Origin of the sequence: Burkholderia sp. JPY481 (assembly GCF_038900515.1) — a bacterium.
GTDB lineage: Bacteria > Pseudomonadota > Gammaproteobacteria > Burkholderiales > Burkholderiaceae > Paraburkholderia > Paraburkholderia youngii.
In genome coordinates this window covers 741,947-798,037 of sequence record NZ_JAYMRT010000002.1, presented here as the reverse complement: position 1 = coordinate 798,037, position 56,091 = coordinate 741,947, and the positions used below count along the sequence as shown (strand labels likewise).

Below are 56,091 nucleotides of genomic sequence, written 5' to 3'. Positions count from 1 at the left end.
ATTGAGTCGCTGCGTGATGCGCTTGATCGCGCCGCCCTTGCCGGCCGCGTCGCGCCCTTCGAAGATCACGACGAGCCGATGTCCGGTCGCGACGATCCAGTCCTGCAGCTTGACCAGTTCCCCCTGCAGCCGGAACAGTTCACGGAAGTACTGCTTGCGCGCCTCGCGATGCTCGGGCGTAAAGCCGGCCGGGCCGTCGATGATGCGGTCGTCGACCTCCATTTCGAGTTCTTCGTCATAGGCATCGATGAGGTCTTCCTCGAAACGGCGTTGCCGCTCCGCCATCAATTCGAAATCGGGTCTCGGGTCCGGCTCTTTCATTGCGGCTCTCCTCGCAACAGGAATGGGATGGCGCGCGGCGGCTAGCGCGACGCGGTCGCGTTCGATTATCGAAGCGCGAGGTGTCAGCCGTGTTACCGCGTGGGCGGCCGCTGCGAAGGCGTGGTAACACCCATGATAGCGAGTTTTGCCTGGGCCTCCTCGGCTAGTGCAGCGGCCGCGCGAAGCTCAATTCGTGGCCGTCCGGATCGGTGATATGAAAATAGCGCTCGCCCCACGGCGCATCCGCGGGCGCGGACGACGGCTGCAAGCCCGCCGCCAGCGCCTTGGCATAGATCGCATCGACGTCCGACACGTAGATGATCACGCGCCCCCACCAGTTGACCGGCGCACGCGCATCGGCGATCAGGTTCAGATACGAGCTGCCGAACGCGAACGACGTGAACGCCTCGCGCGGACCGCCATATTTGAGTGGGAAGCCGAGCGCTTCATAGAACGCGACGGCGCGCTGCATGTCGCTGGTGGCGAGCGTGATCGCGCTCAGAGACTCGATGCGTGGATCCGGCTGCGGAGGTTGCGGCGCTGAAGCGGTAGATGCGGACATGAAGTAGTTCTCCGTGGCGCGAGCGAGCGGCGAGCGACGGCCCGCCCCGGAAAGTGTCTCACACGCGATGGCCGCCAGTGCGGCCCGCGGCGACGGCCCCGGGCGCCCCGCCCCAGACGCCCTTGAAAACGCGCGCGACGCCCCGCATCTCGCAGCCCGTCTATCCGGAGCATCGTTATGGGAAGCCGTCCACGCTTCATCGATGACCTGTCGAGCGCCGCATCCGACGCCCCCGGGCCCCAATCCACCGACCTTTTGACCGACGGCGACGACGCGCTGCTCGACGCCTACTCCCGCACCGTGATCGGCGCACTGGAGCGCGTGCAGCAGGCGGTCGCGTTTATCGCCGTCGAACGCCGGCTGCCCGGCGACGCGTCCGCGCATGGGCGCGGCGCGCGCGGCGGCACCGGCTCGGGCTTTCTGTTCACGCCCGACGGCTACCTGCTGACCAATAGCCACGTCGTGCATGGCGCGACGCATATCCAGGTGACGCTGGCCGACGGCGCGAAGTTCGACGCCGATCTGGTCGGCGACGATCCCGGCAGCGATCTCGCGGTGCTGCGCATCGGTTCGCCGGAGCCGCTGCCGCACGTCGAACTCGGCGAATCGTCGAAGCTGCGCGTCGGGCAGATCGCCATTGCGGTCGGCAGCCCGCTGGGGCTGCAGCAGACCGTGACGGCCGGTGTCGTTTCGGCGCTGGGCCGGTCGCTGCGCTCGAACTCCGGCCGCATGATCTACGACGTGATCCAGACCGACGCGGCGTTGAATCCGGGCAACTCGGGCGGACCATTGATCAATTCGGCGGGTCAGGTGATCGGCGTGAATACCGCGATCATTCCTGGCGCGCAGGCCATCTGTTTCGCGACCGCGATCGATACCGCGAAGTGGGTCATCATGCAGATCTTCGCGCATGGCCGCGTGCGACGCGCGTATATCGGCGTGGCCGGCACGACGACGCCGCTGTCGCGGCGTGTGCAGCGCTACTTTGGGCTCGGCACGCAAAGCGGCGTGCACGTCATGGAGATCGTCAAAGGCAGTCCGGCCGCGCTCGGCGGCTTGCGCACCGACGACACGATCGTCGCGATCGACGCACAGCCGGTGCAGGATGTGGATGGTCTGCAACGCACGCTCGACGCTTCGCGTATCGACAAGCCGGTCAGCGTGACGGTGTTGCGCGGCGCGCAGCGGCTGGAGTTGACGGTGACGCCGGTGGAGCAGGCGGGCTAAGAAGACTGCGCCCGTATCTTGACTTACGCGCGCCCGCGGCTGCCGCGCGCGATCTCATCACCCGCGTCTCGCGGCAGCCGCCGCGTAATCGGAATCGACAGGCACGAGAACAGACCGACGACCAGAAACGCCGGCCAGAAATCGGAGAACACGATGTTCGGATGCCCTTGCAGACGATGGGAAATCAGCAGCACGATGCCCGAGATCGTCACGCCGAGGCCGAGCGACATCTGCTGGATCACGCTCGCAACACTCGTTGCGCGGCCGACCTCGCTGCTCGGAATATCCGCATAGGCCAGCGTATTGAGCGACGTGAATTGCAGCGAGGGAAAGAAGCCGCCTACCAGCACGATGCACCAGATCACCCAATGCGGCGTGCCGGGAAAGAACAACCCGTACACGGCGATCGCCAGACCCGCACACGCGGCGTTGACCATCAGCACGGTGCGAAAGCCGAAGCGTTCTAGAATGCGCGACGCCACCGTCTTCATGAAGATCGAACCGAACGCGGACGCGCATGTGATCGCGCCGGCTCTGAACGCGGTCATGCCGAGCCCTTCCTGCAACGCGAGCGGCAACAGGAACGGCACCGCGCCAAGACCGATACGAAACAGCGAACCGCCGATCACGCTCGCATGAAAACTCGGAATGCGCAGCAAACGCAGATCGAGCACCGGCAACGCGACGCGGCTCGCGTACAGCACATAAACCAGCAGCAGCACGATGCCGGTCACGCACATGCCCACCGATTCTCCTGTCGACACCAGTTCGCCGCCGACGAGCGAGAGCCCGAGCATGAACAGCGAAGCGCCACTTGCCGACAGCAAGAAGCCGAACCAGTCGAGCCGGCCTGGATGCGGCTCGCGCGTATTGGCGATGTACTTGTTGGTGAGCCAGATGCCGAGCAGCCCGATCGGCACATTGATCACGAAAATCAGACGCCAGTGCAGATAGGTCGTGATAAAGCCGCCAAGCGGCGGCCCAACCACCGGACCGAGCAACGCCGGCACCGACAGATAGTTCATCGCGCGAATGAACTCCGACTTCGGCAGCGAACGGAAGATGATGATGCGCCCCACCGGCACCATCAGCGCGCCGCCGATGCCCTGCACGAAGCGCGCAAGCACGAAGGTATCGAGCGAAGTGGACGCCGCGCACAGCAGCGAGCCCGCCATGAAGATGCCGATCGCGGTTCGGAACACGGTGCGCGAACCGAAGCGGTCGGCGACCCAGCCGCAGATCGGGATAAAAACGCCGAGGCCGATCACATACGCGGTAACCGCAAGCTTCAGCGTGATCGGATCATGACCGAGGTCGCGCGCCAGAACCGGCAGCGACGTCACGATGACCGTGCCGTCCACGTTTTCCATGAACATCGCGCACGCGACGATCAGCGGAACGATGAAAGCGCCTAAAGCGAGCAGCATGTCATGGCGACGGGCGGCCCGCCATCAATGGAAAGCGCCGATTATGGCATTGCGGCGGCAACAAATGTTGCCGCGCGAGGGGATTGCCGCGCGCCGTGAGGCGCGCTGGCGCGCGGCGGAAGCTTTAGCGCGATGCGCTGACGAGCGGCTGCAACTGCGGCAGGATTTCGTCGGCCGCGCGCGCGACGTCGTTCGGGAAGTCGATCTCGATCCACGGCGCGCCGGTCACGTCGGCCGTGTCGAATACCTGGCTGCGCTCGAGCAGCAGGTCGCGCACCGCCTCTTCGTGCGGCATGTTCGCGCGGCCGCTGTCGATATAGCCCGCGACGATCTGCGTAAAGCGTCGTGCGGTTTCCTCGCGGAAGCGGAAGAAGCCGACCGATTCGCCGATCGTGTCGAACTCCAGATTGACCGCGAGCTGCTTGCGCAATTCGACCGGCACGCCGTCCTTCAGGCACAGCTTGACCGGCTCGTCGCCCGCTTCGAAATCGCGGTCGATCAGCAGACGGTTGACCGACTCCCCCGCCACCAGCGCGTTCAGGATGCGCTCGTCGTACAGCACGTCGGCGTCCATCAGCAGCACGTCGCCGCCGCGCGTCAACGCGTCGGCAACGGTGTGCACGGTCAGCACGCTGCCCAGATCGAAACGCGGATTGAGCACCGTCTCGACCTTATGCGGCCAGTTGATGCGCGCGAGTTCCGCCTGCACGGATTCCGGCTGGAAACCAAGCGCCAGCACGACGTCGGTCACGCCGGCGGTTTCGAGCATCTGCAGATGCCGTTCGAGCAGGCTCATGCCGTCGAACTGCAACAGGCATTTCGGAAACTGGGCTTGCGGCGGCTGCTGGAGACGCAGGCCGAGGCCCGCTGCGAGAATGATGGCGCGCATGCGCGGTCCTTTGAAAAAAGTACGGAGGTCAATCGGCAACCGGCACACGCCGCGGGGCGCGCCGACGTTGCCAGCTTCGTTCGCTGAAGTGCAATACCAGCAGGCCCGGCAGGCCCAGCAGGATTTCACGCGCACGCTTGGCGAGCGACAACGCCAGCGCCGCGTCGGGCGGCAAACCCACCAGCGGCGCGAGCAGCAGATAGCCGCCCTCCTGCACGCCGAGCGAGCCCGGAATCATGAAGGCCGCGCCGCGAATCGCCTGGCCGATGCTTTCCAGCAGCAGCGCGTCGATCCAGCCGACCGGATGGCCGAGAAAACGCAGCGCGAGCCAAACCTCGACCGTGCCGACGACCCAGCCGACGAGGCTCAGCGCAAAGCTCGCCGCCACGCGGCCGCGCTCGCGGTACAGCGACTGCACGGCGGCATCGACGGCTTCCGCGCGCGTCATCAGAGACGACCAGTCGCGCTTGCCGAACACCTTCGACACCACTGCGAGCAGACGGCCGAACAGGCCGCGCCGCTGCGCGAAATAAAACCCGGCGATCAGCGCGCCGAGCACGCAGGTCGCGATCAGCGTCGCGGTGCGCAGGTCGTGCAGCGTGCCGTGCGCGGCGTAGGCGCCGAACATCGCGAGGCCGCCGAGCGCGAACACGATTTGCGCGAGCGCCTGCCAGGTCGTGCTAACTGTGATCGCGGCGGCCGCGTCGCGCAGCAGCATGCCGCGCTGCGACAGTTGCCGCACCATCACCACTGGACCGCCGATCTGTCCAGCGGGCAGCAGGCTATTCACCGATTCGCCGATCCAGCGCGCGGACAGCGCATCGCGCAGCGAGAGTCCGGCTCGCGCGCGGCTTGCCGGACCTTCATGCGCGCCGTCATGGGACGGGTGGGCGCGCTTGAACAGCACCGCGATCGCGGCCGCATCGATCAAGAGCGGCACCACGTGGAACGCGGCGACGACCGCGAGCCCCCAGCCGGCTGCGAGCAAGGTCGACGCCACCGAGCCGAAGCCCTGCCACGCGAGCAGGCCGACGAACAGCGCCGAGCCGATCGACAGCAGAAGCAGCGCGGCGCGACTCATGCGGCGTCCTTGCCGCGCGAGGCCATCTGACGGAACACCTGACGGAAACCGAAATACGCGATTGCGTCCTTCATGTTCGAAACGAAGCGGCGCCACGGCCGCATATTGGGATCGGTGACGTATTCGAACGTCAGCGACACGCGAATCTCGTTCGGGCCGGCCGGCGTAATGCGATGCCGCAGCTTGTCGCCATCGAAAAACACGAGGCCGCCCGGTGGAATCTGCACCGAGCCGGGCTGGTCCGGCACCTGCGGATTGCGGGTATGCAGTTCGTAGTCGAGCCGGCACGACGATTCGTCGATCACGCCGAGCAGCAGCGTGTAGCGGCGCCCGTCGTAATACGAAGTATCGTAGTGCCAGCCGATATGGTCGCCGGGGCGCGTGTAGTAGTAGAGCGCGTACGCGTGCGGATCGTCCGCGGGGGACACCTGCAACTGGTCGCCGCTCAGCTGCTCGAGCCAGCCGATCAACTCCTTCGAGCGATACAGCTCGGCGATGAACGGCGCGAGACGGTCGATCGTATGGCGGCTGACACTGCCGCCCTGTTTGTGGCCCGGCAGATAGTTGCGGTTCACCTCGTCGAGCAGCGAGCGCGCGCTGTGAACCAGTTGCGCGGTGACTTCCGGCGCGAGGAAATCTTCCAGATACAGAAACGCGTCCTGCGCGGCGAAGTCTTTGCGCAGACGCGCGTTGTCGAACGTGCGGGTACGGCTCGCGACCGCGCGGTCGGCATCGGGCGCGGGCGTGAGCGCCGCGACGGGCGTGCCTGTCGACACGGGCGCGATCACGTCGTCTTCGGCGTGCAGATTCATTTGCCGGCCCACTGTTGACTGGTTTCGGAAGCGCTGGGGGCCTTGGCCGTCGGGCGAGCGCTGCGGCGCGCGACGCGCCAGTAGTCGATCACCACCCAGGCGGCGAACAGCGGCGCGCCGATCGACGCGACCACCACGAACGGCGCGACGACATTCGTCAGCGTGACGATGGGCAACAGGTAGAGCACGTCCTCGGTTTCGAAGCCCCCCACCGACGCCTGCTTCGTGCCGGCCTTGCCGACCATTTCCTCGATCCGCATGCGCAAAAAGAAGATCAGGGCAACCGCGACACCCGCAACCGCGCCGAGCGCGCCGGGAGCGAACTTCAAAGCATCGATCTGCGCACCGCCGACACCGATACCCATGCCGACGAACAGCATCACGGTCACGAGCGCATCGCAGGCGAGGTCGTAAAAATGACCGATACGGCTCGACTTGCCGCCGACGCGCGCGAGTTCGCCGTCCGTGTGATCGACGAAATTGGACAGAACGATCAGAAGTGCGCCCGCATTGGCCCACGCGAATCCCCCGTGCGCAAGGCACAGCGCGCCTGCGACGCCGATCAGCAGGCGCAGCGTGGTCAAATGATTCGGGGTGACCCAGGTATCGATTAGCGGTGTCACGAGCCGGCGGGCGAGCCGGGCGTCCCACGTACGTGGAGGCGGGACGTTTATTGGAGGTCGGGGTTGCGAAGTCATAAGGCGGAAATATATACGGGATTCTGAAAGCTTGCTGTTCTGTCGTATGTTTCCCCGCAATTTCGCAGATACCGTTCGTGTGTCCGCCACAAAGCGGAATTCGCCGAATCGCTGTAAAGTGCGAATCCAGTTGTGCCAGTCACGTGGAATCTGTTCGATGTGCAGCCCCGCTAGCTCCCTCCGGGGGATGGCGCAGTGGTTGCTAATCCACGACATCGACTGTGGACGCCCGCCTACACTCATGAACCGTTTTCTTGCCCCTCTGCTGTTTGCCGCAGCCGCCGCGCTGCCGCTGTCCTCGTTCGCCGTGGAGCTCGACGCGCCACTGGTATGCAATGAGAGCGGCCACCAGTTCATTGCTGATTTGATGCAGCAGCAACTGATCAACCCGAAGCCAAGTCACGTCGAAAGCAACTCGATCAACGCGTTCTCGCCGATGCCGGGTGCGCATCTGACCGCGTTCGGTTTCCGCGTATTCGCGGTGGTGGGCTTCGAAAAAGACGACCCGATGTTCCGGGTCGGCGACGGCGAACCGGTCGCGCAGTCCGCGTATGGCGCCGTCGTGTTCGGCGGCGACGACAAGGTTAAAAGCGCACTCGAGAACGCCGGCAGCACGGCGATCGTGCATCACGTCGCGCCACTGATCACCGCGATTTTTTGCAAGCGCAACTAGGCGGTGGCGGCACGCGCTGGCTGCGGCCATCGGTATTGAGATGGCTCCGAGCAGGGGTTGGCACGGTACAATTGCCGCAGATAGATTTTTCGGGGCTCCGCAAGGGCGTCTATCTGCCTCCTGGTCAACAGGGTCCGGCCGTGCTGGTTACGTCGGTCGCACCGATCAAGCGCTCCCGCGAAGTCATGAGGCCCCCGCGCGGGGCCTCACCTGTTTCTGGCCAGGCCACTCTCACACATCCAGTTCTTTTCTAGTGCCGACTCAGGCTCGGGTCGCGGATCGATTCGCCTCTCAAATCTTGCCAACTGCGCGATGATCGCCGGCAGCTTGAGCGACCAGCGGTGTCGGTCGGGGCAAAACGCGCGCGCCACATTGCGATGATCGAATATTGTGCGCGCGTCGCCGAGCACTTCGAAATCGAGTGGCCCGGTCGCGCCCGCTCCCAAACGACACGCAATGTGACGTGTATTCGACGTGGACCGTTGCCGTCACTGCAGGAAATCGCTGCGAGGCGGGAATCGCGAAAGTGAACGCGCTGGCAAGCAGATGAGCGAGGTCATAGCGAACGTTCGCCACGTCGATAAAACCCTCGTCGCAACATCAAAATCCATTTCAAGTCCACCTCGCGAGGCCGCCAAAGGAGACCGCAAATTATCGCGAGATTCCCGTTCGCTGGCTCCTCAGCCGGATGGCCTAAGACGATCCGATCACGACGCAACCGCGCCTACGACGGCCGCTTACCCCGGCCGGCGAAACTCGTTCGCCACCCACGCGGCGGCGCTCGCCTTGCTGAGCTTGAAGGTCGGCGCAACCTGCACCTGCGCGATCTGCTCGCCGAAAATATCGAGCGCGCTCAACAGCGCGTACGGCTCGTCCTCGTCCGGAACGATGTCGAGCGTGATGTCGAGTTCGTCGTTGCCGTCCGCGCTCGGCACGCGCACCGCCTTGTGCAGTTGCGCGCGCAGTTGCTGCTCGTGGCGACGCAGCACTTCCGCTGCGGTTTTCACCAGCGTGTTGAACGCCGATACGTCGAGCGGCTTCGGATCCTTCTTGTTGCGACCCATCGTCCAAGGTCCGACGAGCGCGGGCTCCGCCTCGCCGTCCTTGATCATTTCGACGGCCCAGCCTTCGTCGTCTTCGTTCTTGATGATGCGCGCGGTCCAGCCGTTATCGCGCCACAGACGCTCTTCATGCAAGCTTTCGTCCGGTCCGGACGAGTCGTCGGCCAAGGACCCGGCATTCGTGTCGGTCGAGGGAAAGGGCGTGTCGTTCATCACAGGTTCACTCACTTCGCGGGGCGCACAAACAGATTACGAACCCGCGATTCTACCTGCCCGGCCCGCTTCGCCCCGCTCGCTCTGACGAACGGACAAGGCGCGTTCGGAACGGCGAATCCCCTCGAGCGGCGAAAAATTCTATTTAACCTTACGCGACAATGTATAAGACCGCTTTAAACGTCAGATAAAAAAACGCGGCCCGAAAGCCGCGTGTAAAAATGAAAAAGACACCCTTTGGTCGAAGGGGTCTATGGAAATTATAAGTGGCATCCCATCGCGATTTAACGCTTTCTACGTAAGACTGCGTTGCACAAAATGGTGGGAATCGGTGCCAATGCGCGCATCCGGTGCGCGCCGGGAAGCCTTTGCGTCGTAACCGTCCGGCAACATCGTGGCTTCACATCGCAGCCGCCCATTCGTCATTAAAAATGATTTGCTTTTGGCGACCTGCACTTACACGATTAATTCACATAAATCCCGGCTTCGAAAATAAACGGTTGTAAATCGCGTAATTAAATATCTGCATAGCGGCAATTACACTTCACCGGAAATCGTCAGTCAACATGCCGAGTCATCCCTGAGTGAATCCCGAACATGCAAAGAACTCTCATCACGGCAGGCTTGCCGCACGCCGTTGAACAATGACCAGAACACCGAAAGCAGTACGATGTTCAATCGCCAGACGTTCGTCGGCCTGAAGAGCGATCAGTTCGGCACGCTGACGCTCGGCCGCCAGTACGACTCGGTCAGCGACTACCTGGCGCCGCTATCGGATGCGGGCGGGGGCTACGGCAATAATCTCGCGGCCCACCCGTTCGACAACGACAATCTTTCCGGCTCGTTCTCGATCAGGAATGCCGTCAAGTACTCGAGCGCGAACTACGCGGGCCTGAAGTTCGGCGGCCTGTACGGTTTCAGCAACGCGGCCGGCCAGTTCGCCAACAATCGAGCATGGAGAGCGCGGGTGCTTCGTACGACAACGGTCCGTTGAGCCTGGCCGCTGCCTATCTGCAGTTGAACAACTCGGGCAGCTCGCATCTGAACGGCGCCGTGTCGCAAGGAAACGGCACCGCGGCAATCGCGGCCGATCTGCAACGCACGTTCGGCGCGGGCATCAACTACTCTTACGGGCCGGCCACCGCGGGCTTCGTCTATACACATACGCAACTCGACGGCATCACCGGCGTGAACGTCGGCGGCGCGACGCTGCCTGGCATTGCGGGCACCAACCTGCATCTGGACAACTATGAAGTGAACGGCCGGTATGCGCTGACGCCGGCAGTGAACCTCGCCGCGTCGTACACGTTCACCGACGGCAAGGTGAGCGGCTCCAACGGCTCGGGCGATCCGAAGTGGCACACCGTGTCATTGCAAGGCGATTACTCGCTGAGCAGGCGCACCGACGTGTATATCGAAGGCGTGTACCAGCATGCGTCGGGCGCACTCGGCAACTTCGGCGCGAACGTCGCGGCGATCAATACGCTTGCGCCGTCGTCGACCGGCAATCAGGTGGCCGCGGCAGTCGGTGTGCGGCATCGCTTCTGACGGCGGTTCTTCGCCCGCTCTGCGTGCAGGCATTGCGGCGCGCGGCCATCCCTCCGCGCCGCGGTCGAACCTGCGCGTGACACGATCACGTCGCGGGTTTTTTCATGGGCCTTACGGTTTGCCGTCAGACCAATAAACCCTTCGCCGCGCTAGTGACGACCTCGACGCATGCTCGGTATACTGCCCCGGCCGCCGTGCGACGCCGCGAAAGCGCGCCGCCGGCACGGTAGCTTCGTCGCGAAGCATCGCGCTGTCCGCCAGCGCACGCGCTTCGCCCGCGCCTCACCTTCCCATGCATGACCGGGAACGCCGACGATCGGATCATGAAAAGACTTCTCCTGCTTGTCCCCACTGTCGCCCTCACTGCCACCCTCGCCGCTTGCGGTTCGTCGGGCGGCCCCGCGCGCGATGCGTCCGCGCCGCTCGTGTACGTGTCGTCCTCACGCACGCCTGCGTCCATCGCTGCCTGTCTCGAAGACCGTCTGCCGCGCGTGCGTACCGCGCACACCGGCGCCGCGACCGAACTCGCGGTCGGCGCCGATTCGCACAACTCGTACTTCGTCACGCTGACCCCGCTCAACGGCAGCACGGTCATCAAGGTCATTCATCCGGCCAATGCGCCCGACGATCCGCCCGAAGAGGAAATGCGCTTCGATATCGCGCGCTGCGCGACCTGAGCGACGCGGCGCACCTGAACGCCGTGCGCACGATTTACGGAAGGCCGATGCGCGATTTTTATCTCGCGCATCGGCTATTTTTTTACGCGCTCATCTGCGAACATAGCCGCCCTTTGTTTTTGGCGCGGCACCTGTGCCGCGAGTGTCGATGGCATCCAGCAAAGCGCATCATGCGACCGGTTTCGCAGCCGGCATCATCGCGGCGGCGATCGTCGCGCGCAGCGGCGGCGGCCCGTTTCACGCTGGCGTGCTGCTGAGCTTCATCGCCGGCGTGGCCGGCAGCACCGCGCCGGACTGGCTCGAAGTTGCATGGTGGTCGCGCGCGCGGCGGCTGTGGATCACGCATCGCACGTTGACGCATTGGGGCATCGGCTGGCTCGCGCTGCTCGCGGCGTCGTATCACATGCTCGGACATTCGATCTACGCGGCGCCCGCGTTCGGCTTCGCGTGCGGCGGCCTGATGCATCTGCTCGCCGACTGGCCGAATCCGCTCGGCGTGCCGTGGATCGCCGGGCGACATTCGTTGAATCTATGGAATAGCGGGCACTGCGATCTGATCGTCGTCGCCGCGTCGTGGGTGGCCGCGTGGTTCATCGGCGAGCATGTGTGGCTGCATGGCATGCATGCGTTGCCGTGGATACGCCATTGGCCGATCAGCTAGCGCAGCGATGCAGCCGGCCGCGGCCGGGCGGGCATCACTGCCGCCCGTTGTCGGTGCGCTCTCCTTCGCGGATCTTGCCTTGCGATACGCTGCTGCCCGGCGGCACGCTATGCGTGAGCCACACGTTGCCGCCGATCACCGATCCGCGCCCGATCGTCACGCGTCCGAGAATCGTCGCGCCCGCGTAGATCACGACGTCGTCCTCGACGATCGGATGCCGCGCGTTACCCTTGATCAGCGTGCCGTCCTCGTCGGCCGCGAAACTCTTCGCGCCGAGCGTGACCGCCTGGTACAAGCGCACGCGCTCGCCGATGATCGCGGTCTCGCCGATCACCACGCCGGTGCCGTGATCGATGAAGAAGCTCGGCCCGATCGTCGCGCCCGGGTGAATGTCGATGCCGGTCGCCGAGTGCGCGATCTCGTTGATGAAGCGCGCGAGCAGCGGCACGCCGAGCCGATGCAGCGCATGCGCGAGCCGGTGATGCGTCATCGCCCACACGCCCGGATAGCACAGCAGGATTTCGGTGATGTGCTGCGCGGCGGGGTCGCCGGTGTACGCAGCCTGGATGTCGCTGACGAGCAGCGCGCGGATGCCCGCCAGCTGCGTCGCGAACTCGCGCGCCACTGCGAACGCGCGCTCGCGTAACTCGGCGTCGGACGTCGCGCCGAACTCGGGCAGGAAGCGCAGCGCGCGGCGAATCTGTTCGGCGAGCAGCCGCAACGTGCTTTCGAGCGTATGGCCGACGTAGTAGTCGACCGTCTCGTCGGTTAGATCGGGCGCGCCGTAGTGCGTCGGAAACATCGCGGCGCGCAAACCGGTCACGATACTGACCACCGCTTCGCGCGACGGCAATTCGCGAATGCCGAGCGGATGCCGCGTGCGATGCAATTGCTCGCGCGAGGCGCGCAGGTCGGCGACGATCTGTTCAAGGCCCCAGTTCGGGGAAGGCTCGTTGGGCATAAGGGACGGCGTCGTGCAGCGTGCACGGTTCAAAGTGGTTATCCAGCAGAGATTACCGCGTTTTAACGCTGCCCGCCCGGCAGCGCGCAGACCTGCCCGGATTCAATGCGTCGGCGCGCGTCGGCACGCGCGCATCGTTCCCTGACTTCAGATTGTCAGACTGCTCGCGTCGATCCAGCGCACTGCCCAATCGCGCGCATGTGCGATCGCGGCGGCTTCGTCGGAGAAGCGCAGTTCCGTGGGGAAGAAACGGTTGGCGACCAGTTCGCCGTCGCTCGAGCGCGAGATCACCACATACGGTTGCCAGAAGCCGTCGCCCGAGCGCGCCGGTTCGCAATTCAATAGATAGCCGCGATGTGTGAATGCAGCATCGAAGTGCATGAGTCACCCGCCCCTGAAGCCCCGTAACATTTTCTCAGTCGCGCGGCCATTTGTTTGTTAATTTTTTCCGACCATGCTGAACAGCCGGAGCATGCCGCCAATTTATCCGCGCGTCGGTCGCAGGAGTAGAATCATACTCTGTAGGAAATACGCGTCCATTAAAAAAAATGAAATGAATCGCGCACGTCATCGCCATTCAATCGCGAGGCAACGCCACTCGCATCGAATCTTGGCGGACAACGCATCGCGACTCCCGCGCACAGCGGCGCCGTGTCTGTCGGAACGGCTTTTGCTCTTTTCTTCGAATGTCCTCTTCAGGAGATGCACGATGAACAGCGCGATCAGCAAACCCGAAAACGCCGGCACGAAACCAGACCCGAGGGACCCGCCAACCACGGACCTGCACAACGATCGCACGCATGACAGCACCGTCGACACCGACGGCAAGAACCACGAAGCGGCCCGTCTGGCGGGCCACGGCGCGATCTCGCCCGACGAAATCACAACCAGCAATGCAACGCTCGAGAACAGCGTGCCCGAGGCGCTCGACGGCATGGCCGGCTTCGACAGCCGGCTCGGCGGCAACCATCTGCTGCTCGCGCTCGAGCCCGGCTATGCGGTAATCGACAAGGGCATGGTCGAACCGCTCGCCGTCTACTCGGCCGACAACCAGTACAACGACCCGCGTCCGGTCGGACAGCGCCAGGAGCGCGGGCGCATTCACTACGCGCTCAATCATTTGCGACCCGCGCGCGTTATCGAATTACACCGCGTGAAATAGGCGGACGCGCGTATCATCCCTTTATACGCGCGCGTTTGAATTACCGCGTTTATTCCGATTAAATCAGGCATTCACGTAGCACGCACCGTTTTATTCGGGTGCGTGCTTTGCTTTGTTTAACGTTGGTTCGTTTAACGGAGTTGCGGATGAAAAGGATCGTCGTCATCGGTGCCACGGGCACGCTGGGCCAGGCCGTCAGCGCGGAGTTGAAGGCGCGTCACGAGGTGATCGAGGTGGGCGCGACGCGCGGGCAATATCACGTCGACAGCACGGAGCCCGCGAGCGTCGAGCGGCTGTTTCGCGACATCGGCAAGGTGGACGGCGTCGTCACCGCGACCGGCCACGTGCATTTCGGTCCGCTGGCGCAAATGAGCATCGAGCAGTTCTGGGTCGGGCTGCGCGACAAGCTGATGGGTCAGATCAACGTCGTGTTCGCGGCACTGCCGTATGTGAACGACGGCGGTTCGTTCACGCTGACGAGCGGCATTCTGGCAGACGAACCGATCGCGCAGGGCGCGAGCGCGACGACCGTCAATCTCGCGCTGGAAGGCTTCGTGCGTGGCGCGGCGATCGAGATGCCGCGCGGGCTGCGCATCAACCTCGTGAGTCCGACCGTGCTGACTGAATCGATGGAGGCTTATGCGCCGTTCTTTCGCGGCTTCGAGCCCGTCAGCGCGCAACGCGCGGCGCTTGCTTATCTGCGCAGCGTGGAAGGCGCGCAGACGGGGCGCGTGTATCGCGTCGGGTATTGAGCGTCAGTGAATTTCCGGCTCGCCCGAGCTCTCGGGACTCGCGCCGCCACGCTGCAGGAAGTCGAAATCGCAGCCTTGGTCCGCCTGCATCACGTGCGCCTGATGCAGGGCGCCATAGCCGCGCTCGAAGCGCGCCGCCGGTTTGACCCACGCGGCCTTGCGGCGCGCGAACTCTTCGTCCGATATCAGCAGATTCAGCCTGCGGCGCGGCACATCGAGCTCGATCAGATCGCCGTTTCGCACCAACGCCAGCGGCCCGCCGACGAACGCCTCGGGCGCCACGTGCAGCACGCACGCACCATAGCTCGTGCCGCTCATCCGCGTGTCGGAGATGCGCACCATGTCGCGCACGCCTTTTTGCAGCAGCTTGCGCGGGATCGGCAGTTGCCCCCACTCGGGCATGCCCGCACCGACCGGCCCCGCGTGCTGCAGCACCAGCACGCAGCTTTCGTCGATGTCGAGCGCGTCGTCGTCGATGCGTGCGGCCATGTCGTTGTAGTCGCTGAACACGACCGCGCGGCCCGTATGCACGAGCAGATGCGGCTCGGCCGCGCCGGGCTTGATCACCGCGCCGCGGGGCGCGAGATTGCCGCGCAGCACCGCGAGGCTGCTGTCGCGCAGTAGCGGATTCGTGCGGCGGCGGATCACGTCGTCGTTAAAAATCTGCGCGCCCGCGAGGTTCTCGCCGAGCGTGCGGCCGTTCACGGTTTTCTGCGAACCGTCGATCAGCTCGCCCAGTTCCGCGAGCAGCGCGCGCAAACCGCCCGCGTAGAAAAAATCCTCCATCAGATACGCGCCGGTCGGCCTGATGTTCGCGAGCACGGGCGTGCGGCGCGCGATCTCGTCGAAGCGATCGAGCGTCAACTCGATGCCCGCGCGCCGTGCAAGCGCGATCATATGGACGACCGAATTGGTCGAGCCGGACAGCGCGACGCAAGTCGTCACCGCGTTATCGACCGAGGCCGCGGTGATCAGGTCCGACGGCTTCAGATCCTCCCACACCATCTCGACGATACGCATGCCGGTTTTCGCGGCCATCTGCGCATGACGCGAATCGGCCGCGGGCGTCGACGCGAAGCCGGGCAGCGTGAAGCCCAGTGCTTCGGCCGCGCTGGTCATCGTCGACGCGGTGCCCATCGTCATGCAGTGCCCCGGCGAGCGCGCGATGCCGCCCTCGACGCCCTGCCACTCTTCCGGCGTCAGCGTACCCGCGCGCAGGTCGGCCCAGTATCGCCATGAGTCGGAACCCGAGCCGAGCGTCACGCCGTTCCAGTTGCCGCGCAGCATCGGGCCGGCGGGCAGAAAGATGGCGGGCAGATCCATCGAGATCGCGCCCATCAGTAGCGCGGGGGTGGTCTTGTCGCAGCCGCCCATCAGCACGACGCCGTCGGCGGGATACGAGCGCAGCATCTCCTCGGCTTCCATCGCGAGGAAATTGCGGTACAGCATCGTGGTGGGCTTCTGGAACGGCTCGGACAGCGTCTGCACAGGCAACTCGATCGGGAAGCCGCCGGCCTGCCAGATGCCGCGTTTCACTTCCTCGACGCGCTGCTTGAAATGCGTGTGGCACGGATTGATCTCGCTCCACGTGTTGAGAATCGCGATGACCGGCTTGCCCGCGTATTCCTCCCGGTTGTAGCCCATCTGCGCGGTGCGCGAGCGGTGGCCGAACGAACGCAGATCGTTCGCGCCATACCAGCGCTGACTGCGCAATTCCTCGGCGGTCTTTCTCTTCGTCAACGTCTACTCCACGATTGACGCCGACCACGCGTCAGCGCCGCTGTTCCTTTACGCGAGACACGATCTGCGTCGGGCTCACGAATTGTAGTGCGATCAGCACCCAGATCAACGTGATCGCCATATAGATCATCGCCATCGCATCGATCGATTGCGGCGCGCGCACGCCGGTCGAAAACACAGCGTAATACAACGCGACCACCAGCGTTTGCGTGGCAGGACCGGCCGTAAAGAACGTCAGCTCGAACATGCCGATCGTACGCACCAGCACGAGCAGCCCTGCGGCCAGCATACCCGGCACGAGCAGCGGCAGCAGCACGTAACGGAAGTAGCGGAACGTGTTCGCGCCGAAAATGCGCGCGGCCGCTTCGAGATTCGGATCGATCTGCTCGATGAACGGTGTCATCACCAGAATCACGAATGGCAGCGCCGGTACGAGGTTCGCAAGAATCACACCCCATAGCGTGCCGGCGAGGCCGACCTTGTACATCACGGTCGCCATCGGAATGCCGTAGGTGACGGGCGGCACCATCAACGGCAGCAGAAAGATCAGCATCGCAAGGCGCTTACCGCGGAATTGCACGCGCGCGAGCGCATACGCGGCAGGCACGCCGAGCAGCACCGACAGCAGCACGACCGCGCCGACCACCTGCACGGTCACCCACAGCACGCTCGCGAGCTGAAAGTCGCTCCACGCCTGCGCATACCAGTGCAGCGTGAAACCTTGCGGCAACGCGGTGCCGAACCAGCGCGTCGCGATCGAATTCACCGCGACCGTCGCAATCAGCAGCACGACGTTGATCAGGAAAAACGCCATCACGGCCCACACCAGCACCTGCCAGATGCGGCCCGGCAGGTTCGCTCGCTGACGCGCGTGTTGCGCGGGCTCGCGGGCGCCATCGCCCGGCTGCGGCGCCGCGGATGCGGAAGCGGAGGTGGACGCGGGCCAGTCGGGCTGCGTCGCGCGACGATCGGTCGTCATCAGCCTTTGCCTCCCGTCACGGGACCACGATAGAACCAGCGGCGCGCGCCGAGCAGCGCGGCGACCACCAGCAGTTGCACGAAGCCCATCACCATCGCGATCGCCGACGCCAGCGAATAGTCGTAGCTCTCGAACGCGGCTTCGGCCGCGGCAATCGACATCACGCGCGTCGGACCCGCGGGCGCGCCGAGCAGCACCGCCGACGGAAACACCGAGAACGCCTGCACGAACGACAAACATGCGGCCATCGTGAGCCCCGGCACGAGCAGCGGGAAATAGATGCGGCGAAACTGCTGCCACGGACTCGCGCCGAGCGTCGCCGCCGCGCTCGCGAGTGTCGGGTCGATGCCGGTCACGTACGACAGCGTCAACAGAAACGCGAACGGAAAGCCCGACACGATCAGCGACAGCAGCACGCCCGTGAAGTTGTGCGTGAGCCGCACCTCTTGCGTGTACAGATGCAGCGCCTGCAACGCCTGCGGCAGCCAGCCGTGGGGACCGAAATACGTGAGCATGCCGTCGGCGATCAGCACCGTGCCGAGCGTCACCGGAATCACCAGCAGCGTCGTGACGAGCTTCTGATAACGCGAGTAGCGGCGCAGCGCGAACGCGACCGGCACCGACACGCCGACATTGATCAGCGTGGCCGGCACCGACAGCTTCAGCGTGACGAGAATCGTCGGCCACATCGACGTGTCGGTGAAGAACGTCAGATAGTTGGCCCATAGACCGCCGCCGTTCATCGGCCGGAACGACAGCGCGAGACCGTACGCGAACGGATAGATGAACAGCGCGACGATAAAGAGCAGCGCCGGCGCGACGAGCCAGGCCTTGGCATCGCGCGGCGCGCGGGGAGTAAGCGGGAGGACGAGCGTCGGCGTGTTCATGCGGCCTCGGCATCGTAGACGAGCACGCACGACGGCCGCACGCGCAGCATGATGCGCTCACCCTCCGCGCATTCACCGGTTACGCGCGCCCACACGTCGCCGAACGCGGTCTTCACGCGCAGCAGCGAATCGTGCCCACCGTATTCGACGGCGTCGATCAGCGCCTCGAACGCGTTGTCGGCGCCGGGCTGGGCACGTTCCATGTCTTCGGGGCGCAGCGCGACGCTCACGCGCTTGCCGTCGAAGCCGGCCATCGCCGTGCCGATCAGCCGCACGCCGTTCGCACTGACCACCACGCCCTCGCCTTGCATGCCCTCCAGCGTGAACTCGGCGACGTTGCGATAGCCCATGAAGCGCGCGACATGCAGATTGCGCGGCCGCGTATAGACCTCTTTCGGCGTCGCGACCTGCTGCACGACGCCCTCCCTCATCACGACGATGCGATCGGCCATCGACAGCGCTTCGTCCTGATCATGCGTCACGTACAGCGTCGCGCGTTCGAGCTGCGTATGGATGCGGCGAATCTCCGCGCGCATTTCGATGCGCAGCTTCGTATCGAGATTCGACAGCGGCTCGTCCATCAGGATCAGTGGCGGCTCGATCACGATCGCACGCGCGATCGCGACACGCTGCTGCTGGCCACCGGACAATTGGCCGGGCAGCTTCTGCTCATGCCCTGTCAGTTGCACCAGTTTCAACGCCTCGCGTGCACGGCGCGCGATCTCGCTCTTGCCGACGCCGCGCATCTTCAGCCCGAAGCCGACGTTGTCGAGCACGCTCATATGCGGGAACAGCGCGTAGTTCTGGAACACCATGCCGAAGCCGCGCTTTTCCGGCGGCAGCACGTCGATGCGCCGCTCGTCGAGCCAGATGCCGCCGCCGGTGAGCGGCTGCAATCCGGCGATGCAGTTCAGCGCCGTCGATTTGCCGCAACCCGACGGTCCCAGCAGCGCGATGAACTCGCCGCGCCGGATCGTCAGATCGAGACCCTGCAGCGCGGCGATCGCGTGACCTTGCGCGTTCGTGAAACTGCGGCTCACCGAGTCGAGCCGCAACTGCTCAAAGTGATGCTTCATACGGTTTCCTGATCCGCGTGAGACGACGGGGGTCGCAAGTGCCGCGCGTGCGGTGCGCGCGGCGCATCAGCAGTTAAGCCGAGGCGCGGATGATCGCCGCAAACACGCAGCGCGGCGCTACCTCACGCCGCGCTGCGTTTCGCCTCGTTTTCCGTCGCAATGGTGAAGGCCTAACGGGTCTTCTGCGCGCCGATGTCGGTATCCCACTTCTTGAAGGCCGCGACCATTGCCGCCGCATTCAGCGGCATCGCATGCGGACGATCGCTCAACATCTTCGCGTATTCCGGCCGGCCATACTTTTGCAGCACCTCCTGGCTATGCGCGGGCGCCTGCTCGATCGTGACGCCCTTGATCGCCGGGCCCGGGTAGAAGTAGCCGTCGTCGTAGGTCAATGCCTGCTGCGCGGGCTCCAGCATGAAGTTCATCATCTTGTACAGCACGTCGAGCTTTTCCTTCGGCACGCCCTTCGGAACCACCATGTAGTGCGCGTCGTTGACCCACGTCATGTTGTCGAACGGCTGTACGCGGAATTCGGCCGGCACGATGCCGAGCGCGCGCGGATTGATGTCCCAGCCGGTCACGGTCACGGTCATGTCGCGCGTTCCTTCGCCCAGTTCCTTCATCACCGCCGAGGTGCCGCCCGGATAGTACGGAATGCAGTCGTTCAGCTGCTTCAGGTACGCCCACGTCTTGTCCCAGCCGTGCACCGGGTCCTGCGGGTCCTTGTCGCCGAGCACGTACGGCAAGCCCATCAGGAACGTGCGGCCAGGACCGGAATTGGCCGGCCGCGCGTAGATCAGCTTGTCGGGGTGGGCCTTGCACCATTGCAGCAGTTGCTCGGGTGTCTTCGGCGGATCGCTGACCTTGGCCGGGTTGTATTCGAGCAGCGGACCAGCCGGCATATATGCGACCTCGAGCCCGTAGCCCTGCGCGAGATCCTGCATCTTGCGCGGGCCCGGCGCGTACTTGTCGAGCACACCGGGGAACTGCGCCGCGTTATCGGGCAGCAGTTTGATCCACAGGTTCTGTTCGATGCCGGCCGCGAGCGCGTCGGTGCCGGTCAATACGAGGTCGATATCGGAGCGTCCCGCGGCCTGCATCGCCTTGATCTTGCCGGGCAATTGCGGCGAAGGAGCGTTCGTGAACGTGATGTTCGCGACGAGATTCGGGTTCTTGGCCTTGAACGCCTCGAAGCCCTTCTGCGTGAGTTGAAGATCGCCGGCCACGTCGACGATGTTGATCGTGACCGGATCGGCCGCGTGCGCGGCAACGGCGAACGCCGCGCTTGCGGCGATACAGACGGATACCAGCTTGAACGACAGCCTGTGCGAAACAGTCATTACGTCTCCTCGCTTCTTGGTATGGAAGCCCGCTGGTCGATGTGTTGCGTGCGGACGGTATCTTTCTACCAAGGGAACATAGCGAAGCGCAACAGCCGATGTCAAGCAAATAGTCCAGAGCGCGGGGCCTGGACGAAAACGGCTCGATTGACGTGAAATCCTTGCCGTTCAATGCCTGGTAACGCGAATTAAGGGCAAACCCGAGCATCCGCAGTGGCTGCAACACAAGTTGTCTGGTTAGCGGACAACTGCTCAACCTCCGCGCACGCCCTGCGTATTGACGAACAGCGAATACAAGCCGTGGCTCGCCGCCATGAACAGACGGTTGCGATGCCGTCCGCCGAAGCAAACGTTCGCGCAACGCTCCGGTAGCGCGATATGGCCGAGCGGCTCGCCTTGCGCGGTGAAGACGCGCACGCCGTCGAGTTCGTCGGTGCCCATCCCCCAGCCGCACCACAGATTGCCGTGCACGTCCACCCGAAAGCCGTCGGGGGTGCCCGGACCCGCATCGATCAGCACGCGGTTGTTCGACACCGTCGTGCCTTTGCCATTGGCCTCGACATCGAATACGCGGATCTTGCGCGGCTCGCCGCGCGATTGGACCACGTACAGCAGCGACTCGTCCGGCGAAAACGCGAGGCCGTTCGGGGCGAGCACGTCGTCGATGACCATCGAGACCTCGCCCGTCTGCCCGTCGATCCGATACACGCACGGCTTCAGTTCGGACTGCTGCTGCTCGCCCTCGTAGAAGCCTTCGATGCCGAAGGTCGGGTCGGTAAACCAGATCGAGCCGTCCGATTTGACGACCACGTCGTTTGGCGAATTGAAGCGCTTGCCCTGATAGCGGTCGGCGAGCACGGTGATCGAGCCGTCGTACTCGGTACGCGTCACGCGCCGCGTCAGGTGCTCGCAACTGACGAGACGCCCTTCGCGATCGCGCGTATGGCCGTTCGCATTGTTCGACGATTGACGGAACGTGCTGACCGCGCCAGTCGTTTCGTCCCAGCGCAGGATGCGGTCGTTCGGAATATCGCTCCACAGCAGATAACGGCCGTCGCCGAACCACACCGGCCCCTCCGACCAGCGCGTGCCCTGATACAGGCATTCGACCGACGCCGACGCGATGATCAACGACTTGAAGCGTGGATCGAACACGCGGATGGAGGGATCGGGATAGCGTCTACTGTGATCGGTCATGTGCTTGCCTGCGTGTCGGAGCGGTTCGATTGGGTGGGCGCGAACTCGCGCTCGAGAGCGAGCAGCGTGCACGCGGTCTGAGCGATCTTCGCATGATGCTCGCGCGGCGTCGAACTGAGCAGTGGCAGCAGCGGCCCCATGTCGGCGAGGCCCGTGAATGTGATCGCATCGTGCAGCACGCGGATCAGCGAGATGTCGTTACGCAGCGTTTCGAGCGGCATGAATGCATCGTACAAACGTTGGGCGGTGTCGTTGTCCGCGCTATCGGTCCCGTCGGGGCTCCGGCCGCTTTGCACGGCGCCCAGCAGCGCCATGACCATGCTCGGCGCGATGCAGCCGCTACCGGTCGTCCACGCAGCCAGCCCGAATTCGCGCAGATGCACGAGCGCCGGCCGCTCGCCCATGCCCGATACGATCTTCGCGGCCGGCACCCATTGCAGCAGCCGGCGCAGATACGGATCGTCGGCGGGATCGTCGCGCGGGATCGCGTATTTGACCGCGCTCAACGTGCCACGCTCGACGAGCCGCCCGAGCGTATCGACAGCGACATAGTTTTCGCTCTTGATATACAAGGTGAGCGGCATGCCGGCCGTGTCGGCGATCCGCGTGAGGCCCGTCTCGACGCCCTCGGACGTCGTAAAGCCGCCGAGCGGCAGCACCATCGCGGTGCGGTAACGCGTCTGCGCGAGGATGCGCGCCTGATCGAGCATCTTGCCGTAGTCGGGACCGAGCGCCGGAATCACGCGTGTACCCGGACTCGCGGCCTCGGCGAGCAGGTCCAGTAGCTCGCGGTATTCGCTGACCGCGACGTGATAGAGGTTCGCGTTGCCGCCATACAGTAGCGTGCGTACGCCACCCGCTTCGATATGGCGGATCAGCGCAAAATTCTGGGCAGGGTCGAGCGTGTAGTCGGCGCGACGCGCGAGCGGCGGCACGGCCATGACCGACGCGGCGAACTCGCCGTCGCGGAGCGGAGATTCGTTCATGATGGCTGACGCGCGAAACGCGCTGGGCGGAGGTTTCACGGTAGCATCGGCATCACAATGTCGTCAAACAACCTGCGCATGGCGGTCGCACCAGCATGCCGCCGGCGGCGAATTGCCCGGGAGCCGTTCACGAGATTTCCTTTTGTATAACAATGATGCCGCCGCCCACATGGAAACGGCGCATGCGCTTTTTTTGGCAGGACCGACTCGACGCGCAAATAACCCGCTTTCCCAAATAATCGAATAAATGCGATTAATTCCGAAGCACGAAAGAAATAATGCTGTCAATGAAACATATTAAAATGCGGTAGCCGGATGCGGATTAGCCGCATTTCTCGCCCGACACCCCGGGCGGGTTAAAGGTCTATTTCAATCAGCATAATAATAGGCAACGCCGTCCCTGCTATCACATGGCTGCTATCGTTTACCCCGCGGAGCGCCAGCGCATTGCTTTCGAGTTTTTAGTGATAGATTATGCGGACCAAAAGAGCGGACCGAAGTTTGTCTGCCAATAACCGCGAATGGGATGTTTGCGAGCCTGAGAGAGCCAAGAAATTGTCGCTACACTTTATCGAGCAGATGGCACCGCTACTGGACGCCGCCGACGAGGCGGAATGGTTCGGCGCGATTACGGGCCTCGCCGAAACGTGGGGCTTCGACAGGATACTGGTCGCGATGCTGCCCCGGCCCACCATGCGTCTCGAGGACGCTTACCTGCGCAGCACTTACGCGCCGGCATGGCGGCAGACCTATGACGAACAGGGCATGGTGCATATCGACCCGACGGTCGCGCACTGCCTGTCACGCTCCGCGCCGCTCATCTGGACGCCGGAGATTTTCGCCACCCCGCCACAGCAAGCCCTGTACGAGGAAGCCCGCTCGTACGGCTTGGGTGCGGGTGTGACGCTGCCGATTCACGGGCCGAATCAGGAAGCCGGCATGATGTGCTTCGTCAATGACGACAAGCCGTCGGACGGGTTCAGGCGCCATGTGAACGCCGCGTTGCCGAACCTCGTGCTGTTGCGCGACCTCGTGATCGACACCAGCAAACAGCATCTGGATTCGCATGCGCAGAGCTTGATGCCGAAGCTGACTCCGCGCGAGCGCGAATGCCTGAAATGGACCGCACGCGGCAAATCCACGTGGGAGATATCCCACATCCTGAGTTGTTCGGAAGCCGTGGTGAACTTCCACATGAAAAACATCAGGGCGAAATTCGGCGTGAATTCACGGCGCGCGGCCGCCGTGATCGCGGCCCAGCTTGGGCTTATTGACCCGGGTTGAGCAGCGCGGCCGCGTCGCGGCTGTACATCACGCGCTCGGCGCGACCCAGATCGGCATCCGACACGGTTTTCATGAAGTAAAGGCCAAGCAGGATCGACACCGGCGCCGGGATCTCCGCGCCCGACTCGAAGCGGCTGCCGCGCGACTGCGTGACGCCGAAGCGAGCCCAGAAACGACGCTGGCTCTCTTTTTTCTTCTTCCGGTAGGCAATGATCAGAACACGATCCACTGCCGAAGAGACCTCCGAGGGGCGCGCCTGGAGGTGGGTTTGCGGTTGCCAGTGATTGTCGAGGAGTTCCATTTTGGACCCTTGTAGGTTGGGGGCGGTTACGTGGATGAATTTTGCGATACCCGATAAGCATCCACACCTATCCAGGTAGGTAGGTGGCGCAAAGATTCAGAATGCATAAGTTTTCCTGCGTATCTGGCAGCCCCAACACGCACAGGAGAACGTCATGCAAACCACGATCCGTATTGGACTCCGGCAGGAATTCGACAACGAACTGATCAACGAGATGTACCGGCTGCGCGCCCGGGTCTTTCACGGCCGGCTCGGCTGGGAAATTCCGACCATCGCGGGAATGGAGATAGACGGCTATGACGCGCTCGGGCCGTACTACATGCTGATTCAGGGCGAAGACGAACGGTTGCGCGGCTGTTGGCGACTGATGCCGACCGAAGGTCCGAACATGCTCAAGGACACCTTCCCGCAACTGCTGCATGGCGCAGCCGCGCCGGTCGGCCGACATATCTGGGAACTGAGCCGCTGGGCGATCGAAACCGACGGGGAGGAACAGTCTTTTGGTTTCACGGATATGACAATCCGCGCAATTCAGGAAGTGATGCGTTTCGCACAGCGCATGGGCATTACGCATTACGTCACGGTGACCACCACGCCGATCGAGCGCATGCTGCGCCGTGCCGGGCTCGATATCAGCCGGCTCGGGCCGCCGCTGCAGATCGGCGTCGAGCGGGCCATTGCGCTCGACGTCGCGGTAAGCGCGAAAACGCTGACCTCGCTATTCGGGCCGGTCGCCGACGCGGCTTGAGCCGCGCCGGAGCCTGGCGTCACCGAAAATCTCGACACCTTCACCCGCGCGCGTCGGCTCAGGAACCGAACATCCGTTCCAGCGCGTTCTCGAGATGCGCGCGCATCGCGGCGCCCGCGGCCGCCGAGTCCTTGCGGCGGATCGCGTCGAGCACCGCCATGTGCTCGGCCTGCACCAGCCGCTGCCGCTCCACCGTTTTGACCAGCGACAGATTGCGCGACAGGTTCATGCTGAACAGGATCTGTTCCTCGATGAACGACATCACCGTGATGAAAAACGGATTCTTCGACGCCCGCGCGACCGCCTGGTGGAACAGGAAGTCGTCCTTCGCGCCGATGCCCTGCGCCTCGATGATGCGCTCGAGCTCGTCCCACGCATGCTGGATCGCGGCGATGTCCTGGGCGTCGGCCTTCAGCGCTGCCTGCGCGGCGGCGCCCGCTTCGGTCACGATGCGAAATTCATAGCAGCGGCGGATATCGGACAGCGTCTCGAGTGGCGCGAAGCGGCGCACATCGGGGTCGGGGCGCCGCGCGACGGTCGTGCCCGAGCCGTGCCGCGTCGAGATGATGCCGTCGGCACGCAGTCGCGCGAGCGCTTCGCGCACGGTCGGCCGGGACGTGGCGAAACGCTCCGCCAGCGCATGCTCGGTCGGCAACCGCTCGCCTTCCTTGTACTCGCCTTCGAGGATGCGGTTGAGAATGTCGCCGTAGATCTGGTCGGGTAAGCCCTTAGTTTTTCGATCGTTCATCAGCGGACTGGCCAGCTTGTCTGAATATGGCCTGATTGTAAGGCCAACCTTGTTTCAGCTTCAGCAAACTTATGCGGTTTGCAAGCATGCAAGGCCACTCGCGCGCGCCGCCGCGGCCGCCATTTTGTCCGCGCCAGGCCTGAATATTTGGCAAATGTTTGATTTACATCCTGGTCGGGTGCATCTTTTCCCGCAATCACCTAAGCTTCGTTGGTATAAAAGATCAACAGAACCCTGCCGCGGCTAGCAATGCGGCAGACGCTTTTTTGACGCGGAGCCGATATGTACAAACGCATCCTTGTAGCGGTCGACGGCAGCAATACCTCGCGCCGTGCGTTCGAAGCGGCGCTCGAACTCGCCAAATCGAATGGCGCTGTGCTGCGGCCGTTTTATGTCGTCGAAAACACGCCGATGTACTTCGAGGCGCCCGGCTACGACCCGTCGATCCTGCGCAACCGCCTGATCGAGGAAGGCCAGGAGCTGCGCGCCGAGTTTTCGAAAGTGATGGCCGAGCAAGGTGTGAAGGGCGACCCGGGAGTTTCCGAGGCTTCGTCGCTCGGCGATGTCGCCGAGATCGTGCTGCATGCCGCCGCCGAATTCAACGCCGACCTGCTCGTGATGGGCACGCACGGGCGGCGTGGCTTCCAGCGGCTGATTCTCGGCAGCGTCGCCGAACGGTGCGTGCGCCAGGCCACGTTGCCGGTTCTGCTGGTGCCGTCCGCCGCGGGCGCCGACAAGCAACCCGTCTGACACGGTCATCACGCGCAAGACGGTGAGCCATGACGTCGACATAAGCCGCGGCGGCTCACCTTTCCACCTTCGTCGAGGCACCACCGCCGCTCGGAAAGCGAAGCAGCGAACGCGTCACTTTGCCACCTGTTGAGGGTCATAACGGGTGGGACAATTTCACCACTACCAATATCAATCGCGCGCAGAACATGCTGAATCCCACCGCTGTGCCCCGTTCCTCGACCCGCTCCGCCGGCTCTGCCGCGAGCGGCAGCCGCGAGTCCATGGCGGGACGCGCCACCGCACGCACCGCCGCGCGCTGCTCCAGTTGTTCGATGCGTCAGATCTGCATGCCGCAGGGGCTGTCGGCGGAGGAACTGCCGAAGCTCGAAACGCTGATCTGTTCGGCGCGCTCGGTGCCGCGCGGCGAAGCGCTGTATCGCAGCGGCGACCGCTTCGACAGCATCTACGCGCTGCGTTCCGGCTCGATGAAGACCGTGATGGTCCACCGCGACGGCCGCGAGCAGGTCACCGGCCTGCGTCTTGCAGGCGAGCCGCTCGGGCTGGACGGCATCAGCGCGGACATCCATGCGTGCAGCGCCGTCGCGCTGGAAGACAGCACGGTGTGCATCGTTCCATACAGTGCGCTGAAGCAGCTATGCCGCGAAATCGGTTCGATCCAGGAGCGCATGCACAAGCTGCTGGGTGCGCAGATCGTCAGCGAGGCCGCGCAGATGATGGTGCTCGGCTCGCTGTCCGCCGACGAACGCGTCGCCGCCTTCCTGCTGGACGTGTCGCAGCGCAATGCGCAGCGCGGCTACTCGTGGTCGGAATTCAACCTGCGCATGACACGCGAAGACATGGGCAGCTACCTCGGCATGACGCTCGAAACGGTCAGCCGCACCCTGTCAAGATTTCAAAAGCGTGGCCTGATCGACACGCGGGGCAAGCATATTCACATCGTCGATCTGGAAGGCTTGCGGCAGGTCTGAGCGGTTGGCCCGGGCTGAACGGTCGCTCGGTTCGTCTTGGCACGCCGTCTGCAAGGGGGTAAAGTTTTCAGACCGCCCCCACGGCGACCGTGTTGCATGGAGACCCGGCCCCAATGAATCGCGACCCTGCCCCGCATCATCTGCTCGTGCAGCGCCTGCACGACGCGCGTCAAGTAACCGATGACCTGTTTGCAATCGTCAAACCCGACTACCTCTATGAACGGCCGATCCGCGAGCGTCATCGCGTGGTGTTCTATATCGGCCATCTCGAAGCGTTCGATCGCAATCTGTTCGACCAGCGTCTGTTCGATCTGCCGGCTTTCGCACCGGAACTCGACCAGCTGTTCGCGTTCGGCATCGATCCGGTAGACGGCGGCTTTCCCACCGATCAGCCCAGCGATTGGCCGTCGCTCGACGCCGTGCGCGAGTATGCGATGCGCGCGCGCCGGCAGATCGACGCCGCGCTCGCCGAACTCGGCAACCCGGCGCACGACGAAGCGGCGGTGCAGTTGCTGAACGTCGCGATCGAGCATCGGTTGATGCACGCGGAAACGCTCGCGTACATGCTCCATCAGTTGCCGCTCGCGCAGAAAAACACCGCGTTGCGCGAGCCGGTCGTGACATGCACGGAGCAGCGCGACGCGTTGTCGTCGATGGTCCGCGTGCCCGCCGGCACGACCGTGCTCGGCATGCCGCGCGAGGCCGGCCGTTTCGGCTGGGACAATGAATTCGGCGAAATGGGCGTGGAGGTGCCCGCGTTCGAGATCGATCGATACATGGTCACGAACGGTGCGTTCCTCGAGTTCCTCCAAGACGGCGGATATAGCGAGCCGAAGTGGTGGTCGCCGAAAGACTGGGCGTGGAAGGAAGCGGAGTGCATCGAGCATCCGGCCGGCTGGTCGCAACGCACATTGGAAAACGGCCGCACCGCATGGACGCTGCGCACGATGTTCGACGACGTGCCGTTGCCGCTCGACTGGCCCGTCTACGTGAGCCACGCCGAAGCGAGCGCCTACGCGCGCTGGGCCGGCAAAGCCCTGCCGACGGAGGCGCAATGGCAACGCGCGGCGCACGGCGCGCCGCACGCGGCATCGGGGAACTTCGATTTCCGCAGCTGGGACCCGCGACCCGTCGATGCGCATCCGGACAACGTCAGCGCGTTCGGTGCGGAAGGTCAGTTCGGCAACGGTTGGGAATGGACCTCGACGCTATTCGAAGCGCTGCCGGGGTTCGAAGCGTTTCCGTTCTATCCCGGCTATTCGGCCAACTTCTTCGATGGACAGCATTACGTGCTGAAGGGCGGTTCGGCGCGTACCGCGCTGTGCATGCTGCGGCCGGAATTTCGCAACTGGTTTCAGCCGCACTATCAGTATGTGTATGCGGGGTTTCGGTGTGTGCGGGGTTGATCAACAAAGCGTTAGCTGACCTGCGACACTCCGTGCTTGCGAAGCCGCATCGATCGTGGAAGCCGCATGAGATGCGCACTCCGAACGCGCGAAAACTTTATCGGAAGACGCTCACCGCCTCCGCAAGTCTCGTCGCCTGCTGCTTGAGGCTATCCGAAGCGGCACTGCTTTTCTCGACCAGCGTTGCGTTCCGCTGCGTGATGTTGTCGAGATCGCTCACGGCCTGATCGATCTGGGAGACGCCGCTGCTTTGTTCTTCCGTTGCAGCTCTGACCTCCGCGATCAGATCCGACACTCTCTTCACTTGCGTCACGATCTCGTCCATTGTCTTACCGGCGTCGGCGACCAGGCTGGACCCCGTCTCGACTTTCTCAACGCTGGTCGAGATGAGGTTCGTGATCTCTTTCGCCGCATTCGCGCTACGTTGTGCAAGCGCACGGACTTGCCCGGCAACGACCGCGAATCCTCGCCCCTGATCGCCCGCACGAGCAGCTTCAACGGCTGGATTCAAGGCCAGGATATTGGTCTGGAACGCTATGCCGTCGATGACGCCAATGATGTCCGCAATCCTTCGCGAACTAGCGGTGATTTCATTCATGGTGCTGATGACTTCCGCTACCGCTTTTCCGCCCTTTGCGGCTGCATCGCTAGCGGAACCCGAAAGCATGTTCACCTGCATCCCGATTTCGGCGTTGCTCTTCACCGTCGCTGTCATCTGCGCCATCGAAGCCGCCGTCTGCTGCACATTCGACGCCGCCTGCTCCATGCGCCCGCTGAGATCGTTGTTGCCTTGTGCGATCTCGTTGATCGCGCTCTGGACTGTTGTGACCTGTTCGCTTACGTCGTCGATGAGCCACCGGAACATGAGGCCGAGTTAGCATAGCAGGCATCCAAGGGCAAACGCAGAGAACCCCGCCACCAGCGAAATCTCCCTGACGCCGCAGAGCCAGGCCGCGCACAGAAGGAACGGCGCAGCCGCAAGCAACGCAGACCGGATGCGCCGGCGCACCGGCATGGTCTTGAGGATAGAGGTCCATCCCATCAGGCCCGTGCGAACAATCAGGCCCTTGTGAAAGCGCCGCTTGCTCGCCTTGTGCTCGCGAAACGCACGGTAAAGGGACTCGGCGGTCTTGGTTGCCTCTCGCGAGGGTTTGGTCCGCACTGACCTGTAGCCCGACGTTTGGCCGTTGCGCAAGACCGGAATGGCATTCGCGCGTACCCAGTAGTGGTCGCCATCCTTGCGCCGGTTCTTGATCAGCGCGCTCCACGGCTCTCCTCCTTTGAGCGTCGCCCACATGTCGGCAAACGCCTGCTGCGGCACGTCGGGATGACGGACAAGGTTATGAGGTTGATCTTGAATTTCATCGCGTGAGAAACCGCTAGCCTCGATGAACGCAGCGTTCGCACAGCTAATGTAGCTTGCACATCGGTTGTCGACATCAACGTCGCATTGCCCGGGGTTTCGAACTCGCGCTGCGTGATTGGATGGTTGTTGCGCATACCCTTTTTCCCCGAAAAGAACGATTCAGACTACTCTGGTGTGGATGTGTCGCGAAAGTAGCGTCAGGACGAGTAAGCCCTCGTTGCAATGAGGATGACTTTCCTCGCCAGTGAGTCGGGCTTTGCGGATCACTTGGACCATCCACGCTGTACCAACGTCAGCAGCAGGTTATTCGTTCCGTGCGCGGAATGCCTTTGTCAGTACTCGGCCTGTCCATCTCAGCCGGATTAAAGCTGCTGGCACTCTGTTTTGAACCAGGAGTCGACCAGGCGTTGTGCCGCTTGCAGATCGTCCGGGTAGTATGGATCGTCATACCACGTTGACGCAGCGTAGCCCGCTTTCCTGAGGGCAGTGAGCTCGCTATGGCGTTGCTCTATGGTAGGGTGCGCGTTTTCTCTGAGCGCCACCAGGTCGCGGCACTCCGTCGAGGCGAGGCGTGGCCCGGCATACGGCATGCCACAAGCAGCACAGCCTGCGAGAAGAATCACCAGACCTGGAAGTATTGACCGTCTTCCAGTAGCCATTCTCATCGTGCATCTCCTTTCCTGCGTCGCGCCAATAGAAAGCCCATCAATTCAGTGCTTCCTTGAAATAGCGGCGGTGCGGAGGGCCGTAAGTTTTCGGTTCCCGGCGACATCGGCATGAATGCCGTGGTGCGATGCCACCGATATTGTTTTCGATTCCAACTTCCACTCACACTGGATCGTTGTTCGGGTTTGCGCGACGTCAGGCGCCAGCGAGTTGTGCGGCAGCTGCTCAGTCCTCGATGCGCAGGCCGACCTTCAGCGTCACCTGCCAGTACGCGACCTTGCCGTTCTCGATCTGGCCACGTGTTTCCGTGACCTCGAACCAGTGCAGATTGCGCAGCGTTTCCGATGCTTTGGCGATCGCTGTGGTGATCGCGTCGTCGATCGATTTCTTCGACGAACCGGTCAGTTCCACCTTCTTGTAAACGTGTTCTGACATAAATGTCCTCATTGGTGTGCGCCGGCGAGCGGCAAAAAGCTGCTCCGATACGCAGATGGAAAATAAATACGCGACGGTCCGGTTGAACCTCGTACTTGAGACGGCCTGTTTCAATTCACCGCGAGAACTTTGGATCGCATAACGCGTTTGCCATTCGCTGCAGTGATTGCACCGGGCGCTGGCAGTTGCTGTTTCAAGACGTCACGCTTCAGCACCGCAAGACGAATGTTAGGGGGACGTCCCCACGAGAAGAAGGTCGAAAGAGGGCAACACGGCGTTGCATCGAAGAACATCAATCGACGTTGCCCCGGGGGGCTCTTGCCGAAGATGAGCGTCCAACCGGCAAAATGAATCGAAGTCGCGTGTGCCAGACCATGGGGTGCGGCCTGGTGGAGTACACACACGATGGCGTGAGAGATTCCGCTCTCAGACAGTCGGATCAAGAATCTGGGCCGCCTTTGATCTGCAACTCCTCGGGAGAATTCGTAACGACTTCACCGCCTGGACCCTAACCGTCAATACCGTCCGCGTTCCGCCGATCTGACGATCTCCATCTTTCTCACCAGATCGGCAAGCGATAGCGCTTCAAGCTTCTTCATCGCAGCGCCACGGTACATCTTGATGGTGATTTCGCTCAGGTTCATTTCAGCAGCGATCTGCTTGTTCAAAAACCCCTTCACAACGAACCAGATTACTTCACGCTCCCGCGCGGTCAGCGTGTTATAACGCGCCAGAAGCGCAACCCTTGTGAGAGATTTTTCCAATTGCTCAGCATGACGGCCGATCGCCGACGAAACAGCGTCGATAACACGTTGCTCTCGAACAGGTTTGGTCAGGAAATCAACGGCGCCGGCTTTCATGGCCTCCACTGACATTTCAATATCGCCATGGGCAGTCATGACGATAATTGGCATGTCGACCTGATGGTTTCGCGCACTCAACTGGAACGTCAAACCACTCTCACCCTGCAGGCGGACGTCCAGTAGCAGGCAGCTTGGAACCCCCGGTTTTTCAGCCGAAATGAAATCCCGGATCCGCTCAAAGGTTCGCACCGAATATCCGCACGAACGCAACAAGCTAGATAGTGCCGAGAGCATTGACGCATCGTCGTCGATTACATAGACGATTGCACCGTCTGTGCTAGCCACGGCCGGAAAAACGTTTTTCTCCATTCGCGTTCCTTTCCCCGTACTGGTGTACACAATGCATAGGTCCGTCAGTGGGAATAGTCGCTCTTTCGGAATGAGATGTAATTGTAAGCTAATGGTGCGGTCGGAGCGGGTATCACAAGCAGCGCCGGCAGTAGCTCACGACTTACTGGCTACTAACATTCTACCGACAAACAGCACTGCCCCTATATATACCTGCGTATGATTTTAAGCGGCCCACCCGTCGGGTATGATCGCATTCATCCGCTGGACGCGATGGCCACTCCGCGCAATCGGCGCGGACAGGGAGAAAGATAATTGCGCGCGTCACAGGTAATTTGGGTCGTTGACGACGATCCCTCGGTTCGATCGGGTCTATCAACCTTACTCAGATCGTTTGACTACGATGTCGTGACCTTCGAATCGGCCGCCGAGGTGTTGGCACATACCGGCGATACTCAGCCCGACTGCATCGTTTCAGATGTTCAAATGCCGGGATTGTCGGGCATTGAATTGTCTGTGCGCCTGATTGAAAACGGGTGGCGCATACCAACGATATTTATCACCGCATATCCGACGCCCGAACTGCATCGTCAAGCTTTCGCGACCGGAGCCTGTGCCCTTCTGATCAAGCCTTTGGGTGCCAACGACCTGGCAGCTGCCATCGAGACTGCGACGAGCAAGCGATCCGGTTAGCGTTGTGAATCAGATACTTCTATCGGAAACCTCGGGAAGCGCTACTTCCGTCGGCGCAATATCGACACCCTGCCTTCGGTAACTGTATTCGGCCGCGCCAGATCGGGGTGGCCCCTCATTCAAGAGCCGATTAGCGTCGCGTCCTTTGATGTTTCCGGATGCAACACGACGTTGCCTTCTTTCAGCCTTTTTTTCGTCGGGATGCCCCCCTAACATTCCTCTCGCGCTGCTGAAGCATGACTTCGTGCGATCGCCATGGTCAACGAAACCAGACCCGCTCAGAGCAGACGCTCAACAACGAGGATGAATATGAAAAGCAGTAAGGTGAATGAACAACCCACACGTCGAAAATTGTTGATCGGCGGTGCCGCGGCCGCAGGCGGCCTGGCGGCCGCCATGCTCCCGGGTACGGTTCAGGCAAGCCCAGCCGTCGCTTCACCGCAGGCATCGAAAGCGGACCACCGACACTTCTCGAGTTACATATCGTCGAAAGATGGCACTCAGTTGTACTACAAGGATTGGGGTGCAGGCCGCCCCGTGGTGTTCTGTCACGGCTGGCCGCTTAGCTCCGATAGTTGGGAATCGCAGATGATGCTAGTGGCGTCGCACGGCTTTCGCGCCGTGGCGCACGACCGCAGAGGCCACGGACGTTCGAGCCAACCGTGGAACGGCAATGAAATGGATACCTATGCCGACGACCTGGCGACGGTGTTCGAAACGCTCGGCCTCAAGGATGCCGTACTTGTTGGCTTTTCCACCGGCGGCGGCGAGGTTGCACGCTATCTGGGCCGTCACGGTACTCGACGCGTGTCAAAAGTCGTGCTCGTGTCGGCTGTTCCGCCGTTGATGCTGAAAACTCCCACAAACGTGGGGGGATTGCCGATCGAGGTATTTGACGGCCTGCGTGCTGCTCAATTGGGGAACCGCTCGCAGTTCTACAAAGACGTGCCATCCGGACCGTTCTATGGCTTCAACCGCCCCGGCGCCAAGCCGTCGCAGGGCTTGATCGATTCGTGGTGGGCGCAGGGCATGCAGGGCGGCCACAAAAACACGTACGATTCGATCAAGGCATTCTCCGAAACCGACTTTACCGAAGATCTGAAAAAGATCGACGTCCCGACGCTGATCATTCATGGAGAAGACGATCAGATCGTGCCTATCGACGCAGCCGGCCGCGCATCGGCAAAGCTGATAAAGAACTCGAAGCTGATTGTCTACCCGGGCGCGCCGCATGGCTTGACTGACACGCACAAAGAGAAATTCAACGCGGATCTGCTCGCATTCATCCAAAGCTAAGCGCGGCTAGAACTTCACTGATCACAAGGGCAAGGACTCTCGTCCTTGCCCTCTTTTGCATGCGGGTCGCCCACTCGCGTGCGTCTAATAACTCGTCCTGCAAGGACATGCGACGCTCCCCGTACAACGCGCGCATACGCTTCAAATGTCGCGCTAAATGTCTCCATCAGTTGAAATCCGCAGCAACCGCCTGAAGCAGAACATTAATTCCCAATAGCCGCGCTATTTTATGAATATACGGAACAAATATTTGGACGAAGTTTCATAAATAATAGGAAAACACATCACTTAGAATTCCTCGGGCGAAACCGCCTGCCTCCGGCGGAATTACATCACCACACACTCTGATGTTCGACCAAGGAAGACCATATGAGTTACCAGACGGGGCTAAGCGGCTTGCATGCCGTCTCAAACGATCTTGATGTCATCGGCAATAATATTGCAAATGCCCACACAGTGGGATTCAAACAAGGCACGGCGGTTTTTTCCGACATGTACGCTAACGCGATGCTCGGCGCGACGAATAATCAGATCGGCATCGGTGTTGCAACGTCGACGATCGTCCGGGACTTCTCGGAAGGAACACCTACCCAAACAGGTAATCCGCTCGATCTCGACATTAGAGGAAATGGTTTCTTTCTGCTTTCTCAGAACGGTACTCTGGTCTACTCGAGAAACGGTCAATTTCAGCAAGACAGTGACGGAAATATTATTAACAGCAGCAATGGCCTTCCGTTAATGGGATACGCAGTTGGTCCGAATAGTGTCGTCGACACTTCACGACTGATTCAATTAACGACTGCGACCGTGGCAAATCTGCCCCCGAAGCCGACCAGCGCGATCGCGTGGTCTTTCAATCTCAACGCGGGAGATGAAACCCCGAAAGTCACGCCGTTCGACCCTACCAACAACCAGAGCTACAACTTCGCAACGACGGCTACTACGTACGATTCAGAAGGTAACGAGCATCAGATCAGCATTTATCTTGTGAAAGATCCGGCCACCCCCAATCAATGGAGTGCCTATATAGCGCCCCAAGGTTCGGATGTCACCGTTGACAATGGAACCGGGACGCCTTCCCCGTACACGCAAATCGGAACACTGACTTTCGATTCCTCCGGGAGACTCACCAGTTCGAGTTTCCTTTCGTTCGAGATGAACACGACTAATGGCAGCGCCAGCCCGCAAACGATTGCCATCGATCTCGGCAACACCACGCAGTACGCCGCGACGACAGACAGCGTGACCCGGTATCACCCCGACGGATACGCCGCGGCCGCTTACAACGGCACACTTTCCGTCGCTGACGACGGCACCATCACTGCCGGTTACACGAACGGGGAGACACTCGTCATTGGGCAAGTGGCGACGGCGACTTTCGCCAATCCGAATGGGCTTCAAAGTCAAAGCGGCAACCTGTTCTACGCAACTCTGGCGTCAGGGGCTGCGCAAATCGGCACGCCGGGCACTTTCAACCACGGTGTGCTACAAGGATTTATGCAGGAAAGTTCGAACGTTGATCTGACTGACCAGCTCGTAGCGCTCATTACGGCGCAACGGAACTATCAGGCCAACGCTCAAACGATAAAGACCCAGCAAACCGTCGACCAATCGCTCATCAATTTGTAGCCAGGACAGGACCAGGCAGGCGGCGTCCTGCCTTTGCGCTCACCTGAACCCTCCAGTACTTCGTGTGGCGCTAGCTGCGCTGCTAGCTCTCACCACAGTCCCCAAACCGATATGGACAGCACCTCGGTTGTATCAGCTCCCTCCGTCTTCAGGCCGTTTTGTGTGACGGGGGAAGCTGGAAATTCGCTGACGGAGATTCCGATTGTCAAGGCCACCCGACTCAAGCCCTCCACGCTGGCCGCTACGCCAGCGGGATGGTCCGGCTTCCAGGAGTGTTGCGTCTGTCCTGACGACTGGAACGTTGACTTTGTAGCCGCTTATTTTTCCCCATTTCAAATTGAAAATGAGCAGATCATCTCAACGGTGACTTTTAACGTCACGATGCAAAGTGACGCTGCATACCCGGTACGGGCAACTGGGTATGTCTTTGATGAACTGGACCATCCCGTGGGCAGTCTGGACCTGAGACATTTCGGGCAACGAATGCCCCGTGCGCTGCAATTCGACGTTTCTGCACACCAGTTACCGATGTCGAGTCGCTTTCTGATCGCCTTCCAGATTGGTGGAGGGGGAAGCACGAAGATCCCGCGCCCCCCGCTCATCACGAGCGTCACAATCGACGTTGTAGCCCGCGTTCTGACGACCGTCGAGAGTTAATGTCCTGACGCTGGCATATCAGGGGCCAGCGGTGAAGAAATAAGGCGATATCGTGCGCATGCGCCGAACATCATCCAGACACGGCGGTATGGCGTGATGACAGCAAAGCGACGAATAACAGGCCCTTCAGTGCGCATTCGACCAACGACAACCAGAACGCGACACGAAACCCCGCGTACTCGGCGGGCAGCGCCGGCGCGATGGCGATAACGCTCAACACACACAGGAAGGCAAGTGTGCCGCGCGCCGCCGCGCTGCCCCTGAGCACATAAAATGCGAGAAGAAGCCAGATTACGGTGGCAAGCGCAAGCGCGAGCCGCTGCATGTCGTCTGGCGCGACCCAGAATTCCATGGGAAATTCGACGAGCGCCCACAATGCAGTGATTTTGACGAGGCGTCTCGTCCATGAGGTGCGCCGCGGGACGGCGAAGCCAGCGACGTCTGTGTCATCGCCCAGCACCGGCGCATCTGGGGCTACCGAAACGCCGGCCTCTTCTTGTCCCATGGTCATGTTCCTGTAGTGTTGCCTGCACGCGACCCGAAGACGGTCAGCCCGATTCCCGGCAGCGCTTGCCGCATTCGCTTACAAGCGCTTCTCCAATTCGTCTTTAAGGATCATCGCGTCTGCGTTCACGGCCTGAGGGCGCCTACGTTGGGGCCGGTAAACGTACTCGTCGAACTGGATCTGGCGACCGCTGACTGCACATACTCCTGAGTGACGAGCACGAATCAGGTGCCATTCCTGGTTTCCGTAGACACATCGCAACGGGTCCAGCCACGCGAGCGTGACGCTCGTTGTCGTGGCACGCTCCAAAAAGCGGATTGTCAGTCCGTCTGCCCGCTTTCCTGCCGAACGTTCCGACCATCGCGTCCACTCCGATGCAACGTTGCTTCCCGAGCTCTTCTCACCCGACAGTTGCCCAAGGATGCCAATAGTCATCAGCCACGGATCGAGAATATTCGACTGCGCCTCCATATTCGGGCTCCTCTTGCATCGTTGCGTGTTCTTCAAGCTAAGTCGGATTCGCATGCCAACGTGAGCGTCCGGAAAAGCGCTCCACGTCAGGTGAAATCCTAGGCGCCATGTGCGAGCGGCAGTAGCCCTGAGCACGGGCTCACCGTGTTGTCATCGCATCAACAATCAAGGACAACAGGCTGGAGGAACGACTTCAGTTGGACATTGCAGATCGAGCGCGCGGATCTGCTCGGTCATGTAATCGATAAAGACCCGAATGCGCGACGGCAAATGCTTGCGGCTCAGATAGCACGCGTAATGACCGCGGTCGTCGGGCGCGTACTGTGCAAGGCACGCGTACAGACGCTTCCCGCGCAGCAGTTCGCTCACCTGGTAGGCTGCGAGCTGGGCAATGCCGTGGCCCGCAAGCACTGCCTGCAGCATCAGATCCGCATCGTTGAGAACGTGCACGGCCTTCGGGACCACTTTACGGCTCACGCCGCCGACCTTGAATTCCCATCCGGCGATACGGCCCGAAGCAAGACGGAGATTGATGCAGCGATGCATCTCGAGGTCCTCGACGGAGCGCGGCAAACCGTGGGCGCGCGCGTATTCCGGCGACGCACACACGATCATCTGCATCGGGATCAGCTGTTTGGCGACGACCTGGCTGTCGTCAAGCTTGCCGTCACGAAACGCGACGTCGATACGCTCCGTTGTGAATTCGACGGGGCCGTCCTTGAGCATGAAGTCGAGCGCAATATCGGGGTACGCCGTACAGAAGCCGCTGAGCAGCGGCGCGACGATCGTGCGGCCGAAGCCCGTCGTCGAGCAGACGCGCAACTGGCCGCGCGGCGGACCCTGGCGAAGTTCGCGCATGTCCGCGAGAGCCTGGACGATGCGCTCGACAGCGGGGTTGCAGTTCTGATAGAAAAGTTCGCCTTCGCGTGTCAATGCCGTGCTGCGCGTGGTCCTCAGCAGGAGCCGCGCATCGATTTGCGCTTCGAGTTTCTGGACGTTGCGGCTTACAGCCGAGCGGCCGATGCCGAGCCGACTGGCAGCCTTCGCGAAGCTGCCTTCGCTCACTACCGCGAGGAAGGAGATCACGCCCGCATAGCTGGTGGCGAAACTGGATGCGAGCGAGTCGTCGCTCGAAGCCGGGGGAGACCTCGTCAAGCCAGTCGGGACGAGAATGTGCTGTTTGCCGTTCATTTCACGAGCCGTTAATCACTTCGGGTCAACTCATATCAGCGACATACCGCCATCGACGTTCAGATTGATGCCGCTGATGAAACTGCTTTCGTCGCTGACAAGGAAGAGCGCCGCGCGCGCCAATTCTTCGGGACGGCCGAGGCGACCCAGTGGAATGCGGCCTGCAACGGCCGCCTCGAATGCGGGCCGTTCGGCGCTCCCGATGCCGAGTTTCCCGAGAATTGGCGTATCGACCGGTCCCGGACTGATGACATTCACGCGAATGCCACGTGCCTGGAATTCGAGCGCCCAACTCCGCGCAAATGCCTCGATCGCGGCCTTGGTGCCGGCATAGACGGCGTGCCCCTCGAACACCTTCGAACTCGCAATCGAACTGGTCAGCAGAATGGCGCCGTGCTCGCGCATCAACGGTGCGATTTTCTGGACGCCAAAAAAGACGGCTCTGGTGTTAGTCGTGAAGTGAAGGTCGTACGATTCGTGGCTCACATCGCTCGAGGGCGCAATAGTATTGATTCCCGCATTGGCGAAGTAGATATCGAGTCCGCCGAAACGGCGGGAAACCAGCGAGGCCACCTCATCGTGCGTTTGCGGGTTCGCGAGATCGCCCGTCAACCCGATCGCCCTATCTCCAAGTTCGGATACGGCCGCATTGACCGCATCTGCCCGGCGGCCTACCACGATCACATTCGCACCCTCCTCGACCAACAGCCTGGCTGTCGCCAACCCAATTCCGCTATTCGCGCCTGTGACGACGGCGACCTTATTTGCGAGCCGATTCATTTTCTTTCCTCGTCCTATTTCGCCGATCTGGCGTACAGCCGGAATGTAGCAACGGCTGCGAAGGCGCTAAAGTCACACGATGATCATTTCACTTGTTCCGTTCTGTCATCATGTCTGTCGAAAATTTCAATGGTCTTGCCGCATTCGTCCGCGCCGTCGAGACTGGCTCATTCACGAGTGCAGCGCAAACGTTAGGCACCACCCCTTCCGCAGTGTCCAAAAGCATCGCGAGGCTCGAAAAGCGCCTGGGCGTCAGGTTGTTTCAACGGTCGACGCGCGCCTTCCTCCTGAGCGCGGAAGGGCAGGCGTACTACGAGCGAGTCGCTCCGCTCGTGCGCGGCCTGGAGAGTGCAGACGAAGTTCTGCGCTCTCCCGCGACCGCCACGGGAAGATTGCGCGTGAGCCTGCCAGGCGAGTTAGGGCGCCTTTTGCTGGACCCGCTCACCCGGCAACTCATGACGAAACATCCGGAACTCGCGCTCGATGTGAGCGTCAGCGATCGCCATGTCGATCTGATCCGCGATGGCTTCGATATCGCGATCAGAGCAGGATGGCTGGGAGATAGCGGTCTGCATGCGCACACCATTGCAGAGTTGCCGCTGGTGCTGGTGGCTGCGCCGGCTTATCTGCGTGAACACGGAACACCGCGGAGGATCGCGGATCTCATCGCGCATCGACACGTGCGCTATCGCCTCAACGGGCGCGCGTATCCCGTGATCTTCGCAGATGGAACGACTGTCGCTGTCGACGGCGTGTTCGACGCGGACAGCGGCGACGCAATGCGGGTGGCAGCGTTGAATGGACTGGGTATTGCGCAGATTCTGGCGATCGCCGTGCGAGATGACCTCGCTGCCGGACGGTTACGCACCGTGCTGCAGGACGAGGCGCTGGCGGCCGTGCCCGTGCATGCGCTTCATGCCTTTGGACGGGACATTCCAATGCGCGCAAGGGTATTCATGGATTTCGTCACGGCACAACTGGTTGGATGGAAGGCCACGCCTGCCGCGTCCGTCCGTGTAGCTGCACCACGTTCGCACCCGAAGGTGAGATCGAAAAGGACCTGATCGCGCTGTCACTGCCGTACGTGCGAATGATGCCGGGGAAAGGATTCACGCATGATGCTGCTACTTGCGCCCCCGTTGATAATGATCCGCATTACCAATGACGCCGCCATAAGGAACGTGTATTCTTCCGAAGTGCCTGTATCCGCAGAATTTGACCTATCTCGTTGCGACTCCGATGGATCAGAAAAGAAATGTTCTATGGGACGACGGCGAGCGCATTTTCTCGCGAGAACAGTTCCCGGTGGTCGCCGGCCAGAGTGTGCTGCTCGCACGGCTTGCCGCTGACCAGCCGATGCCCGCCAGTCTCGATCGTCTTGCCCACGAGTTCGGGCTGAAGGACGAGCTTGACAGTGCGTGGGCGGTACGGCCGCTGAGGCTGGTGCGCGAAGGCGGCCAGACCGTGCTGGCGCTCGAGGACCCCGGCGGCGAGCCGCTCGCGCGTCTGCTCGGCACGCCCATGGAGATTGGCTATTTCCTGGAACTCGCCATTGGCATTGCCGCCGCCCTCGGCAAGCTTCACCAGCGCGGCCTGATCCATAAGGATCTGAAGCCCGCGCATATCCTCGTGCATTGCGCCGACGAACAGGCGCGGCTGACCGGCTTCGGCCTGGCCTCGCGACTGCCGCGCGAGCGGCAGGCGCCGGAGCCTCCCGAAACCATCGCGGGAACGCTCGCCTACATGGCACCCGAGCAGACCGGACGGATGAATCGCTCGATCGATTCGCGCAGCGATCTGTATGCGCTCGGCGTCACGTTCTATCAGATGCTCACGGGTGTCTTGCCGTTTGCCGCCACGGACGCGATGGAATGGGTGCACTGCCATATCGCCAGAACGCCATTGGCACCCAATGCGCGGGTGGAAGCCATCCCCGCCGTCATCTCCCGCATCGTCATGAAGCTGCTCGCCAAGACCGCCGAGGAGCGCTACCAGACCGCTGCCGGTGTCGAGCATGATCTGCGGCGCTGCCTCGCCGACTGGGAGCGTCAGCGCCGCATCGACGACTTTCCGCTGGACGAGCACGGCACCCCCGACCGGCTGATGATCCCCGAGAAGCTTTACGGACGTGAGCGGGAAGTCGAGACCCTGGTCAGCACCTTCACCCGTATTGTCGAGACCGGCACACCCGAACTCGTGCTGGTTTCCGGGTATTCGGGCATCGGCAAATCGTCGGTGGTCAATGAACTGCACAAGATCCTCGTGCCGCCACGGGGATTGTTTGCATCCGGCAAGTTCGACCAGTACAAGCGCGATATTCCGTATGCAACGCTGATCCAGGCATTTCAAAGCCTGGTGCGCATGCTTCTGGGCAAGTCCGAAACGGAGCTGGCGGGCTGGCGTGCCGCATTGCTGGACGCGCTCTCGCCCAATGCGGCGCTGGTGAGCGAACTGATCCCCGAACTGAAGCTGATCATCGGCGAGCCGCCCGCGGTCCCGGAGCTCGAACCACAACAGGCGAAACAGCGCTTCCTGCAGGTGTTCCGGCGTTTCATCGGCGTATTCGCTCAGGCCGACCATCCGCTCGCACTGTTCCTCGACGACCTGCAGTGGCTCGACGCAGCGACCCTGGACCTGCTCGTGGACCTGCTGATCCAGCCGGAACTGCGCTACCTGATGGTCATCGGCGCCTATCGCGACAACGAGGTGGATGCCGCTCATCCGCTGACAGCCCGGCTTGCAGCGATCCGCAGCGCGGGCGCGAAGATCGGGGAAATCCGGCTCGCGCCGCTGACCGGTGCGCACATCGGGAATCTGATCGCGGACGCGCTGCACTGTGCGCCTGAAAAACTTGCGCCACTGGCGCGCCTCGTGACCGACCGGACCGGTGGTAATCCGTTCTTCGTGATCCAGTTCCTGCACGCGCTGGCCGAAGGCGGTCTGCTGGCATTCGATCACGATGCGCGGCAGTGGCGCTGGGATACCGAACGCATCCACGCCAGCGGTTACACCGACAACGTCGTGGACCTGATGGCCGGCAAGCTGACGCGCCTGCCGCCCGCGACGCAACGCGCGCTGCAGCAGCTTGCCTGTCTCGGGAACACCGCGGACATCGCGACCCTGTCGGCCGTGCTCGGCATGCCGGAGGCGGGGATTCACGCCGTGGTCTGGGAGGCGGTTCGCCAGGAACTCGTCGTGCGGCTCGAAGGCGCCTACGCGTTCGTTCACGACCGGGTTCATCAGGCCGCCTATTCCCTGATTCCTGAATCATCGCGCGCCGACGCGCATCTGCGGATCGGCCGCCTGCTCATCGCGCAGGCCCCGGCGGAAAAACGCGAGGAAGCGATCTTCGAAATCGTCGGGCAGCTCAATCGCGGCGCCGTGCTGATCACCGAACGGGATGAACGCGAGCAACTGGCCGAACTCAATCTGCGCGCTGGCCAGCGCGCCAGGGCGTCGGCAGCCTATGCCTCGGCGCTCGCCTATTTCAGCGCCGGCGCCGATCTGTTGAATGACAATGGCCGGGAACGCCGGCATGAGTTGACCTTTGCACTGGAGCTGAACCGGGCCGAATGCGAGCTCCTGACGGGACAACTGCTGGCTGCCGAAACGCGACTGGCGGAGTTATCGAGGCGTGCTACGACCACCGTCGAGCGCGCCCGGGTCGCGTGCTTGCAGATGGATGTCTTCCTGATGCTCGGCAAGCGCGAGATCGGGGTCGCTGTGTGCCTCGCCTTCCTTCGGCATGTGGGCATCGACTGGTCACCGCATCCGGACGACGCGGCCGTGCGCAGCGAATACGAGCGCATCTGGCCGCTACTTGGGGAGCGGGCCATCGAGGAGCTCATCGATCTGCCGCCGATGCAGGACGCGGTCGCCCTCGCAACCATCGATGCAGTGATCTCGCTAGTCCCGCCTGCCCTCCACAGCGACGGGAACCTCGCTTGCCTGACGATCTGCAAGGCAATCACGCTGAGCCTCGAGCACGGCAATAGCGACGCCTCGTCCGTGGCCTACGCTAATTTTCCGAGGTTCGCCGGACGCGTTTTCGGCGACTATCAGGCCGGTTTCCAGTTCGGCGAGCTCGGCTGCCAACTGGTCGAACGGCGTGGCCTCGAACGCTACAAAGCGCGCACGTATCTGTCCTACTACATGTATGCTGCGCGCCTGGTTCAACCCATGCGCAATTGCGCAGAGCAGATGCACCGCGTTTTCGACATGGCCAATCGGACCGGCGATATTCCGTGGGGGGCGTTCTCACGCAATCACGTCGTCTCGACCCTGCTTGTAACCGGCGCACCACTATCCGAGGCGCACCGGGAGACAGAATCCGGCATCGCATACTGCGAGAGAGTGCAGTTTCCGATGGTCACAGCCTTTAGTGGGCTGCAGCTCGCACTGATCCGGACGCTCCGCGGCCTGACACCGGGGTTCGGCAGCTTCGATTGCGCCGAGTTCGACGAGCTTCACACAGAACGTCACCTGTCTCAAACCTCCGTGTCGTACGTGTGCATGTATTGGATTCGGAAGCTACAGGCACGCTATCTTGCCGGCGACTATGAGGCGGCCACGCACGCGGCTGCACAGGCGAATGAGCTAGGCTGGGTCATGTACTCGTTCACCGAGGAGGCTGAATATTGCTTCTATGCCGCGCTGGCGTGGGCTGGCCGGATCGACGCCATCCCGGCTGGCGAGCGTACGCAGCACCTTGACACGCTGCGCGCCCATCAAAAGCAACTGAGTATCTGGGCAGATCTTTGCGCGGAGAACTTCGCAAGCCATACCGCGCTGGTCGGCGCCGAGATCGCCCGCATCGAAGACCGCGTGATCGACGCCGAAATGCTCTACGAACAAGCCATCCGATTGGCGCAGGATAGCGATTTCGCGCACGTCGAGGCACTGGCCAACGAACTTGCGTCCCGCTTTTATGCCGCACGCGATCTTCGCAAGTTTGCGCGCGTTTGCATGCAGGACGCCCACAATGGCTATCTGCGTTGGGGCGCCATCGGCAAGGCGCGGCAACTCGAGGAACAGTATCCGTACTTGAGAACCGACGAGGCGGCGGCGACCGGACCGACGAATACGATCGCGGCACCCATCGAGCACCTCGATCTGGCGACCGTGATCAAGGTGTCGCAGGCGGCTTCCGGCGAGATCCATCTGGAAAAGCTGCTCGGCATGGTCATGCGCACGTCGATCGAGCAGGCGGGCGCCGAACGGGGCTTGCTGATCCTGTCGAATGCGGGCGGCCATCGGATCGCTGCGGAAGCCACCACCGCCGGCGACGCGGTCCACGTGCAGCTCTCCGACGCCCCGCTCACCGCAGCGATGTTGCCGGAGTCGATCCTCAACCAGGTCTTGCGTACGCGCGAGACTATCTTTCTGGACGATGCCGCAACGGATCCCATGGCTGCCGCGGATCCCTACGTCCGTCTGCATCGCGCCCGGTCCATTCTGTGCCTGCCCTTGATGAACGCAGCCAAGCTCATGGGTGCGCTCTACCTCGAGAACAACCTCACTGCCCGCGTGTTCAGCCCGGCCCGGATCGCCGTGCTGAAGCTCGTGGCCTCGCAGGCTGCGATTTCGCTCGAAAATGCCCGTTTGTACCGCGATGTCGCGGAAAGCGAAGCAAAGATCCGGCGTCTCGTCGATGCCAACATCATTGGGATCAATGTCTGGCATGCCGACGGGAATATCCTCGAAGCCAATGATGTATTTCTGCGCATGGTGGGCTATGACCGCGACGATCTGGTCTCTGGCCGCGTCCGCTGGCTGGATCTGACGCCACCGGAAAAGCATGACGACGCGATCCGCGCGCGCATCGAGTTAACGGAAACTGGCCGCACCAAGCCGTTCGAAATGGAATACATCAGGAAGGACGGCAGTCGCGTTCCCATTATTGTGGGCCTCGCTGCGTTCGACGCAAGCGGCCGGGAAGGCCTGGCGTTCGTACTCGATCTGACCGAGCAGAAGCAGGCGGAACAAAAAATCCGCGAGAGCGAGCAGCGCTACCGCGAAGTACAGACCGATCTGGCGCACGCGAACCGCGTGGCGACTATGGGGCAGCTCGCGGCCTCGATTGCTCACGAAGTCTATCAACCCATCGCCGCGACGGTGGCCCATGCAGAAGCCGGATTGCGATGGCTGAACCGCGAGCCCGCCAACCTCACCGAGGTCGGCCTGGCGCTCGACGGCATCCTCAGGGATGGCAACCGCGCCGGCGAGGTGCTCGGGCGACTGCGGCAACTGATCAGAAAGGCGCCACGGAAAAAGGAGCCGGTGAACATCAACGAGGCGATCCGCGAGATCGTCGAACTCGTGCGGGGCGAAGCAAGGAAATGCGGCGCCCTGCTCGTGATGCAGCTTGCAGAGTGTTTGCCCTTCGTCGAAGGCGACCGTGTGGAACTGCAGCAGGTCATGCTCAACCTGATCATCAATGCGCTGGAGGCAATGAGCGGCATCGATGGGGTGCGACAGGTGCATATCAGTACCGGTGAAGTCGACGGCGCGTGCGTGCTCGTGACGGTGCGCGACTCGGGTCCGGGCTTTGGTCCGGACGGCGCCGAACGCGCATTCACCGCGTTCTACACCACGAAGTCCACGGGCCTTGGCATGGGGCTTTCGATCTGTCGTTCGATCATCGATGCGCACCGCGGCCGACTGTGGGTCAGTGAGTGCTCTCCATGCGGCGCGCTCGTTCAGTTCAAGCTACCCCGGCATCGCGCGGTTTTGTCGTGATCGTCCGTGGCGACATAAAGCCGAATAGCGAATAACGACGACTGCAGTCATAGATTCCATCTTTTCGACGCTGGTAGAGATCGGGGTCGTGCTTACCTTCGTTGCATTTTCACGACGCAGCTCCAGCGCGCGAACCTCACTGCTCAAATTATCATGCTCGAGAACGGGCACGTAATAGCCGATCGATTCAACTAAACCGTTCGGTTTCTGTATTACGTTCTTTTTTGCAGGATGTTCCGCCAGGTATTGCGTCGCATGATGCCTGCAATGCCGGGCAACGTAATTGCGCTGAATCCAGGCCTGTTCGCACGGTGGTTCCCCTATTCCCCAATCAACCCATTCCTGGAGACTTCACAATGGGCAAGCTCACGACTGCATTTGGCGCACCGGTGCCGGATAACCAGAACACGCAAACCGCAGGACCCAGAGGTCCTGCCCTGCTTCAGGATGTCTGGCTCCTTGAGAAACTCGCGCATTTTGACCGGGAAGTGATTCCTGAGCGTCGCATGCACGCAAAGGGATCCGGGGCATTCGGTACATTCACCGTGACGCATGACGTCACCCAATACACGCGGGCAAAAATCTTCTCGTCCGTCGGCAAGAAAACTGAAATGTTCGCGCGATTCTCGACCGTTGCGGGTGAGCGCGGCGCGGCCGATGCCGAACGCGACATTCGTGGATTCGCCCTGAAGTTCTACACGGAAGAAGGAAACTGGGACCTCGTCGGCAATAACACACCGGTCTTTTTTCTCCGTGATCCGCTCAAATTCCCGGACCTCAACCACGCCGTCAAGCGTGATCCGCGAACCGGCCTGCGCAATGCCGACAGCAACTGGGACTTTTGGACCCAGCTTCCCGAAGCGCTGCATCAAGTCACGATTGTCATGAGCGATCGTGGTATTCCGCGCAGCTTCCGGCATATGCATGGATTTGGCAGCCATACATTCAGCCTCCTCAACGCGAATAACGAGCGGTTCTGGGTCAAGTTTCATATGTCGACGCAGCAAGGCATTCAGAACATAACCGACGAGGAGGCGAACGCACTGGTTGGGGCCGACCGCGAGACGCATCATCGTGATCTTTACGAGGCCATCGAACGAGGAGAATTTCCGCGCTGGAAACTGTATTTCCAGATCATGCCGGAAAAGGAGGCCGCCACCTATAAGGTCAATCCGTTCGATCTCACGAAGGTTTGGTCGAAAAAGGACTACCCGCTAACTGAAGTTGGCGAGTTCGAACTCAACAGAAATGCGGAAAACTGGTTCGCGGATGTCGAACAGGCGGCGTTCAATCCCGCAAACGTTGTGCCGGGCATCAGCTTCTCCCCTGACAAGATGTTGCAGGGGCGATTATTCTCTTACGGCGATGCGCAGCGATACCGACTAACGGTGAACCATCATCAGATCCCAGTGAATTCTCCGCGCGGTACCAGCCACTACAACAGTTATCATCGAGACGGCTTGCTTCGTGTCGACGGCAATCGAGGTGGCACGCCTTCCTACAATCCGAATACGCGCGGAGCCTGGCTCGATCAGCCCGACTATAGCGAACCGCCGCTCTCCATTGAGGGAGCAGCCGCCCACTGGAACCATAGAGTTGACGAGGACTACTATTCCCAGCCCGGCGATCTGTTCCGTTTAATGTCGCCAGCACAACAGAAAGCCCTGTTCGAGAACACCGCACGCGCAATGCGCGGCGTTTCACGCCCGGTCCGGGAGTTGCACATAGCTCACTGTACGAAGGCAGACCCGCTGTATGGCACGGGTGTTCGAAATGCGCTCGAAGCGCTGGATGCATCGGGAGAGAGCGCAACTCGATCGGAGCTGCAAACGCACAAGTAATGCGTACTTTTCCGGGAGCGTCAAGATGACTTAGCGGGCGCCGGCTCGCATCCTGGCGATCACGTAGGCCGACGTCACTTGCAACGCCGGATGCGAACGAACCGATCGCATGGACATCACGGAGCCGCTATCGTTGGAGGCATAAGGCATACACGTGCCGGATAGCGGCTCGCGTCGCTGGCAGGCCAAAGGCTAGCGTCAGGCTTCGTCGCCCTTCGCCTCGCCGAATAGGTTATTAGCCACGAAGTCCACGAATGCCCGTATTTTCGTCGCCATATGCCGACTGGATGGCCACACTGCCACGCACTGGTAACTGCCAGAAACATGGTCTCCCAGCACGCGCCGCATTGAGCCATCCTTCAATTGCCGCTCGATCGCGAATTCCGGCAGGCATGCGATGCCGGACCCGCACTCCACCAGATTGACCAGTGCGCCAAGCATCGAAACCGCCATAGAGACAGGCGGTTCGCCGGCGTCCGATTCGCTGAGCCCGAGTGGCCATCGGATCAGCTTTCCGGCATCTTTCAGATGAATGCAGACGTGATGCGCAAGGTCTTGCGGTGTCGCAGGTATTCCGCAGCGCTCGAAATAGGATGCGGCACCCGCAATACAAACCTTGGAGTACCCAAGGTGCTTCGACATCAGTCGGGAGTCTGTATCGAGGCCGGGACAGATTGCAACATCGAATCCGCTTTCTATCAAACCGGCAGCGCCAGTTCCCCACTCGATATCGAGTTCTATTTCTGGAAAGGCAACGATGAACTTGCGGAGTACCGGGGCGAGATAGGCACTGGGAATCTGCGCAATCACGCGTAGCCTGCCGCTCGGAGCCTTTCCTCTCCTGGTAAAGCGCTCCTCGATCATCTCCAGTTCTTCGATGATCCGTCGACAGCTTTCCAGGAGCACTTCGCCCTCGTGGGTAAGCATTACGTTTCTGGTGCTGCGATGAAACAGGCGGATGCCCATCCGGTCTTCGAGACGGGCAATCGATTTTGCAATCGCTGACGCGGAGAGGCCGAGCCGCTGAGCAGTTCGCGTGAAGTTGCGGGTCTCCGCCGCGTGTACAAATATGCTGAGGGTACCTAATGTGTCCACCCTACGGTTCCCCGGTTAAGTAGGATCGCGCGCCCAAATACTCATAATTCAGGATTTACGCCCGCGGTGTCCCGAGTACCGCGAACGAACTGCAAGTCGTAGTTTCAGGTATGCACGAACTCGGTTTCTGAAAACCAGAGTTCGTGGTTCGGCGCGGAAAGTGTGCCTGTGTTTCTCGCAAATCGCATGACTCGAATGACTGGTTGAAATCGCCGGGATTCGCGTCGAAAAGATAACTTTACGAATTCAGCGGCGAAATCGGAAGGTACAAGAAATGACAATCTGATTAGGTCATGAATACCTATTGCGAACGCCGTACCGCGGTGCTGCACTTCGTGGCCTTATAGGCTATGCGTGGTTCGAGCGGGGGCAATTGGACAATACGGCGGCGCTAGACTGCGCCTGCGCAATCAGACCCGCCTCGTTTGAACGTGTGTTGGGTGACGGGCTGACGCAATGGCGTGAGCCCGTCAATCTCGGGATATCGGTGTATGACAGTCACTCGGCAGCAGCGCTGCAATCTGGCGCCGAATGCCGGGGTCGAGAGGATCGGAAGACCGTCACGTGCAGCACGCTGCTGAGTCGCGAAACAAAAGAGACGTGCGCCGGCCGGAGCCGGGCCGCTATACAACGCAAGCGACGAACGGGTGGTACGCGTGCGCTGACGCGTTCACCCGTGCGAACGTTTTGGCGGATGCCGCCGTCGCGACAGTCAATGGCCCTGTTTCTCGGGAACCAAAACCGGCGCGCCCTGGTTCTTGAGCAGCAGCACGACGAACTTCGCCGGCTGCGTCTGGCTGGCGTTGCGCCCCACCGTATGCACGTCGTTCGGACCTTCGTAGAAGGTCTGGCCGGGCGTCAGCGTTACTTCCTTGCCACCCTTGACCTGCATGACGATGGATCCCTCCAGCACATAGATGAAACCGTGCGCGTGATGGCGATGCACGGGGTCCTCGGCTCCCGGCGGATATTCGACGCTAATCATCAAGGCTTCTTTGCCCGGATAATCGCCAAGGCGTTGCGTCATCAGTGGAGTGACAATGGCCTCAGCGGGCGTGCCAGCGTGAGCGATGCCCAGCGACGCGCCCACGGCAAGCAAGGTCACGAGTGGGGCTTTCTTCAGGCGAAGCATATTCGTGTGCTCCAGTATGAGCCGGCCCGTGCGGACCGGTGCCAACGAAACGTGTAGAGGATGCGCTCAGCTCAGATTCGCCTTGTCGAGGCCGTACGCTTTATCGGCCGAACCCGGCACGGTCCTGAACGCAACGTTCACGCGATTCCACGCGTTGATCGCCATGATGTCGAACGTCAGGTCCGAGAGTTCCTTTTCGCTGAACTGCGTGCGCACGCGCTCGTAGATATCGTCAGGCACGCCTTGCTCCGGAAGCTTCGTGAGCACTTCGGTCCAGGCGAGCGCGGCGCGTTCACGCGGAGCGAACAGCGTCGATTCACGCCAGGCCGTGAGATGATGAATGCGCAATTCGCGCTCGTCGTGAATCTTCGCTTCCTTTACGTGCATGTCGAGGCAAAACGCACACCCGTTGAGTTGCGAAGCGCGAATCGATACGAGATCGCGAACCGATTCTTCGATCGCGCTCTCTTTCAACAGATTGCTGAACTCCAGAAACTTCTTGAATAGTTCCGGCGATTGCTGGATGTAGTTGATACGCTGCGACATGATGCCTCCTGGTTGAAATGAGCAGATATGTGTGGCGTGGGGGATGCGTTCAGCAGCATCGAACCCGCACGAAGGCATCTTAGGACCCCATGATCCCAACCGGTAGACGCGGCAACCGGCTCACGATGTTGCTCGGGCAGCACCAATCAGACTGTGTGACCTTTTCGCGTGAGCCGGGGTGTCGCGCACCGGCACTCCGGGGTGGAATGTTCGCGTTGAGCAGATGCGCATCGCCGCCGGCGTTTCGTCTGCACGCGGGCGGCCACCGTGGCATGGGACTTTCTATCTCGCGTTCGATCATCGATGCGCACCGCGGCCGACTGTGGGTCAGTGGGTGCTGCCCACGCGGCGCGCGCGTTCAGTTCAGGCTACCCATGCATCCCGGCGTTCCGTCGTAGTCGTCGGGGATTTGCCTGAAAAAATCCGGCTGCGCAGTCGGTCGCCTAAATCGCGCATTCACGGCTGAACCGCGTAATACTTTGCGAGACCGTCGATCTCTTCGGGTCGAAGTTGCCGCGCGACGTTGCGCATTTGCTCGCCGATGTCGTTATGCCGGGTGCCGCCAGCAAATGCGCGCATCTGAGCGGCAAGATACGAGGCTGACTGCCCGTCGAGCGAGGGCGCCGCGCCCTTGCGGTCGATCGTGCCGTGGCACGCTGCACAAGGAGCGATATTGCGGATCGGCGCGCCTTGCATCGCAAGCGCGTGTGCGGCGCCGTAATCGCGGCTGCCCGCTTCCTGCAACTGCGTATGGCGTGGCCGGCTCGAATAGTATTCGGCGACATCGTGCAGATCCTGGTCACTCAGGCTCGCGATGATTGGCTGCATGATCGCGCTCTCCCGTGCGCCGCTGTGAAAGTCGCGCAGTTCCTTGTAGATCGCATCGGCATACTGGGCGGCGAGCGCCGGAGCCGTTATGCCGGCCGGGTTCTGTGCGCCGTGGCACATCGAGCAACGCTGCGTGGCGAGCGTGGCGCCGCGTCCGCTCGAGACCGCGTCGATGCGAACGGCGCGCAGCGGCGGTAGCACGACGACATTGCTCGGCGGTGCGTCAGGCACGTTGTCGGTGCCCTTGGACCCCGACGACGGCACACCCGCCGCGCTGCAGATCGCGCTCCACAACTCGTTCGCCGTGAAGTCGCGCTGCATCGATGGCAACCAGACGAAGCCAATGAGAATCGCGAGGACAGCGACGAGAAATGTCCCGCCGGCGCTCACGGTAAACCACGGGTTGCGAAGGCTGAACACGCGTTCCAGTTTCATCGCGGTGCTCCCACGGCAACGGCCGGAACGGAAGTGTTCGGCAGACGCAGCAGCTGCACGATCGGCACCGAGTAGTTGACGACGGTGAGGCCGATCATCAGGGCAATCCACAGCCTGAAGCTATTGAGCGCTACCGGCACGCGCTCGACCGGATGCACGCAGACACTGAACTCGAACGGTTCCGGCGTTTCATGCGTACGGTTCGACGAACCGAACTGGGCCTTCGCGAGAATGTAGACAAAGAGCGCACCGGAAATGAGCAGCACGATGCCGCCGAATGCGGAGACTGCCACCCATATTGCCTGCGGCGCGATAGCGGGGTTCGTGTAATCGTAATACGCCATGCGACGCGGAGCGCCCAGGAGACCGACGTAGTGCCAAGGGAAGCTCACCACCAGCATGCCAATGAACCACAGCCACAGCTGCTTGCGGATCAAGCCCTCATCGGGCTTGCGTCCTGTGAGTTGGGGCCAGAGGTCGTAGGCGATCGCAAAGTACATGATCACGACCGCGCCACCGAAGATCAGATGGAAGTGGCCAGTGATCCATTGCGTGTTGTGGATCGTCGAATCAAGGTGGTAGCTCATGTTGATGAGCCCGCCGGCGCCGCCGAATCCGAGCATGACGAACGAGAACGCAATGGCGAGCATCATCGGATTGCGCCACGGCAGCGCCGTGAGCCAGCCGAATAGTCCGGTGCCGCCGCGCAGGCGACCCGCAATCTCGACCGACGCGCAAATCGTAAACACGGTCAGCAGTGTCGGCACGGAGACCATCGCCGTAAACATTTGGTGTATGAACTTGAAACCGGTGCCGACCTGCGGATCGGTGTACAGATGGTGAATGCCGATGGGCATCGCGAACACCAGGAACATCACGAACGCGATGCGGGCCATCGAATCGCTGTAGAGCCGCCCGCCGATGGCGCGCGGCACCAGTGTGTAGTACGCGGTGTAGGCCGGGATGAGCCAGAAGTAAACGATGGCGTGCAGCGTCCACGAGAACAACACGCGCGCGAGACCCACATCGATGGTCGACTTCAGGCCGAGCGCCACCGGCAGGATCTGGAACAGGATCTCGAGTGCCGCGCCTACCGCCGTCCACGCCCAAAGATACGCGCCCGCCACATTGGCGAACATGGCGAGCGGAATCGGCTGACCGGGATTGACGCGCCTCCATGCACGCAGATTCACGTACATCAGCGCGACCCATATCCACGAGCCGACTACCACGAGCACGATGCCGAGGTAGTAGAACACACTACCGATCATCGGCGGATAGAAGGTGAACAGCACCGAGGCATGGCCCGTCGCAACGGGCGCGAGTGCCATCAAGGCGCCCACCGCGAGCAGGATGAAGGCCGCCCATGCCCATTTGAGTCCGATCAGCCGCTGTCTGAGTGAGAGCTCGCAGATTGCGTAGCCAAACCCCATTGCGACCAGCGTCGGCAGCGCGTAGGCCATAACGGTTCCATGCGCCGTCACGGAACGGTAGTAGATCTCTGGATTGCCCACCCACGCGAACAGTGGACTGCGCACGAGCATCTGCCACGCGCCAAGCACGAGCGCGACAAGGAACGAGACAAAGGCGAGCCAGAAATGCGCGAGAACGAGCCGCTTAGCGAGAAACACAGCTGAGCCTCCGGGAGTGGCGGGCGGCCTCGAAGAACGTGGCCTTGTCGATGACTTTCACGTGAGCCCACATGGTTTGATGGCCGAAGCCACAGTACTCGTGACACGGCATCAGGTGTTCGGCCGGCTTCGGGAAAACGGTGGCGAGCGTCGAGACATAGCCTGGCTCGATCATGGCGTTGACATTTGTGCCCATGATCTCGAGGCCGTGCACGACATCGGCGCTCGTGACGCGCAGCGTCACCGGTGTATCGGCCGGCATCAGCAGGCATTGCGGCGTGAACGAGTATTGCTGGGCAATGAAGCGCACCGTGACGGAGCCATCCGGCTCGACCGCGCTGCCCAGGTTGCTCTCGACGAATTCCCCTGACATCTGCAGTCGGCTCGGGTCGATCGTTTCCACGCGCGACGGTGACGTCATCGCCGAGTGCATGCCCAGGTAGATCATCACGATCACGAGCAGCAGGATCAGGCCGCCGGCGAAGACGGCCCAGCGACGCTCGACGCGCATCGCGACCGAGCGGCCATCATGATTGGGTTGGTGCGAGGTTTCGGTCGACATGATCAGCTGATAGGGCCGCGCGGCAGGAATGCGAGGAAATAGAAGGCGAACCAGATCGCGAACACGATCACGGTGGCCGCACCGGCCAGCGCGATCGCGCCGCGCGGTCCGCCGGCGACGATGAGCTCGATCGTGGCGTCCAGCAGCGGATCTTTGCGGTTGTCGTTGGTCTCCATCATGGGGTTCTCAGTGAGGAGGTGGTGATACGAAACGATGCCCGGATACCGCGCGTCGTCGTGCTCGTCTAGCGCAATGGCGCCTTGCGCAGTTCGTTGACCTCTTTCGCCGTGACCGGCAGGCCGTGGTTGCCCCACGCGGTCCGAATGTAAGTCACGACCGCGGCTGCGTCGTCGTCGCTCAATTCCTGCGCGAACGGCGGCATTCCGTACGGTTCAGGGTTGCGCCGCGTACCCGGCGGGAAGCCGCCATTGAGCACGATGCGAATCGGATTGACCGCCGAATCCATTTCGATCGACTGGTTGCCGGCCAGCGGCGGATACTTCGGCACGTTCCCCTTGCCATCGCTGCCGTGACAGACCGCGCATTTGTCGCTGTACACCTGTGCGCCGCGCGCGAATACCTTCGTGTCGGTCGCCGCGGAGGGGCCGTTCTTGCGGCCCTTGTTGTCCGGCAGCGCCTTGAGGTAGATCGCCATCGCCCTGACGTCGTCGTCGCTCAGGTACTGGAGGCTGTGGTAGGTCACCTCCGCCATCGGGCCATACACCGCGCCACGCTCCGAGAGACCCGCCTGCAGCATATCGACGATGTCCTTGATGCTCCAGTCGCCAAGGCCGCCGTCCTTGTCGGAGGTCAGCGACGGGGCATACCACTGCTGCACCGGGATCAGGCCGCCCGCGAACTCTTCGCTGCGCGACGAACCGCCGAGCATGTTGATCCGCGTATGGCACATCGTGCAGTGGCCGAGGCCTTCCACGAGGTACGCGCCGCGATTCCATTCGACTGACCGCGTTGGACTCGGCTGATAGGCCCCTTCGCGGAAGTAAAGCGTGCGCCAGCCGATAAGCAGTTCGCGCTGGTTGAACGGAAATTTCAGTTCATGCGGCCGATTCGGCTTCGGTACCGGCACGATCGATTGCAGGTAAGCATAGATCGCATCCGAGTCCTCACGGGTGACCTTCGTGTACTGCGCGATCGGCATGGCCGGATAGATCAGCTTGCCGTCGGGTGACTTGCCCGTGCGCATCATCCTGAAGAATTCGTCCTTGCTCCAGTGGCCAATTCCGTACTGCGGATCGGGCGTGATGTTGGGCGAGTAGAGCGTGCCGAACGGTGTTTCCATCGCGA

Annotated in this window: 54 protein-coding genes and 3 pseudogenes (2 of these 57 only partly in view); 20 read left to right on the top strand and 37 right to left on the bottom strand. The window is 61.9% G+C overall.

The window, feature by feature from the left end:
* Positions 1 to 321: the 5' portion of a polyphosphate kinase 2 gene (gene ppk2, locus VSR82_RS09160; RefSeq protein ID WP_368585135.1), read on the bottom strand. 606 nt of this gene lie to the left of the window's left edge; the window shows 321 of its 927 coding nt (coding positions 1-321); its start codon is at positions 319 to 321; its stop codon lies beyond the left edge, outside the window.
* 163 nt (positions 322 to 484) lie between these two features.
* Positions 485 to 883, bottom strand: a complete 399-nt coding sequence (locus tag VSR82_RS09155) for a VOC family protein (RefSeq protein ID WP_410850613.1) — start codon at positions 881 to 883, stop codon at positions 485 to 487.
* Positions 884 to 1,060: 177 nt separating this feature from the next.
* Here VSR82_RS09155 and VSR82_RS09150 point away from each other — a divergent pair, with 177 nt between their 5' ends.
* Positions 1,061 to 2,110, top strand: coding sequence for a S1C family serine protease (locus tag VSR82_RS09150; RefSeq protein ID WP_429455938.1), 1,050 nt, complete (start codon positions 1,061 to 1,063; stop codon positions 2,108 to 2,110).
* A 23-nt stretch (positions 2,111 to 2,133) separates the two neighbouring features.
* Here VSR82_RS09150 and VSR82_RS09145 read toward each other — a convergent pair whose 3' ends face one another.
* The 5 genes from VSR82_RS09145 to VSR82_RS09125 form a co-directional block, all read right to left on the bottom strand.
* On the bottom strand, positions 2,134 to 3,537 hold the full coding sequence (locus VSR82_RS09145) for an MFS transporter (protein WP_368585132.1): 1,404 nt from the start codon (positions 3,535 to 3,537) through the stop codon (positions 2,134 to 2,136).
* Positions 3,538 to 3,661: 124 nt separating this feature from the next.
* Positions 3,662 to 4,426 (bottom strand): phosphocholine cytidylyltransferase family protein, encoded by a 765-nt coding sequence (locus tag VSR82_RS09140; protein WP_013092354.1) that lies wholly within the window; start codon positions 4,424 to 4,426, stop codon positions 3,662 to 3,664.
* A 28-nt stretch (positions 4,427 to 4,454) separates the two neighbouring features.
* A complete protein-coding gene (locus VSR82_RS09135) occupies positions 4,455 to 5,507 on the bottom strand; it encodes a lysylphosphatidylglycerol synthase domain-containing protein (protein WP_368585131.1) in 1,053 nt (350 codons plus the stop codon).
* Positions 5,504 to 6,319, bottom strand: a complete 816-nt coding sequence (locus tag VSR82_RS09130) for a HalD/BesD family halogenase (protein WP_429455939.1) — start codon at positions 6,317 to 6,319, stop codon at positions 5,504 to 5,506. Before VSR82_RS09130 ends, VSR82_RS09135 begins: the two co-directional genes overlap by 4 nt.
* A complete protein-coding gene (locus VSR82_RS09125) occupies positions 6,316 to 7,017 on the bottom strand; it encodes a CDP-alcohol phosphatidyltransferase family protein (protein ID WP_429455940.1) in 702 nt (233 codons plus the stop codon). The genes VSR82_RS09130 and VSR82_RS09125 overlap by 4 nt, the downstream gene beginning before the upstream one ends.
* Before the next feature lie 241 nt (positions 7,018 to 7,258).
* Here VSR82_RS09125 and VSR82_RS09120 point away from each other — a divergent pair, with 241 nt between their 5' ends.
* Positions 7,259 to 7,690, top strand: coding sequence for a hypothetical protein (locus VSR82_RS09120; RefSeq protein ID WP_368585128.1), 432 nt, complete (start codon positions 7,259 to 7,261; stop codon positions 7,688 to 7,690).
* A 206-nt stretch (positions 7,691 to 7,896) separates the two neighbouring features.
* Here the strand turns inward: VSR82_RS09120 and VSR82_RS09115 are convergent, their stop codons facing one another.
* The 3 genes and pseudogenes from VSR82_RS09115 to VSR82_RS09105 form a co-directional block, all read right to left on the bottom strand.
* A complete protein-coding gene (locus VSR82_RS09115; RefSeq protein WP_498857640.1) occupies positions 7,897 to 8,100 on the bottom strand; it encodes a YjaZ family protein in 204 nt (67 codons plus the stop codon).
* Positions 8,101 to 8,128: 28 nt separating this feature from the next.
* Positions 8,129 to 8,266 (bottom strand): annotated as a pseudogene (locus VSR82_RS09110) (YjaZ family protein); the annotation flags it as partial.
* Positions 8,267 to 8,427: 161 nt separating this feature from the next.
* Positions 8,428 to 8,964 carry a hypothetical protein gene (locus VSR82_RS09105; RefSeq protein ID WP_429455941.1) on the bottom strand — a complete coding sequence of 179 codons (537 nt, stop codon included), beginning with the start codon at positions 8,962 to 8,964 and terminating at the stop codon, positions 8,428 to 8,430.
* Between the two features lie 658 nt (positions 8,965 to 9,622).
* On the opposite strand from VSR82_RS09105, the pseudogene VSR82_RS09100 reads away from it, so the two are divergent.
* The 3 genes and pseudogenes from VSR82_RS09100 to VSR82_RS09090 form a co-directional block, all read left to right on the top strand.
* Positions 9,623 to 10,512, top strand: a pseudogene (locus VSR82_RS09100) (porin); the annotation flags it as partial.
* 323 nt (positions 10,513 to 10,835) lie between these two features.
* Positions 10,836 to 11,189: a hypothetical protein gene (locus VSR82_RS09095; RefSeq protein ID WP_429455942.1), complete on the top strand. Its 354-nt coding sequence runs from the start codon at positions 10,836 to 10,838 to the stop codon at positions 11,187 to 11,189.
* A gap of 148 nt (positions 11,190 to 11,337) precedes the next feature.
* Complete coding sequence (locus VSR82_RS09090) at positions 11,338 to 11,850, top strand: metal-dependent hydrolase (RefSeq protein ID WP_429455943.1); 513 nt, start codon at positions 11,338 to 11,340, stop codon at positions 11,848 to 11,850.
* Positions 11,851 to 11,884: 34 nt separating this feature from the next.
* Here the strand turns inward: VSR82_RS09090 and epsC are convergent, their stop codons facing one another.
* Positions 11,885 to 12,811: a serine O-acetyltransferase EpsC gene (gene epsC, locus VSR82_RS09085; RefSeq protein WP_429455944.1), complete on the bottom strand. Its 927-nt coding sequence runs from the start codon at positions 12,809 to 12,811 to the stop codon at positions 11,885 to 11,887.
* Positions 12,812 to 12,958: 147 nt separating this feature from the next.
* Complete coding sequence (locus VSR82_RS09080; RefSeq protein ID WP_429455945.1) at positions 12,959 to 13,192, bottom strand: hypothetical protein; 234 nt, start codon at positions 13,190 to 13,192, stop codon at positions 12,959 to 12,961.
* 328 nt (positions 13,193 to 13,520) lie between these two features.
* On the opposite strand from VSR82_RS09080, the gene VSR82_RS09075 reads away from it, so the two are divergent.
* On the top strand, positions 13,521 to 13,973 hold the full coding sequence (locus VSR82_RS09075) for a DUF3005 domain-containing protein (RefSeq protein ID WP_429455946.1): 453 nt from the start codon (positions 13,521 to 13,523) through the stop codon (positions 13,971 to 13,973).
* A 146-nt stretch (positions 13,974 to 14,119) separates the two neighbouring features.
* Positions 14,120 to 14,725, top strand: coding sequence for a short chain dehydrogenase (locus VSR82_RS09070; protein ID WP_368585122.1), 606 nt, complete (start codon positions 14,120 to 14,122; stop codon positions 14,723 to 14,725).
* 3 nt (positions 14,726 to 14,728) lie between these two features.
* On the opposite strand, the gene araD is transcribed toward VSR82_RS09070, so the two are convergent.
* The 7 genes from araD to VSR82_RS09035 form a co-directional block, all read right to left on the bottom strand.
* The gene (gene araD, locus VSR82_RS09065) at positions 14,729 to 16,465 is read right to left on the bottom strand and encodes an L-arabinonate dehydratase (RefSeq protein WP_429455947.1); all 1,737 of its coding nucleotides are present in this window, start codon (positions 16,463 to 16,465) and stop codon (positions 14,729 to 14,731) included.
* 31 nt (positions 16,466 to 16,496) lie between these two features.
* Positions 16,497 to 17,444: an ABC transporter permease gene (locus tag VSR82_RS09060; RefSeq protein ID WP_176384963.1), complete on the bottom strand. Its 948-nt coding sequence runs from the start codon at positions 17,442 to 17,444 to the stop codon at positions 16,497 to 16,499.
* Positions 17,444 to 18,331 carry an ABC transporter permease gene (locus VSR82_RS09055; RefSeq protein ID WP_429455948.1) on the bottom strand — a complete coding sequence of 296 codons (888 nt, stop codon included), beginning with the start codon at positions 18,329 to 18,331 and terminating at the stop codon, positions 17,444 to 17,446. Before VSR82_RS09055 ends, VSR82_RS09060 begins: the two co-directional genes overlap by 1 nt.
* Complete coding sequence (locus tag VSR82_RS09050; protein ID WP_410850622.1) at positions 18,328 to 19,407, bottom strand: ABC transporter ATP-binding protein; 1,080 nt, start codon at positions 19,405 to 19,407, stop codon at positions 18,328 to 18,330. The genes VSR82_RS09055 and VSR82_RS09050 overlap by 4 nt, the downstream gene beginning before the upstream one ends.
* A gap of 170 nt (positions 19,408 to 19,577) precedes the next feature.
* A complete protein-coding gene (locus VSR82_RS09045) occupies positions 19,578 to 20,747 on the bottom strand; it encodes an ABC transporter substrate-binding protein (protein WP_410850623.1) in 1,170 nt (389 codons plus the stop codon).
* Positions 20,748 to 20,999: 252 nt separating this feature from the next.
* Positions 21,000 to 21,944, bottom strand: a complete 945-nt coding sequence (locus VSR82_RS09040) for an SMP-30/gluconolactonase/LRE family protein (protein ID WP_368585116.1) — start codon at positions 21,942 to 21,944, stop codon at positions 21,000 to 21,002.
* On the bottom strand, positions 21,941 to 22,930 hold the full coding sequence (locus VSR82_RS09035; RefSeq protein ID WP_498857639.1) for a dihydrodipicolinate synthase family protein: 990 nt from the start codon (positions 22,928 to 22,930) through the stop codon (positions 21,941 to 21,943). The genes VSR82_RS09040 and VSR82_RS09035 overlap by 4 nt, the downstream gene beginning before the upstream one ends.
* Positions 22,931 to 23,509: 579 nt before the next feature.
* Here VSR82_RS09035 and VSR82_RS09030 point away from each other — a divergent pair.
* Positions 23,510 to 24,214, top strand: coding sequence for a helix-turn-helix transcriptional regulator (locus VSR82_RS09030; protein WP_368585114.1), 705 nt, complete (start codon positions 23,510 to 23,512; stop codon positions 24,212 to 24,214).
* Here the strand turns inward: VSR82_RS09030 and VSR82_RS09025 are convergent.
* On the bottom strand, positions 24,198 to 24,515 hold the full coding sequence (locus VSR82_RS09025; protein ID WP_013092374.1) for a helix-turn-helix domain-containing protein: 318 nt from the start codon (positions 24,513 to 24,515) through the stop codon (positions 24,198 to 24,200). The genes VSR82_RS09030 and VSR82_RS09025 overlap by 17 nt on opposite strands.
* A gap of 154 nt (positions 24,516 to 24,669) precedes the next feature.
* Here VSR82_RS09025 and VSR82_RS09020 point away from each other — a divergent pair, with 154 nt between their 5' ends.
* On the top strand, positions 24,670 to 25,263 hold the full coding sequence (locus VSR82_RS09020; RefSeq protein ID WP_410850626.1) for an acyl-homoserine-lactone synthase: 594 nt from the start codon (positions 24,670 to 24,672) through the stop codon (positions 25,261 to 25,263).
* Positions 25,264 to 25,321: 58 nt separating this feature from the next.
* Here VSR82_RS09020 and VSR82_RS09015 read toward each other — a convergent pair whose 3' ends face one another.
* The gene (locus VSR82_RS09015) at positions 25,322 to 26,011 is read right to left on the bottom strand and encodes a FadR/GntR family transcriptional regulator (protein ID WP_368585112.1); all 690 of its coding nucleotides are present in this window, start codon (positions 26,009 to 26,011) and stop codon (positions 25,322 to 25,324) included.
* 282 nt (positions 26,012 to 26,293) lie between these two features.
* On the opposite strand from VSR82_RS09015, the gene VSR82_RS09010 reads away from it, so the two are divergent.
* The 3 genes from VSR82_RS09010 to VSR82_RS09000 all read left to right on the top strand — a co-directional run bounded on the left by VSR82_RS09010 (position 26,294) and on the right by VSR82_RS09000 (position 29,138).
* Positions 26,294 to 26,761 carry a universal stress protein gene (locus VSR82_RS09010; protein WP_176106710.1) on the top strand — a complete coding sequence of 156 codons (468 nt, stop codon included), beginning with the start codon at positions 26,294 to 26,296 and terminating at the stop codon, positions 26,759 to 26,761.
* Between the two features lie 314 nt (positions 26,762 to 27,075).
* Positions 27,076 to 27,732, top strand: a complete 657-nt coding sequence (locus tag VSR82_RS09005; protein ID WP_176369513.1) for a helix-turn-helix domain-containing protein — start codon at positions 27,076 to 27,078, stop codon at positions 27,730 to 27,732.
* A gap of 113 nt (positions 27,733 to 27,845) precedes the next feature.
* Complete coding sequence (locus VSR82_RS09000; protein WP_429455951.1) at positions 27,846 to 29,138, top strand: SUMF1/EgtB/PvdO family nonheme iron enzyme; 1,293 nt, start codon at positions 27,846 to 27,848, stop codon at positions 29,136 to 29,138.
* Between the two features lie 97 nt (positions 29,139 to 29,235).
* On the opposite strand, the pseudogene VSR82_RS08995 reads toward VSR82_RS09000, so the two are convergent.
* From VSR82_RS08995 to VSR82_RS08980, 4 genes and pseudogenes are all read right to left on the bottom strand, one after another.
* A pseudogene (locus VSR82_RS08995) lies at positions 29,236 to 30,638 on the bottom strand (methyl-accepting chemotaxis protein).
* Positions 30,639 to 30,866: 228 nt separating this feature from the next.
* Entirely contained in the window at positions 30,867 to 31,169 is a 303-nt protein-coding gene (locus VSR82_RS08990; RefSeq protein WP_429455952.1) for a hypothetical protein, read from the bottom strand.
* 226 nt (positions 31,170 to 31,395) lie between these two features.
* Positions 31,396 to 31,605 carry a dodecin gene (locus tag VSR82_RS08985; RefSeq protein ID WP_018437078.1) on the bottom strand — a complete coding sequence of 70 codons (210 nt, stop codon included), beginning with the start codon at positions 31,603 to 31,605 and terminating at the stop codon, positions 31,396 to 31,398.
* 515 nt (positions 31,606 to 32,120) lie between these two features.
* A complete protein-coding gene (locus tag VSR82_RS08980; RefSeq protein ID WP_410850628.1) occupies positions 32,121 to 32,777 on the bottom strand; it encodes a response regulator transcription factor in 657 nt (218 codons plus the stop codon).
* Between the two features lie 294 nt (positions 32,778 to 33,071).
* Here VSR82_RS08980 and VSR82_RS08975 point away from each other — a divergent pair, with 294 nt between their 5' ends.
* The 4 genes from VSR82_RS08975 to VSR82_RS08960 all read left to right on the top strand — a co-directional run bounded on the left by VSR82_RS08975 (position 33,072) and on the right by VSR82_RS08960 (position 37,031).
* Positions 33,072 to 33,449, top strand: coding sequence for a response regulator transcription factor (locus tag VSR82_RS08975; RefSeq protein ID WP_368585105.1), 378 nt, complete (start codon positions 33,072 to 33,074; stop codon positions 33,447 to 33,449).
* 309 nt (positions 33,450 to 33,758) lie between these two features.
* The gene (locus tag VSR82_RS08970; RefSeq protein WP_429455953.1) at positions 33,759 to 34,745 is read left to right on the top strand and encodes an alpha/beta fold hydrolase; all 987 of its coding nucleotides are present in this window, start codon (positions 33,759 to 33,761) and stop codon (positions 34,743 to 34,745) included.
* Positions 34,746 to 35,114: 369 nt separating this feature from the next.
* A complete protein-coding gene (gene flgE, locus VSR82_RS08965; protein ID WP_429455954.1) occupies positions 35,115 to 36,374 on the top strand; it encodes a flagellar hook protein FlgE in 1,260 nt (419 codons plus the stop codon).
* 111 nt (positions 36,375 to 36,485) lie between these two features.
* Positions 36,486 to 37,031 (top strand): hypothetical protein, encoded by a 546-nt coding sequence (locus VSR82_RS08960; protein WP_498857638.1) that lies wholly within the window; start codon positions 36,486 to 36,488, stop codon positions 37,029 to 37,031.
* 70 nt (positions 37,032 to 37,101) lie between these two features.
* Here VSR82_RS08960 and VSR82_RS08955 read toward each other — a convergent pair whose 3' ends face one another.
* From VSR82_RS08955 to VSR82_RS08940, 4 genes are all read right to left on the bottom strand, one after another.
* Positions 37,102 to 37,536, bottom strand: coding sequence for a hypothetical protein (locus tag VSR82_RS08955; protein ID WP_429455955.1), 435 nt, complete (start codon positions 37,534 to 37,536; stop codon positions 37,102 to 37,104).
* A 78-nt stretch (positions 37,537 to 37,614) separates the two neighbouring features.
* A complete protein-coding gene (locus tag VSR82_RS08950; RefSeq protein WP_368585100.1) occupies positions 37,615 to 38,007 on the bottom strand; it encodes a DUF3331 domain-containing protein in 393 nt (130 codons plus the stop codon).
* Between the two features lie 165 nt (positions 38,008 to 38,172).
* Positions 38,173 to 39,198, bottom strand: a complete 1,026-nt coding sequence (locus VSR82_RS08945) for a LysR family transcriptional regulator (RefSeq protein WP_429455957.1) — start codon at positions 39,196 to 39,198, stop codon at positions 38,173 to 38,175.
* A 30-nt stretch (positions 39,199 to 39,228) separates the two neighbouring features.
* On the bottom strand, positions 39,229 to 39,978 hold the full coding sequence (locus VSR82_RS08940; protein ID WP_410850634.1) for an SDR family NAD(P)-dependent oxidoreductase: 750 nt from the start codon (positions 39,976 to 39,978) through the stop codon (positions 39,229 to 39,231).
* 110 nt (positions 39,979 to 40,088) lie between these two features.
* Here VSR82_RS08940 and VSR82_RS08935 point away from each other — a divergent pair, with 110 nt between their 5' ends.
* From VSR82_RS08935 to VSR82_RS08925, 3 genes are all read left to right on the top strand, one after another.
* A complete protein-coding gene (locus VSR82_RS08935; RefSeq protein WP_429455958.1) occupies positions 40,089 to 41,042 on the top strand; it encodes a LysR family transcriptional regulator in 954 nt (317 codons plus the stop codon).
* Between the two features lie 175 nt (positions 41,043 to 41,217).
* Positions 41,218 to 46,716, top strand: a complete 5,499-nt coding sequence (locus VSR82_RS08930; protein ID WP_498857637.1) for a trifunctional serine/threonine-protein kinase/ATP-binding protein/sensor histidine kinase — start codon at positions 41,218 to 41,220, stop codon at positions 46,714 to 46,716.
* A 356-nt stretch (positions 46,717 to 47,072) separates the two neighbouring features.
* On the top strand, positions 47,073 to 48,557 hold the full coding sequence (locus VSR82_RS08925) for a catalase (RefSeq protein ID WP_429455960.1): 1,485 nt from the start codon (positions 47,073 to 47,075) through the stop codon (positions 48,555 to 48,557).
* 198 nt (positions 48,558 to 48,755) lie between these two features.
* Here VSR82_RS08925 and VSR82_RS08920 read toward each other — a convergent pair whose 3' ends face one another.
* The 3 genes from VSR82_RS08920 to VSR82_RS08910 all read right to left on the bottom strand — a co-directional run bounded on the left by VSR82_RS08920 (position 48,756) and on the right by VSR82_RS08910 (position 51,330).
* The gene (locus VSR82_RS08920) at positions 48,756 to 49,652 is read right to left on the bottom strand and encodes a LysR family transcriptional regulator (RefSeq protein WP_429455961.1); all 897 of its coding nucleotides are present in this window, start codon (positions 49,650 to 49,652) and stop codon (positions 48,756 to 48,758) included.
* A 712-nt stretch (positions 49,653 to 50,364) separates the two neighbouring features.
* Positions 50,365 to 50,784: a cupin domain-containing protein gene (locus VSR82_RS08915; protein WP_368585528.1), complete on the bottom strand. Its 420-nt coding sequence runs from the start codon at positions 50,782 to 50,784 to the stop codon at positions 50,365 to 50,367.
* Positions 50,785 to 50,850: 66 nt separating this feature from the next.
* Complete coding sequence (locus VSR82_RS08910) at positions 50,851 to 51,330, bottom strand: carboxymuconolactone decarboxylase family protein (RefSeq protein WP_368585527.1); 480 nt, start codon at positions 51,328 to 51,330, stop codon at positions 50,851 to 50,853.
* An 89-nt stretch (positions 51,331 to 51,419) separates the two neighbouring features.
* On the opposite strand from VSR82_RS08910, the gene VSR82_RS08905 reads away from it, so the two are divergent.
* Positions 51,420 to 51,728: an ATP-binding protein gene (locus VSR82_RS08905; RefSeq protein ID WP_498857636.1), complete on the top strand. Its 309-nt coding sequence runs from the start codon at positions 51,420 to 51,422 to the stop codon at positions 51,726 to 51,728.
* A gap of 58 nt (positions 51,729 to 51,786) precedes the next feature.
* Here VSR82_RS08905 and VSR82_RS08900 read toward each other — a convergent pair whose 3' ends face one another.
* The 5 genes from VSR82_RS08900 to VSR82_RS08880 all read right to left on the bottom strand — a co-directional run.
* Entirely contained in the window at positions 51,787 to 52,593 is an 807-nt protein-coding gene (locus tag VSR82_RS08900; protein WP_498857635.1) for a c-type cytochrome, read from the bottom strand.
* Positions 52,590 to 54,224 (bottom strand): b(o/a)3-type cytochrome-c oxidase subunit 1, encoded by a 1,635-nt coding sequence (locus VSR82_RS08895; RefSeq protein ID WP_429455963.1) that lies wholly within the window; start codon positions 54,222 to 54,224, stop codon positions 52,590 to 52,592. Before VSR82_RS08895 ends, VSR82_RS08900 begins: the two co-directional genes overlap by 4 nt.
* Positions 54,211 to 54,786, bottom strand: coding sequence for a cupredoxin domain-containing protein (locus VSR82_RS08890; protein WP_410850640.1), 576 nt, complete (start codon positions 54,784 to 54,786; stop codon positions 54,211 to 54,213). The genes VSR82_RS08895 and VSR82_RS08890 overlap by 14 nt, the downstream gene beginning before the upstream one ends.
* Before the next feature lie 2 nt (positions 54,787 to 54,788).
* The gene (locus tag VSR82_RS08885; protein WP_498857652.1) at positions 54,789 to 54,962 is read right to left on the bottom strand and encodes a hypothetical protein; all 174 of its coding nucleotides are present in this window, start codon (positions 54,960 to 54,962) and stop codon (positions 54,789 to 54,791) included.
* A 68-nt stretch (positions 54,963 to 55,030) separates the two neighbouring features.
* On the bottom strand, positions 55,031 to 56,091 hold the 3' portion of the coding sequence (locus VSR82_RS08880) for a c-type cytochrome (RefSeq protein WP_498857634.1). 286 nt of this gene lie beyond the right edge of the window; 1,061 of the gene's 1,347 nt are visible here — the last part of the coding sequence; its start codon lies off the right edge, out of view; it ends in the stop codon at positions 55,031 to 55,033.

Excerpts from the sequence above, each read along its gene's own strand:
- VSR82_RS08990 (WP_429455952.1), bottom strand. The coding sequence starts at position 31,169 with ATGAGAATGGCTACTGGAAGACGGTCAATACTTCCAGGTCTGGTGATT.
- VSR82_RS09060 (WP_176384963.1), bottom strand. The coding sequence starts at position 17,444 with ATGACGACCGATCGTCGCGCGACGCAGCCCGACTGGCCCGCGTCCACC.
- VSR82_RS08940 (WP_410850634.1), bottom strand. The coding sequence starts at position 39,978 with ATGAATCGGCTCGCAAATAAGGTCGCCGTCGTCACAGGCGCGAATAGC.
- VSR82_RS08915 (WP_368585528.1), bottom strand. The coding sequence starts at position 50,784 with ATGCTTCGCCTGAAGAAAGCCCCACTCGTGACCTTGCTTGCCGTGGGC.
- VSR82_RS09135 (WP_368585131.1), bottom strand. The coding sequence starts at position 5,507 with ATGAGTCGCGCCGCGCTGCTTCTGCTGTCGATCGGCTCGGCGCTGTTC.
- VSR82_RS08985 (WP_018437078.1), bottom strand. The coding sequence starts at position 31,605 with ATGTCAGAACACGTTTACAAGAAGGTGGAACTGACCGGTTCGTCGAAG.
- VSR82_RS08910 (WP_368585527.1), bottom strand. The coding sequence starts at position 51,330 with ATGTCGCAGCGTATCAACTACATCCAGCAATCGCCGGAACTATTCAAG.
- VSR82_RS08900 (WP_498857635.1), bottom strand. The coding sequence starts at position 52,593 with ATGAAACTGGAACGCGTGTTCAGCCTTCGCAACCCGTGGTTTACCGTG.
- VSR82_RS09155 (WP_410850613.1), bottom strand. The coding sequence starts at position 883 with ATGTCCGCATCTACCGCTTCAGCGCCGCAACCTCCGCAGCCGGATCCA.
- VSR82_RS08970 (WP_429455953.1), top strand. The coding sequence starts at position 33,759 with ATGAAAAGCAGTAAGGTGAATGAACAACCCACACGTCGAAAATTGTTG.
- VSR82_RS09075 (WP_429455946.1), top strand. The coding sequence starts at position 13,521 with ATGAACAGCGCGATCAGCAAACCCGAAAACGCCGGCACGAAACCAGAC.
- VSR82_RS09090 (WP_429455943.1), top strand. The coding sequence starts at position 11,338 with ATGGCATCCAGCAAAGCGCATCATGCGACCGGTTTCGCAGCCGGCATC.
- VSR82_RS08925 (WP_429455960.1), top strand. The coding sequence starts at position 47,073 with ATGGGCAAGCTCACGACTGCATTTGGCGCACCGGTGCCGGATAACCAG.
- VSR82_RS09125 (WP_429455940.1), bottom strand. The coding sequence starts at position 7,017 with ATGACTTCGCAACCCCGACCTCCAATAAACGTCCCGCCTCCACGTACG.
- epsC (WP_429455944.1), bottom strand. The coding sequence starts at position 12,811 with ATGCCCAACGAGCCTTCCCCGAACTGGGGCCTTGAACAGATCGTCGCC.
- VSR82_RS09095 (WP_429455942.1), top strand. The coding sequence starts at position 10,836 with ATGAAAAGACTTCTCCTGCTTGTCCCCACTGTCGCCCTCACTGCCACC.
- VSR82_RS09010 (WP_176106710.1), top strand. The coding sequence starts at position 26,294 with ATGTACAAACGCATCCTTGTAGCGGTCGACGGCAGCAATACCTCGCGC.
- VSR82_RS09025 (WP_013092374.1), bottom strand. The coding sequence starts at position 24,515 with ATGGAACTCCTCGACAATCACTGGCAACCGCAAACCCACCTCCAGGCG.
- VSR82_RS09020 (WP_410850626.1), top strand. The coding sequence starts at position 24,670 with ATGCAAACCACGATCCGTATTGGACTCCGGCAGGAATTCGACAACGAA.
- VSR82_RS09005 (WP_176369513.1), top strand. The coding sequence starts at position 27,076 with ATGCGTCAGATCTGCATGCCGCAGGGGCTGTCGGCGGAGGAACTGCCG.
- VSR82_RS08950 (WP_368585100.1), bottom strand. The coding sequence starts at position 38,007 with ATGGAGGCGCAGTCGAATATTCTCGATCCGTGGCTGATGACTATTGGC.
- VSR82_RS09040 (WP_368585116.1), bottom strand. The coding sequence starts at position 21,944 with ATGACCGATCACAGTAGACGCTATCCCGATCCCTCCATCCGCGTGTTC.
- VSR82_RS08890 (WP_410850640.1), bottom strand. The coding sequence starts at position 54,786 with ATGTCGACCGAAACCTCGCACCAACCCAATCATGATGGCCGCTCGGTC.
- VSR82_RS09050 (WP_410850622.1), bottom strand. The coding sequence starts at position 19,407 with ATGAAGCATCACTTTGAGCAGTTGCGGCTCGACTCGGTGAGCCGCAGT.
- VSR82_RS09070 (WP_368585122.1), top strand. The coding sequence starts at position 14,120 with ATGAAAAGGATCGTCGTCATCGGTGCCACGGGCACGCTGGGCCAGGCC.
- VSR82_RS09045 (WP_410850623.1), bottom strand. The coding sequence starts at position 20,747 with ATGACTGTTTCGCACAGGCTGTCGTTCAAGCTGGTATCCGTCTGTATC.
- VSR82_RS08930 (WP_498857637.1), top strand. The coding sequence starts at position 41,218 with ATGGATCAGAAAAGAAATGTTCTATGGGACGACGGCGAGCGCATTTTC.
- VSR82_RS09015 (WP_368585112.1), bottom strand. The coding sequence starts at position 26,011 with ATGAACGATCGAAAAACTAAGGGCTTACCCGACCAGATCTACGGCGAC.
- VSR82_RS08960 (WP_498857638.1), top strand. The coding sequence starts at position 36,486 with ATGGACAGCACCTCGGTTGTATCAGCTCCCTCCGTCTTCAGGCCGTTT.
- VSR82_RS08955 (WP_429455955.1), bottom strand. The coding sequence starts at position 37,536 with ATGGGACAAGAAGAGGCCGGCGTTTCGGTAGCCCCAGATGCGCCGGTG.
- VSR82_RS09145 (WP_368585132.1), bottom strand. The coding sequence starts at position 3,537 with ATGCTGCTCGCTTTAGGCGCTTTCATCGTTCCGCTGATCGTCGCGTGC.
- VSR82_RS08980 (WP_410850628.1), bottom strand. The coding sequence starts at position 32,777 with ATGGAGAAAAACGTTTTTCCGGCCGTGGCTAGCACAGACGGTGCAATC.
- flgE (WP_429455954.1), top strand. The coding sequence starts at position 35,115 with ATGAGTTACCAGACGGGGCTAAGCGGCTTGCATGCCGTCTCAAACGAT.
- VSR82_RS09130 (WP_429455939.1), bottom strand. The coding sequence starts at position 6,319 with ATGAATCTGCACGCCGAAGACGACGTGATCGCGCCCGTGTCGACAGGC.
- VSR82_RS09030 (WP_368585114.1), top strand. The coding sequence starts at position 23,510 with ATGGCACCGCTACTGGACGCCGCCGACGAGGCGGAATGGTTCGGCGCG.
- VSR82_RS08885 (WP_498857652.1), bottom strand. The coding sequence starts at position 54,962 with ATGGAGACCAACGACAACCGCAAAGATCCGCTGCTGGACGCCACGATC.
- VSR82_RS09055 (WP_429455948.1), bottom strand. The coding sequence starts at position 18,331 with ATGAACACGCCGACGCTCGTCCTCCCGCTTACTCCCCGCGCGCCGCGC.
- VSR82_RS08935 (WP_429455958.1), top strand. The coding sequence starts at position 40,089 with ATGTCTGTCGAAAATTTCAATGGTCTTGCCGCATTCGTCCGCGCCGTC.
- VSR82_RS09080 (WP_429455945.1), bottom strand. The coding sequence starts at position 13,192 with ATGCACTTCGATGCTGCATTCACACATCGCGGCTATCTATTGAATTGC.
- VSR82_RS08905 (WP_498857636.1), top strand. The coding sequence starts at position 51,420 with ATGATCCCAACCGGTAGACGCGGCAACCGGCTCACGATGTTGCTCGGG.
- VSR82_RS09140 (WP_013092354.1), bottom strand. The coding sequence starts at position 4,426 with ATGCGCGCCATCATTCTCGCAGCGGGCCTCGGCCTGCGTCTCCAGCAG.
- VSR82_RS09150 (WP_429455938.1), top strand. The coding sequence starts at position 1,061 with ATGGGAAGCCGTCCACGCTTCATCGATGACCTGTCGAGCGCCGCATCC.
- VSR82_RS08945 (WP_429455957.1), bottom strand. The coding sequence starts at position 39,198 with ATGAACGGCAAACAGCACATTCTCGTCCCGACTGGCTTGACGAGGTCT.
- VSR82_RS09035 (WP_498857639.1), bottom strand. The coding sequence starts at position 22,930 with ATGAACGAATCTCCGCTCCGCGACGGCGAGTTCGCCGCGTCGGTCATG.
- VSR82_RS09120 (WP_368585128.1), top strand. The coding sequence starts at position 7,259 with ATGAACCGTTTTCTTGCCCCTCTGCTGTTTGCCGCAGCCGCCGCGCTG.
- VSR82_RS09000 (WP_429455951.1), top strand. The coding sequence starts at position 27,846 with ATGAATCGCGACCCTGCCCCGCATCATCTGCTCGTGCAGCGCCTGCAC.
- VSR82_RS09105 (WP_429455941.1), bottom strand. The coding sequence starts at position 8,964 with ATGAACGACACGCCCTTTCCCTCGACCGACACGAATGCCGGGTCCTTG.